Genomic DNA, 57671 nt, shown 5'->3' with positions numbered 1-57671 from the left:
AATCTGCACCAAAGCGCATTGTCAGAGGGTTTTTACGACACAATTGTTGACCCTGACCACACGCCCCCTGTTGCACTTCATCTCGTTGTAAAATATCTATATAGTGGTGTACGTGAAAAAAGGGACCAACCACCTCTTTTTTCGCGTGCGAGACTTCCGGACTTTCTCGCAACCACCCCGAAAGGGAGTAATTCACTCTCCTTCACTCCTCTCACCGATTAAAAAGGAATGTGCATGTCCACCTCTGAGGCACCTCACGCCCCGAACTCCGCGCCCGCATCGGGATTTTCTGCGAAGTTTTCTCACACCCTGCGCTCTCTTGAAGCAGCGCAGAAGCCCGGCATTGGCGTTCCCGCCTACACCCGCTGGGTCAACCGCCGAGTAGCACGCTACTTCGCTGCGGCAGCTGTTGCGCTGGGCATCACCCCCAACGGCGTCACCGCAATTTCCGCTGCATGTTCCGCGGCAGGCATCATCGTTCTGATTACCTGCCCGCCCAGCGTTGGTGTAGGTATCTGCGTTGCCCTGCTTTTCGCGCTCGGTTACGGTCTGGACTCCGCTGACGGCCAGGTTGCTCGCGTGACCGGCGCGTCCTCCCCCGCCGGTGAGTGGCTCGACCACGTGGTCGACTCCATCCGCGTGCCTTCCGTGCACATGGCAACCCTGCTCTCCTTCCTGCTGTACCCGGCGCACTACTCCTTTACCGGCTCCAGCGCATTCAACGGCTGGATCATTGCGATGCCGATGATTTTCACCGCGCTGACCGCAGGTCACTTCATGAGCCAGATTCTGGCTGAGCAGCTGCGCAACAACCGCAAGACCGCGGCACCGCCGACCGGTGGTCCCCTGCGCTCCTTCATCAACCTGCACATGGACGCTGGCACCCTCTGCTGGATTTACATTTTCGTTGGCTTCGGCCCCGTATTCGTCATCGTCTACGCACTGCTTCTGCTGGCTAATGCCGCAACCGTCCTGCTGTCCATGCGTCGCAAGTACGTTAGCCTCGCGACCCCCGCTGAGTAAGGAGAATCCCAATGATGCACTTCACCTCTCGCACCCCTGCTGTTTCCGCCGTTATCGCAACCAACGGCAAGCGCCCCGAACTGCTGCGCGTGGCTGTCCGCTCCATCCTTGAGCAGAGCTACCGCGGTTTCGTTGAAGTTGTTGTTGTCTTTGACCGTGTTGAGCCCGACCGCCTCGAGGACATTGAGGTCGGCGAAAACCGTGCCCTGAAGATTGTCTCCAACACCCGCTCCGGCGGTCTGGCTGGCGGCCGCAACAGCGGCATCATCGCCTCCAGCGGCGAGATGATTGGCTTCTGCGATGATGACGACTACTGGATGCCTTCCAAGCTCACCCAGCAGGTCGCTCTCTGGCGCGAAAACCCCGAAGCAACCGCTATCTCTTCGGGTATTACCGTCCGCTCCGGTGGTCAGGATATCGTGCGCCTGGCGCCCGAGCGCGCAACCTTCGCTGACTTCCTGCGTTCGCGCATTACCGAAATTCACCCCTCCGCCATGCTGTACTCCCGCGAGGATCTGCTCGGCGTTGACGGTAAGCCCGCCCGCATCGGCCTGGTCGATGAGGAACTGCCCGCCGCCTACGGTGAAGACTACGACCTGCTGCTGCGTGCAACCCGTCACGGCGATGTACTGAGCGTGCCCGAACCGCTGATTCTGGTGCTCTGGGACCGCCCTTCCTTCTTCTCCGGCAAGTGGCAGTCCATGGTTGACGGTCTGAGCTACATTCTGCGTAAGTTCCCTGAATTCGAGCAGGACCCCAAGGGTCTGGCACGTATCGCCGGTCAGATTGCGTACGCTCAGGCGTCGCTGGGCAACAACAAGGAGGCGCGCGCGTACGCTCGCGCGGCTCTGCGCCGCGACCCCATGCAGCTTCGTGCTTGGGCGGCGTATGTTGTGTCCACCGGTCTTATTAAGCCCGCTACTCTTCTTGATCTCGTCCAGAAGACCGGTCGAGGTCTCTAACCAGGTATCGCACAGACATGGTTTCCTCTTCCGTTCTTTCCCCTCCGGGCACTTCGCCTGTGGCGCTGAAGGATTCTGCTGGATTGGATAGTACTCCGCCCAGCGGTATTCTGCGTGCCCGCGCGCGCAACCGTCCGGTATCTACGGCGCAGAAGAAGCTCCCCGCCTGGCCTCTGCTGGCGTTACTGTACGGCTTCCCGGCGCTGTGGGCTTTGGGTGTCCTTCAGATTGCGCCGCTGGTACTGGCAGCGATCATGCTTTTTTACCTCATTATTCGAGGTAATGTGCGCGTGCCCGGTTCCCTGTGGGTGTGGGGCGCATTCTGCGTGTGGGTTGTTGTTGCGGCGCTTGCCCTGACCCGTTCGACCGACATTATTGGTTGGGGTCTGCGCTTTGTGAATATTCTCAGCGCCGGCATTTACGCCCTGTACTACTACAACGCGCGTTCTTCTATTAGCCTCAATAGGGTGCTGGGTGGTCTGGCTACTCTGTGGGTGACCCTCATTGTCCTGGGTTACGGCGGCGTTCTCTTCCCTGAGTTCCGTCTGCGTACCCCGATGAGCTTCATCATGCCTTCTGGTTTTATGCAGAATCCGCTGGTGCGTGACTACATGCTTCCTCCCCTGGCTGAGGTTCAGCGTCCTTGGGGTGCTCCCGAGGCGTATATTCGCCCCTCCGCGCCGTTCCCCTACGCGAACAGTTGGGGTCTGGCGTACACCCTACTTACCCCGGTGATGCTGGCGTGCTTGCTTCGTCTGCGTTCCATCTGGCTGCGTATTGCGTTGCTGATTGGTATGGCGCTTTCTACTGTGCCTGCGATTGCGACCAGTAACCGCGGCATGTTCATTGGTCTAGGTATCAGCGCAGCGTACGTACTGCTGCGTCAGTTCCTTGCGGCTAATTGGCGTGCTGTGGGTACGGGTGTTGCGGCGATTACGGCTGTGGTTGTGGCGCTCTTTGCGTCGGGCACCGTGGATAACATTCTGGGTCGTCAGGACTACTCTGACTCCACCGGTGGCCGTGCGGCGCTCTACCGCGCCACCTGGAAGGCGACCTTGGAGTCCCCGATTATTGGTTACGGCACTCCGCGTATGGAACCGAGCATTGGCGTGTCAATGGGTACCCAGGGGTACCTGTGGACTCTGATGTTCTGCTTCGGCTTCGTGGGTCTGGCGCTGTTCGCGCTCTTCATGGTGTGCACTGTAGCAGGCGGCGCACGAGTGAAGACCACCTCCGGGTACTGGCTGCATAGCGTGCCGGTCGCGTGCTGCGTCGTCTTTATTTTCTACAGCTTCGATATTGCTCAGATGACCATTCTGATGCTCGCATCGATGGCGTGCATTCGTTCCATTCGGGATGGTGAGGGGCTATGACGAAGAATCAGTCCCCTCGTGGTTTAGATACTTCTGCGGTTTCATCTTTCGAGGATGCGTATTCGACGGGTGGTCATCCTAGCCGCCGTGCGCGTCTGCGTGAGAGCGGCGAGTACATCGAGCCGGTAGTGGAGCAGGGCGAATCGCTGGCTGAGTCTTCTGCCGATGAGTTTGCTCCGACGGTGGACGATATCCGTTCCGGTCGTTTTCCTGCGACCACGGCGCTGTCGATTGTGCCTCCGGCTCGAGGCTTTGCTTCCGAAGAGTTACTGCCCGATTCTTTGGAGGCGGGTTCTTCGGAGTCAGGTACTTCGACTGCTGGTTCCTCAGCGGCAAACGCTACCGCTGTAGTGGGTGCTCATCTGTCCGGTTCCCGGCGGGTTGCCTCGGCTACTGCTGAGTCTGTAGAAAAGGCGCAGGAAGAAAAGACTCCGAATGAGAAGGCTAAGCCTTCCGCGTCAGGTGCTCAGGCAGATAGCGCATCCGCGAAGAGCGTGCCGGTTAAGAAAGCTCCCGGAAAGGCTAAGCAGCCCAGCCTGGCAAAGAGCGGCTCTCTTGCTTCTCTGTGCGTGATGTACGGCGCGGGTATCGCGTTCGTGACCACGATGGTGGTGTCGAACGGTATTGGTGCTGAGGGTTCGGGCGAGTTTTTCCGTCTGATGGCGTTGTTCGCGATTGCGATTTCGCTGGTGACTTTCGGCGCGGATACGGGCTTGGTTCGTACGATGAGTGCTCAGCGTGCGCTGGGTCGTTACGGTGTGCTTCCGCAGCTGATCCGTTACGGTCTGATTCCTTCGCTGGTGACTTCGGTGCTTCTGGTGGCGGGTGTGTACATCTACACCGAGATTGTGCCGATGGCTCCCCAGTATCAGGCGGCGATGCGTGTCAGTTCGGCTTTCGTGCTGATAGCGGCGCTGATGACGGTGTTCTTCGGCGCTCTGCGTGGCCTGCATCGTGTGGTGACCTTTACGCTCCTGCAGAATGTTCTGCTTCCCACTCTGCGTTTTGCGGCGGTGGGTTTGGTTGTTCTGTTCTCGGGTCAGCTCATGGATTTGGTGTACGCCTGGACCATCCCGGTGGCGATTACTGCGGTGGTTGCCCTGTGGCTTTTGGAGCGGGCGTTCCCTTCCGAGGAGCATGTGGAGGTTCTTTCTTCTGAGGATTCTCCGCCTGAGACGTTCCGTTCGTTCTGGGGTTTCAGCTCTGCACGCGGTGTCGCTACCATTGTGGAAACCATCCTGGAGTGGATTGACGTGCTGGTGGTGACGGCGTTCTTGGGTGCCGCTGCCGGTGGTATCTATGGTGCTGTGAACCGTTGTGTTCGTGTGGGCACCATGATTGAACACACCGGCCGCGTGGTGACCGGCCCGTCGATCAGCGCAGCGTTGGCTACTCGTCAGCTCGATCGTGCTCGAGATATTTTCCTTTCGACCACTCGCGTGCTGACTGCGTTGTCTTGGCCGTTCTACCTCTCCCTGGCGTTCTTTGGTCCGACTCTTTTGGGCTTCTTCGGTAAGGGCTTTGAGGCTGGCGCCGGTATTCTCTGGGTGATCTGCCCGGCGGCGATGCTGTCAATGAGTGCCGGTGGCGTGCAGTCTGTTCTGCTGATGAGCGGTAAGAGTCGCTGGCAGCTGTTGAACAAGCTCTCCTCCCTGGTGGTGGCTGTGACTTTGAACTTCACTTTGGTTCCGGTCTGGGGCCTGTACGGTGCGGTGACGGCTTGGGCTTCTGCTCTGCTGATTGATACCTTCCTTGCGAGCTACCAGGTGTTCCGCCTCGTCGGTATTCGTGCTTCGGCCCGTGAGATGGCTCCTTCACTCTTCTTGGGTGCGGCTGTTCCGACGGTGTGCGCTCTGGCGTCTTTGGCTTTCTTGGGTCAGAGCGTGCTGGGCGTCATCGTGTACGTGGTGCTACTGGTGCCGGTGTACGGCGCGGTGCTGTACCGCTTCCGTAAGGCTCTCGGTATTGAGCGTTTCCTTTCCGCCCGCCGCGCGAAGTCTTAAGCCTTCAGCTTCCTCTACGTTTTTCTCCGATATTTAGTGTCCGTTTCTCTTCCTCTAGGATGTCCTCATGGATAACACCTCTCATACCTCCTCGGTTACCCTTGGCAACCAGGTACGTCGCATTTTCCGACACCGTCTGCTGATTCTGCTGTCGGTTGTGGTTTTCGCTGTGGCGGGTGCCGTCTACGGCTACATGACCAATAGCAAGTACACTTCTAAGGCTTCGCTGGTTGTTTACCCGCTGGTGGTTGATCCCGCCGGTACCGGTAGCGCCAACTCCGCGAAGGTGGATATTGCGACCGAGTCTCGCGTTGCGTCCTCTCGCGAGGTTGCGCAGAACGCGGCTAAGGCTCTGATTGCTAATGGCGATACCCTCTCTGAGGCTCAGCTGACCAGCCGCTTGATGAACTCCGTCAAGGTGACCGGCACCTCCCAGACTGCTGTACTGGATATTGAGGTAACCCGCCCCAACGGTACTGAGGCTGCACGTTACGCTAACGCTATGGCGAACGCATACCTGCAGGTTCGTTCCGAGTCGCTGAAGAGCAGCGTTGATTCTGCTCTGCACCAGATTGATGAGCAGATTTCGGCCCTCGAGGGTGATAACAACCGTGCGGGTCTGCTCTCTCAGTTGCAGGACCGTCGCGCTCAGATTCAGCTGACTTCCACCACCGGTGGTCGCGTGATGAGCGAGGCTCAGGTTCCTTCTTCTTCCTCGGCTCTTGGCCCGGTGAAGATGGGTATTGTTGGTGCTGTTGCCGGTCTGCTGATTGGTGCTGTGCTGGCGTACGGTCGTGACCGCACTATGCGTCACGTTGGTTACGCTGATCGTCTGGAAGATGCTGGTATCCCGGTTCACGAGCTGGGTTCCACTTCTGAGGCGAATGACGCGTTCATGCTGCTGCGCACCATTGGTGCTCCCGACGGCGACGTGAAGAGCGCTGGCGCTTCCGGCATTGTGATTCTGCCCGGTACTGACCGCGGTGTTGAGCACCTATACCAGATGCTGCAGCGTGTTCTGCCCACCGAGTACGCACGTTTCACCGATTACGCTTCGGTCCGTGACGCGCTGACCCGCCACACTCCCGAGTCGCTGGTTGAGAAGAGCGAGACTCCTCTGGTGATTAGCCTGAGCACCGCTACTCCCCTGTCGACTCAGCTGCGTTTCGTTCAGGCTGGCGGCGTTGCTCTGGTTCCGGTGACTGCGGCTACTTCTCTGCAGCAGGTTCGTGAGCTCTTCGCTCAGCTGGATCAGCTTGAGGGCGTGAACGCTTTGGCTGTGTTCCTGGACCGCGAGTAATTGCGAGTAATCGGGTTCTGTTGATGGATGCCTCGCTTCTGTGCGGGTTCGTCCTTCGTCCTTGAGCGTAGGGTGCGGTGACACCTGCTGAGGCGAATCTGTTGATGCAGGCGTTGCCGAACCCGTCAGCTCACCCTTATCTTCTCTTCTTACTTTTCTCTTGTATTGGGGCTTTAGGAGAACACTATGACTGAGGCAATTTCCTCTCAGGCACCGAAGAAGAAGCTTCTGCTGGTTTCTAGCAGTGGCGGGCACTTGAAGCATCTGACGGCTACTTCTGCTGCGTGGCAGAATTATGACCGCGTGTGGGTTAGCTTTAAACAGCCCGATGTGGAATCTTCTCTGGCTGATGAGAAGACCTATTGGGCTTATTACCCGACCACTCGAAATATTAAGAACGCTATTCGTAATCTGTTCTTGGCATTTCGTATTTTTCCGAAGGAACGTCCGGATGCGGTTGTTTCTGCGGGTGCGGGTGTTGCTGTTCCTTTCTTTGTTGCGGCTAAACTTTTTGGCGTAAAGACTCTTTATATTGAGTGTTTTGACCGCCCGACTCTGCCGACGATGACCGGTAAGATGCTGTACACCTTTGCTGATCGAATTATTGTTCAGAGCGAGGAACAGCAGGAGAATTTCCCTGATTCTCGTGTGATTCATCCCATTTTCTAAGAGTGATGAATTTATCCTGAAAATAGCGTCCTCGCGTGTGCTGAGGGCGTTATTTTCAGGGTATAGTATTTATTAATACATACAGATACGCATAAGTCGTGCGCTCCACTGTGGACTCACCATCCAAGCGAACTAACCACTCGCCAGAGAAGCGTATGCGGAGATTACTCACCATTTTCTCCGGCACGACGCCGCCGCGTATACCAATGATGCCCTCCGGATTTTTGCGTCAGGTATACGGGGTTACTACCGATAAATACATAGAGAGGAATAGGCTATGTCTATTCAGGACTTCCCCCACGTCAGCGTTGATACTTCCAAGTTCGACCTGCCCGTATTTACCCCTGCCGTCGCGCCCGTTCGTATTCCTACTAAGACGTACGATTTGGTGGTGTCCCTCGGCACCGACGTTCACACTTTTGATCGTCTCCTGCGTTGGGTTGAGGCTTATCTTGAGGCTCACCCCGAGGTCACCTGCCTCGTGCAGCATGGCCACACTGCGCCCATTAAGCACGCAGACAACCTTAAGCTTCTTCCCGCCTCCGAGCTGCTGGACTACTACGCAACCGCACGCGTAGTACTGGTTCAGGGCGGCCCCGGTTCCATCCAGGATGCACGCCGTACCGGCGCTCTGCCCCTGGCTGTTCCGCGCCGCGCAGAGTTCGACGAGGTCGTTGACAACCACCAGGTCCCCTTCACCGCTCTGATGGAGAAGCGCGGCCACGCTGTTGTCGTTGAGAGCCGCGAAGATCTCTTCGCTAAGCTCGATCTTGCCCTGGCGAACCCCTCCCTGTTCCGCACCGCTGAGCCTTACGTCTCCACCCCGGAGATTTCCGCAGCTCAGCTGGGTGAGGAACTGCAGGACCTGCTCGCCGGCAAGACCCACCGTAAGGATTCCTTCTGGGGCCGCCTGAAGCAGGCTGCTCGCGCGCACCGTGCGGGTAAGGCTGAGATGGCTCGCATCGACGCGATGGCTCCCAGCGCCTAAGGTTTTCTTGCTTTCTAAGCTCAGCATCCTCGTGATGCGGTGTGGGAGGTGCCCGGCCGGGCGCTTCCCACATTTTTAGACCGGCATGCGAATCCTCCAACCACCCTGTGAGAGGCTGTGGATGTTTTCCCTTGTTCACGGCATATTCTCAGGTGGATTCGCGTCTTTACATTGGTTGCGAAACCCCGCGCACCGTATCCTTAGTAAGGGATAATGCGCGGGGTTTTCGCGCACTACGAAAGGAACAATTATGGCAGTTCAGGAATCGACCGTTATCAACGCAAGCGTTGAGCAGGTTATCGAGGCGTTCTCTAGCGAGGATTTCGCACGCTTCGTATGCTCCGAGGTTGGCGTGGAGTTCGGTAGCTTCTCCGTTTCCGGTGACACCTCCGCCGAGTTCACCGCAACCACCGAGCGTACCGTACCCGCTGAGCGCGTGCCGGACATCGCTCGTAAGTTCGTCGGCAACGGCGTTGCTATGACCCAGATGGACACCGTAAGCGCACCGGCTGCTGACGGATCCCGCACCGTTTCTACCGAGGTCAAGGTCAACGGCGTGCCCGTGTCCGCTCAGGCTACTCAGAAGCTGACCCCCGAGGGCGAGCAGACCCGCCTGGACGTCAACGGTGAAGTCTCCTGCTCCATCCCGCTGGTGGGCAAGAAGATTGCAGCCGCTGCTGAGCCGCAGGTTGGCCGCGTGCTGAAGGTTCTGGGCTCCTCCGCTGAGAAGTGGCTGGCACAGCGCTAAAGCTTATGAGACGCTCACCTTTGAGGTGTAGCTGATATACCGCCAATATGCAGAGGATCCCCGCCGTAAGTACTTACGGCGGGGATCCTCTTTGTGTCTTTATGAGTCTTATGAGCTCTAACGCACCTATGAAGGGGTAGGAGCGTTAGGAGGCGACGGTCGCCTCGGAGTATTCGCGTTCGCCAAGCAGCTCAGCAAAGCGGCGCATCTCTACGCGCAGGTCGTGCTCTGCTTCGAGTAGGTCAACGACCTTGCGCAGCTTGGTGCTGGAGGTGTGCTCGGTGTAGGGGAAGTAGTGTACTTCCACGCCGACCTCTGCGAAGCGTGCTTCCAGGGCATTGCCCTTTTCGGTGCCCTTCCAGTCGTCGCCCTTGAAGAAGACGTTGAAGGGCTTCTGCTTCCAGGTTTCGAGCTTGTCGGGGTTGGTTTCAACGTGCACTTCGTCCACGTAGTCGATGTGGCTGACGATGGCGGCACGCTCTTCGATGGGGATGACGGGGCGACGACCCTTGGTCACTTCCAGAACGTCATCGTGCACGACGCCGGCAATGAGGTAGTCGCAGTTTTCCTTAGCCTTGCGGAGAATCTCGAGGTGGCCGTAGTGGAAAAGGTCGTAGGCGCCTGCGGCGTAGCCAATAATCATAGGGCTTCCTTGTGGTTGGTAGCGGCGATGGTTATTCCGGTGTGGTTGAAGTACCGGAGGGTGAGAAACGTATCCGCGGTCTAGGGTGAGAGCATGAGATGAAACGAAGAATGTGCAATATTGAGAAAATATTTTCTTATATTGCCCTATTTCTTCGCGCTGTTGCCTTAGAACGTGCGGGTCCGAAAAGAGTTTCTCGAGGGTGCTGGTTGGGCGCCCTTCGTCCTTTTATTTTACCAGTCACCTTTTTGAAGGAAAAAGGAAAAGATATAAATATGAGGCGGATACGGTGTAGTATCCGCCTCATATTTTCATCCTATTGATTTAAATCAAAGAAAACTTATATCAAGAAAGGGCAGGGGGTAGATTCTCAGCTCGGGTCTCGTTCGGTGCTTACCGCTAAAAGTTCATCAAAAAATATTACACATAAATGCAATATATTGTCGATGGTTCCATTCGGTATTTTCGATTGGCGTTCAAATACTAGCTACTCCCCCGCCGTTTCCACTACATTCTCAGCGAAGAGTTAGTTCTTGGCTGCCGCTTCCTTAGTGGCTTCTTCAACAGCAACCCACGAGAGCATTGCGCACTTCACGCGCGCCATGAACTTCGAAACGCCGGAGAAAGCCGCCATATCGCCGTACTCCTCTTCGTCCAGAGTCACCTTACCGCGCGAACGCAGCATCTCGCGGAACGCATCCACGTGGCTCTGCAGCTCGGAGGTGGTCATGCCGGGAGCCATTTCAGAGAGCACGGAAGCGGCAGCCATCGAAATGGAGCAACCGTCGCCTTCCCAAGAGATCGACTCGATGGTCTTCTCGCCATCCTTCAGCTCGTCAGAGAGCACCACGCGCAGGTTGATTTCGTCACCGCAGGTGGGGTTGTACTGGTGGTTATCGGCGCTTGCGTGGCCGGCGGGTACCTCTACGAGGTGCTCGCCGCTACGCTGCTTGGAATGCTCCAGAATAATTTCCTGGTACAGAGATTCAAGAGACACGGTGTTCTTCTTCCGTCAGTTGGTCTGTCTGAAAAATTGAGGCGTTATTGTCTAACGCGTCTACGTTTAGAACCCGAAGTAGGGGCGCACCTCGGCAAGTACCTTCAGGAAAGCGTCCACATCTTCGGTGGTGTTGTAGATGTAGGTGGATGCACGGGTCGAGGCGGTCACACCGGCGCAGCGGTGTAGCGGCTGGGCGCAGTGGTGGCCCACGCGCACAGCGATACCCTGGGTGTCGAGTAGCTGGCCCACATCGTGCGGGTGCACACCCTCAATGGCGAGAGCAACCAGGCCGGCACGCTTGGAGGGGTCGGCGGGGCCGAGCAGGCGCACGCCCTCAATCTTCTGAACACCCTCAACCAGGCGAGCGCCCAGTTCGTGCTCCCATGCCTCAACGTTCTCCATGCCCAAGTGCTGCAGGTAACGCACGGCGGCGGCGAAGGCGACTGCCTGCGAGACGCGCTGGGTACCCGCTTCAAACTTGATGGGGGCGGGCATGTATTCGGCATCCTGCAGACCCACGCGGGTAATCATGGAGCCACCGGTCAGGAAGGGTGGCAGGGCCTCAAGCAGTTCGGCACGACCGTAGAGGGCGCCAATGCCGGTGGGAGCCAGCATCTTGTGGCCGGAGAACGCCGCAAAGTCGACGTCCAGGGCGTGGAAGTCTACGGGCATGTGCGGCACGGACTGGCAGGCATCCAGCACAACGAGAGCGCCGTGCTTACGAGCCATGGCGACCATGCGGGGCACATCGGTAATCGCGCCGGTCACATTCGAGACGTGGGTGAACGCCACGATGCGGGTCTTCTCGTTGATGATGCCCTCGGCAGCAGCGTAGTCGAGCTGACCGTCCTCGGTGGAGGGGATGTGGCGCAGAGTTGCGCCGGTTCGCTGAGCAAGAATCTGCCAGGGAATGAGGTTCGCGTGGTGCTCAATCTCGGTGGTGACAATTTCGTCGCCAGGGCCCAGTGCGAAACGCTCAGCAGCCGGACCGCCGATACCCTGAGAGGCGTTGCCAATGGAGTAGGCGACCAGGTTCAGCGCCTCGGTTGCATTAGAGGTCCACACGAGCTCTTCATCAGTGGCGCCAACGAAGTTCGCAACGGTGATGCGCGCGTCCTCGAACAGGTCGGTTGCCTCAACCGCGAGGGTGTGTGCGCCACGGTGTACAGCAGAGTTAGCGTGCAGGTAGAAGTTACGTTCAGCGTCGAGCACCTGAAGCGGTTTCTGACTGGTCGCCCCCGAATCCAGGTAGACCAAGGGATGCCCGTTGACCTCAGTGTTGAGGATCGGGAAGTCCTGGCGAAGCTGGCGTACGATCTCGTCGCTCAGCGGGGTGTTGGCGGGGGTGGAGTATTCAGCCACGGGTACCTTCTTCTCTCGCTTATACGCTCCACGGGTCGGGTATTTTCCCGTCGTGGAGCGTATAACGTCATTCTTTTCTAGCTTATTCCCTCACCGGGCTCTTGCATAGTTAGGTAGAGCCTAGTTCACACATCGGCCCGCATCATGCATTACCCCAGTTCAGTGTTGACCCAGTTCAGTGTTTACCCGGCACGGGTCATACGGCTAGGAACCTGCGCCGTGGTAGCGCTGCTGGGTTGCCAGCAGGCCTTCCTTTACGAGCATCATGGTTGCATCCGCTGCGTTTGAGATGAGGAAGGGCAGGTCCTTCGCTTCAGTGCTACTGAAGGGCTTGAGCACGAAGTCTGCGGTGTCCATGCGTCCGGGAGGACGACCGATGCCGGTGCGAACACGGTAGTAGTCCTTGGTGCCCAGCGCCTTGGTGATATCGCGCAGACCGTTGTGGCCGCCCTCTCCCCCACCGATCTTGAGCTTAATGGTGTCGAAGGGGATATCCAGTTCATCGTGCACCGCGATGATACGGTCGGGGTTAATATCGTAGAACTGGGCTAGAGCCGATACCGGGCCGCCCGAGGTGTTCATATAGGTCAGGGGCTTGGCCAGCACTACCTTGGGTCCGTCTATACCCAAACGTCCTTCCAGCACCTGGGCGCGCGCGCGTCCGTGCTTCTTGAAGCCACCGCCTACTTCACGCGCCAGTTCATCAACCACCATCTGGCCGATGTTATGGCGGGTTTTCTCGTACTCCGGGCCCGGGTTCCCCAGACCAACAATGAGCCACGCATCAGACATATCTTCGCCCTTTCCACGGCGCTGTAAAAGGTTTTTAGAAAATTCATGGACTACACCATTCTATGAGTATGGCCCGCTACCACCTCAGAAGAGAGGTAGCGGCGGGCCATCCACAAATCATTGTTGCGCTAGGCGCAGGGCGCGGTCTAGTGCTTTGAGTTATCTGAGTCGTGAGCTTCGCCAGCCTGATCTGATTCCTCGGAAGCTTCAACGATGTCACCCTCGGGTGCGTTTTCGCCTTCTTCACCGGGCTCGGGAACGTCGAGTTCCTCGGGCTCAGAAACGTTAACGATCAGCAGTTCAGCGTCTGCAACCAGGGTTACGCCTGAGGGCAGTTCAACGTCTGATGCCAGAACGTGAGCGCCAGCTTCGCGGCCTTCGATGCTCACGGTCAAAGCTTCGGGTGCCTTCAGTGCGTCAGCTTCAACCAGAAGAACGGTTTCTTCCTGGTTAGCAACGGCGCCAACAGCAGGCTCGCCTTCAACGTGTACAGGAACCTCAATCTCAACGCGCTCGCCGCGCTTAACGGTCAGCAGGTCGATGTGCTGCAGTTCAGGGCGGATTGCGTGACGCTGGATGTCCTTGATCATTGCGAGGTGTGATTCACCTTCGATGTCGAGGTCGAGGATAGCGTTGGGGACGCGGGCAGCCAGGGTGGTTGCGTGGCCGGGGAGTACTACGTGCTTGGGCTCTTCGCCGTGGCCGTAGATGACGGCGGGGATGTCGCCTGCCATGCGGATGCGGCGCGCGTAGCCCTTGCCGAAGTCGCTACGTACGGTAGCTGAAATTTTGATGGTATCTGACATGAGTTGTCCACCCTTTCTTGGTTAGAAGTTATGCGCCAAGTGGAATAGGGACTGGCGCCAGAAATCTCTTTCCAACCAGCCACCGTCAGTTACGGACCTACACGTTTCGTGTATTCCACCGCCTTGGCCAAGACAATATTGTACAGGTTCCCGGCTCTTCTTCAAGGGCCGGGAACCTGTGATATGGCGCTTTTCACGCCTTTTATGCTGTTATCAGCAGATATTAGGACCAAATCCTAGAGGATTAGGAACCCATTTCTGCAAGGTAGGCGGCGAGCGCCTCGCGGTGATCGCGCGGGGTGAAGCCTGCAGCAATCAGCTTGGACAGGTCCATTGCCGAGTTCGTCGGACGGTGAGCGAAGAGCTCAGCGTTGGCGAAGTATTCCTCGGTGGTGGTGTCGCTGACTCGTGCCGGGTCGTGGCCGGTGCCCTCGTACACTGCACGAGCGAACTGTGCCCAGTTGATGACTTCACCGGTGTTCGACACGTTGTAGGTGCCGTATTCAGCGCCGGAGAAGAGCAGGTGCAGGGCAGCTGCTGCCAGGTCCTGGGTGAAGGTCGGGCGGCCCCACTGGTCGGCGACCACGGACGGGTCGATACCGCGCTCAGCCAGGGATGCCATGGTGCCAACGAAGTTCTTGCCGGCGCCAACAACCCAGCTGGTGCGCAGGGTGTAGTGCTTACGCCATGCGGCAGCGGCAACCTCACCGGCAGCCTTGGACGCGCCGTAGACGCTCAGCGGTGCCAGCGGGTGGTCCTCCGGGTACTCCTCGCCCAGGGGCAGGGAACCGTCAAAGACGTAGTCGGTGGATACGTGAACCAGCGGCAGGTTAGCTTCTTCACAGATAGAGGCAAGAGCGCTCACACCCAGGGCGTTAGCTGCCCAGGCTTCACGGCGACCCTCGGGGGTTTCTGCCTGATCCACTGCGGTGTACGCTGCAGCGTTGATGACCGCGCGGAAGGAGCGCCAACGGAATGCGTCGCGCCACTGCTCGGGCTTGCCCAGGTCGAGGCGGTCGCGATCCACAGCCAGGAAGGGTACGTTCTGCTCGGTGAGCTGGCGAACCAGCTCGGTGCCGAGCTGACCGCCCGCGCCAATGATCAGGATCGGGTCGGCTTCCAGGGGCTTGATCTCGTTCAGACGCGGGTGGTTACGGTCCTTCTCGGAGAGCTCTGCCTTCGCCAGGTCGATGGGCCAGTCGATTGCGACGGTCTCATCGGCAAGGTTCAGGAAGCTGTAGCCGGATACTGCGTCCGCCGACCAGTGGTCGTTCACCAGGTAGGTGTAGGCGGTGTTCTCTTCCAGGGTCTGGAAGGAGTTACCCACGCCGCGGGGCACGAAGATTGCGGTGTCCGGGCCCAGCTCCACAGTGACGACCTTGCCGAAGGACTCGCCCGCACGCAGGTCAACCCACGCACCAAAGATACGGCCGGTCGCAACAGAAACGTACTTATCCCACGGCTCGGCGTGGATACCGCGAGTGGTACCTACCGAAGCGTTGAACGAGATGTTGTTCTGCACCGGGTTGAAGTCGGGCAGACCGGCGGCGAGCATCTTCTCGCGCTGCCAGTTTTCCTTGAACCAGCCGCGGTTATCGCCGTGAACCGGCAGGTCAATAATGAGCAGACCCGGAATCTCGGTTTCAGTAACCTTCAATTCCTTAGTCATTACTGGCCAGCCTTTGCGTACTTAGCCTCAACCTCAGCCTTCAGAGGCTCCCACCAGCCGCGGTTCTCGGTGTACCACTTAATGGTGTCGGCAAGACCGGACTCGAAGTCGGTGAACTTCGGCTCCCAGCCGAGCTCTGCACGCAGGCGGCTACCGTCGATTGCGTAGCGCAGGTCGTGACCGGGGCGGTCAACCACGTGCTCGAAGTCGTTCTCGTCCTTGCCCATTAGGCGCAGGATGGTGCGCAGAACGGTGATGTTGTTCTCTTCGCCGTCTGCACCGATGAGGTAAGTTTCGCCAATCTTGCCCTGCTCCAGGATGCGCAGCACAGCAGAAGAGTGGTCGGATGCGTGAATCCAGTCACGAACGTTCAGGCCCTCGCCATACAGCTTCGGGGTCAAACCCGAGAGGATGTTAGTGATCTGGCGGGGGATGAACTTCTCGATGTGCTGGTAGGGGCCGTAGTTGTTGGAGCAGTTAGAGATGGTTGCTTCAATACCGAAGGAGCGGACCCATGCGCGCACGAGCAGATCGGAGCCTGCCTTAGTGGAGGAGTAAGGGGAAGAGGGGTTGTAGGGGGTGGTTTCGGTGAACTTTGCCGAATCGTCCAGCTCGAGGTCGCCGAAGACCTCGTCGGTGGAGATGTGGTGGTAGCGAGTGCCGTGCTTACGGACTGCTTCCAGAAGGCTGAAAGTACCGATGAGGTTAGTGTGGATGAACGGTTCGGGGTTGGACAGGGAGTTGTCGTTGTGCGATTCCGCAGCGTAGTGAACGACAGCATCTGCCTTGCCGACCAATTCGTCAGCCAGCTCGCGGTCGGCGATGTCGCCTACGACGAGCTTAAAGCGGGATTCGGGAAGACCCTCCAAAGACGCAGCATTTGCGGCGTAGGTCATCTTATCCAGCACAGTAATAGTGTGATCAGTGTTATCGATGAGGTGGTGAACAAAGTTCGAACCAATAAAACCGGCACCGCCGGTAACAAGAATGTGAGCCATACGGTAGATTTTACCTGGCTAAACAGTGATTTTTATGCCTCAACAAAGAGATAAACATGACACAATAAGAAGTTATGAAGGGAATTATTCTTGCCGGCGGTACCGGAAGCCGTTTGCACCCTATCACTCAGGGTATTAGCAAGCAGCTCACTCCGGTCTATGACAAGCCGATGATTTACTACCCGCTGTCCACTCTCATGCTGGCGGGTATCCGCGATATTTTGATTATTACCACTCCTGCCGACCAGGAGCAGTTCCAGCGACTGCTCGGTGACGGCTCCCGTTTCGGTATTAATCTCGAATACAAGGTGCAGCCTTCCCCGGACGGCCTGGCACAGGCATTTATTCTGGGTGCCGACTTTATTGGCAATGACCCTGTAGCGCTCGTGCTCGGTGACAATATCTTCTACGGTCCCGGCCTGGGTACTCAGCTTGCCACCTACGAGCAGAAGGACGGCGCAACCGTCTTCGCTTACCGGGTTGCTGATCCTCGCGCCTACGGCGTGGTGGAGTTCGACGAGAACTTCAACGCACTGTCCATCGAAGAGAAGCCCGAGAACCCCAAGAGCGACTACGCTATTCCGGGTCTGTACTTCTACGACTCCAAGGTTGTAGAGTATGCACGTCAGATTAAGCCTTCTCCGCGCGGTGAGTTGGAAATCACTGACCTCAACCGCGTCTACCTGGAACAGGGTAAACTGAAGGTTGAGGTTCTGCCTCGCGGTACCGCGTGGCTCGATACCGGAACCTTTGATTCACTCGCTGATGCCACTAACTTCATCCGCACTGTTCAGAGCCGTCAGGGCCTGTCAGTTGGTTGCCCGGAGGAAATTGCGTGGCGCCACGGTTGGCTCTCCGATGAGCAGTTGCGCGACATTGCTACCCCGCTTGTTAAGAGCGGTTACGGTAGCTACCTGCTCGGATTGCTCCGCTAATAAACACCAGGGGATTTTCGTATCCCTTCACCGCCTGCAACAACACTCCACGTTGCAGGTACACTAACTCAAACTTTCTGGAGTATTCTCACTACCATGACCATTTTGGAATTTTTCCGCACCACGAGGGCTAACCTCTGGCTGCTGATTATTGGCATCGTTGTCGGTGCCGCAGCGGGCTTCGGCTATGCCTCTCTCCAGCCGAGGGTCTACGCTGCTTCGTCCTCGGGCTACGTGACCGTGGGCGAGTCCGGTACGGTGGATGTTCTCTCCGGCTCTACAGCCGCTAAGGAGCGCGCTCGTTCCTACGCTGCTATCGTCTCCTCTGAGGCCGTGGCACAGAAGATTAAGCAGAACAACCCCGAACTCTCCATGACTACCGGGCAGATTCGTGCAAGCCTCACTGCAACTGCGGGTGATAACGCCGCGCTGATTACCGTGAGCGCGCAGGCTTCTTCCCCGAAGAACGCACAGTTGCTCGCTAACGGTGCGTTGCAGGCTACCGCCGACTACATCAAGGAGATTGAGCAGAACCCCGGTAATGCTCAGGCTCTGGTAAACGGCGAAAACACCGGTGCATCCCCGACTGGCGGCAACACCGTTCGCGTGATTCCGCTGAATAACGCAAGCGTGAACCCGCCGCTGGTAGCTCCGAATTACCAGCAGAACACTCTTATCGGTGCTGGCACCGGTTTGGTTCTGGTCTACGCTGCAATCTTCCTGCGCCGCGCACTGGATCAGCGCATCCGCACTCGTGACGATGCTACCAAGGCAACCGGCGCGAGCATCCTGGGTGTTCTGCCCGTCAGTGACGACCTGAACGAAGAAAACATCGTTAACGGCAACACCGACGACCACATCGCACAGGAATCCATTCGTCAGTTGCGCACCAACCTGCGCTTCGTGAACGTTGACACTCCCCCGCGTTCGTTCATCGTCACCTCCGCAGTGCCCGGTGAAGGTAAGTCTACCGTGTCGCTGTCGCTGGCTCGCGCAATGGCTGATGCGGGTTCGCCCGTCATCCTCATTGACGCCGACCTGCGCCGCCCGACCGTGGCTAAGAAGCTGAAGCTCGACGCTAAGGTCGGTCTGACCCAGGTTCTGGCTGGTCAGGTTGAGATTGCTAACGCTGTGCACCAGCTGGGTGATTCGAACCTCTTCGTCCTGCCTGCAGGCCGTATCCCCCCGAACCCCTCCGAACTTCTGGGTTCGGATAAGATGCGCCAGCTGATTAACGAGCTCTCCGAAGAGTTCATCGTGGTCGTTGACGTTCCGCCGCTGTTGCCCGTGACCGACGCTTCGCTGCTCTCCCACTCCGTGGATGGCGTGATCCTCGTTGGTTCTATCGGCCGAAGCCACCGTGAGCAGATGACCGAGGCTGCCAACATCCTGAAGAAGGTCAACGCTAACCTCCTCGGTATGGTTCTGAACCGTGCACCCCGTAAGGGTCTGGGTAACTCCTACTACGGCTTCGGCTACGCAAGCGCCTACGTTGGTTATGCAACCTACTACGGTTACGGCAAGGACGGCGACAAGAAGTCGTCAAAGAAGTCCTCGGCTAAGAAGTAATAACGTAATAAGCGCCCTAAATTATAGGGAGCGACTTAGGGCGGGATGGGCAGTATTTTCTGTCTGTCCCGCCTTATACTTATCTGGTATACATGTGCACCGAAAGGCTATTGTGACCACTCACTCATCCAATACCCCGGAGCCGCAGACTACTCCGCTCGCGGCACGGATTCGGCTTGCGCACGCCTACTTCCAGCGAATTGCCGACATGCACTCCATCGATATTCTGCATGTCAAAGGCTACGCTTTCTCCCAGGAAATTTACCGCAAGGGCAGGTACAGCTCCGACGCTGACCTGCTCGTCCGTCCCTCTCACGTGGACCGCTTTGTAGAGATCCTTCTGGCAGATGGATGGCGTATCCAAGCCCACTTCGAAACAGGTTCCGTGTTCGAGCACGCGATGACGCTCTACCACGCTTCATGGGGCCTGACCGATATTCATCGTTTCTTCCCCGGTCTGGGACGCCACGGCGACTACGAGAAGGCGTTTGACCGCATCTGGGCAGCGCGCAAGACCCGTATGATTGCACACCGCCCCTGCACTGTCCCCAGTGACCTGGACGCGCGTCTTCTCGTGGTGCTTCACCGCGCCCGCGCTGCCTCACGTTACAGCGCAGATATTAACTACCTGGTCTCCCTGCTCTCGTACAGCGATTGGCAGCGCCTGCGAGCCCGCGCGGAAGAGCTTGACTCCTCCCTCGCATATAGCGCGGCTATGGGCGGTCTGGAGCAGTACCGTGACGACCGAGACTACCTGCTGTGGCTGTCGGTCTCGCAGGATGTGCCCCACTACATTCAGTGGATTGGGCGTTTGCAGTCGGCATCCACCCTGCACGATAAGCTGCGCACCCTCAAAAATATTTTCTTTGTGAACAAGGACCATTTGGCGATGCAGCTGGGACGCACCCCCACTAAGGCAGAGATACGTGCAAAGTTCTTTGAGCGTTTCGGAATCAAGGTGAAAAAATGAGCAATCCGGTAGATTCCCGTCAGACCGTCTACGGTATTCCCGAGAACATCGCGTACGTTCATTCTGAAGAGTTCGCTAAGTACTCCCCCACGGCAACTTATCTCGCGAATCTTGCCAACGGGGAGCTGTCTGTCCTTCAGGACTCAGCCTCCATTATTTGGAGTATTTTTGAAGACCCGATGTCTCTGCAGGAGGCTATCGACGTGCTCTGCGAGATGTATGAACAGCCCGTAGAGACTATGGGGCCGCAGATTGAGGGTTTTATTCCCGAGTTGCTCTCCAAGGGGCTCCTAGAGGCCCGCTAAGGCCTCCAGAAGGCGCAAAGAAGGCGGGGCGGTAGAAAAAAACCTTAGTTTCTACCGCCCCGCCTTCTTCTATGAGCCGTTGAGCTCTTTTAGTCTTCAGGCAGAGCCTGCACGTACATCTTCAGGCGGCTGATGAAACGAGCCTCCGAGAAGCCATCAACGTGCTCACGGATGTAGTCGGCATCCCAGTCATCCGGATTGAAAGCCTTGAGGGCTTCCACCAGCTGTTCCACAGTCGGCTGGTTGATGAACATGCCGGTCTTACCTTCCTGAATGGTATCCAGGAAGCCACCCGCACGGTAGGCAATCACGGCCTTGCCGCTAGCGCCCGCCTCCAGCGGGGTAATACCGAAGTCCTCATAAGAGATAGCCAGCAGCGCCAAGCAGTGACGGTACGCGTAACGAAGCTGCGCATCCGAGACACCCGAAGCAATACGAACAGTCGGGCCAGCAAGGGCCTCCAGGCGTTCCTTCTCCGGGCCGCGACCAATCACCAGCAGCTTCTTACCCAACTCATTACACGCCTCAACAGCCTTATCAACATTCTTGTAGGGCAGCAGACGCGAAACAATCAGGAAGTAATCGTCCGATTCGGTAAACTCTTCCAGACCCGGAATAGGCTCAACCGGTGCGGTGGCGTCTACCGAGTGCGGCGGGAAGAAAATCGGAACGTCCTTCTTACCGTAGACGTTCTCAATACGCTTCTTAATCACGCTCGCATTCGCCACGTACACCGCCGAACAGTGAGCCGCCCAGTGATCCCACAGCATCAGTGCAGGACGCAGAGTCTTCAGCAGCAACGGCACGGGACCGGTGCTCTTCTCACCCAGGTACTGATCGCTCAGGTACAGCCAACGCGCCGGCGAATGGCAGTAAATGAACTTACGACCAGCAAAGTTGAAGCCGTGCGCCCAGCCGGTCGTCGACACCACAGCACGCTCAGCCGGCACCTTCAAGAGAGAAGAAGCAAACGGCAGAATCGGCAGAGCCATACGGTGGTTACGACGCAGGTAGCCAATCTTGTTCAGCGGACTCGTGATAATCTTCGCGTCCTTGAACTCGGGGAAGGTGCCCTCCGGGTCGTACAGAGTCGTGTAAATCGGTGCATCCGGGAACGCACGGTGCATTGCCAGCACAACACGCTCCGCACCGCCGCGCTGAGTCAGGTAGTCGTGGGCAATTGCAATCTCTTCAGTAGCCTCAGGCTTCACCAGCGGCACGTAACGACGCACCAGGCGGCCAAGCTTCTTGAGGCTCTTCGGGATATCCGCAAGCACCGCGTCAGGGTTCTTCGGCCCGGTAAACGGAGCGGAGGTCAAGAGCTGAGTGAGTGACATTTTCTTTTCCTCCTAGAAAACTTTCTGAGCTCGCTCAGGATAGTGAATACCGGCGTAAGATGCAGCCTCAACCTGCAGTGCCACAAGCTTCTCAGCCGCCTTAGCCGGCAGCTTGAGCAGAATCTTATCGCTCGCATCCCCCAGAGCCTTGATGGTCTTCTCGGTGGTGAAACGAGCGAGGGTCTTGACCAAGAAACCCCAGGGACCGGTCGGGTTCGGGGCAGGGTGCGCCGCATCGCCGTGCTTACGCACGAAGATGGTGCGAGCAGAACCCGAGTGTAGGGCACGCAGGGCACGCACCGCAGTGGTGGTAGCCTCAGCATAGTGCTTGACTTCAACCTCATCAGAGATGATGATGCGGCCACCAGCGTCATGGACCATTTTGCCCATGTCTACGTCTTCCCACCCGTAGAGGCGGTACGCAGGGTCGTATCCGCCAGTACGGTCAAAGTACTCCGCAGAGATAGAAGAGTTGCCGTTCCAGTACAGCCAACGGCCTTCTTCAGCTACGCTGAGGGCTCCCTCCTTGAATCGGGCATCGCGGAAGTTACCGTACACACGAGAATAGGGAGTGTCCGGGTACACGTTCTTCAAGGTACCAATCACACCGTCATAATCACGGTGCAGGCGAATCTGCGCCTCGACATAGTCGGATGCCGGCTCAAGATCGTCATCACAACGGATGAGGATATCCGCATCAGCCGCACGGTGACCAGCGTTCAGCGCTGCCACACGACCGCGGTTCTCCTCGAAAACAATCTTGGTCAGGTTCAGCTTGCCTTCCGCAATGTAGCGGTCAAGCACAGCTTCGCTGTTGTCAATATCGCCGTCGAGGACCACGATAACCTGGAAGTCCTTCTCGGTCTGGGCGGCAAGCGCATCCAGCGGGTAGTGCAGAATATCTGCACCACCGCGAGAGGGAATGATAACCGCAGCCTTGTAGCGGTGGGTAGTCGTCATAATTTTCCTTCGGGGTTTGAGTGAGAGGATATCCGTTGGGAATGGCCTATACGTTTAGAGGCACCTTAGCGGATAAAACGTTCCAGGATCTCACCGACACGGACCTGACCAGCCTCAGGCGAATAGTTCTCCTGCCAACGCCAGAACAGCTCGGAGGTTCGCTCCGCCAGGGCATCCGTATCTTCTCGAAGCTCAGTACCCAGGCTCTTAATGGCCTGTGCAAGAGCTACCGGCTGATCAGCAGGCACAACGTACGGGTACGACGCGCCGCCCAGCACCTCCGACAGAGCACCAGCATCACTGACAACCACAGGGACGCGCGCGCTCATCGCTTCAGCGACCACCAAGCCAAAGGACTCAGGGGCAATCGAAGGTACAACAAGCATGTCAATGTCACCGAAAAGACGGTCTGGGGTAGTCCAGCCCAAACGCGTGCTGAACGTAGCAACACGGGCTAGGGCGTCCTCAACCTCAGCACGTTCTTCATCAGTTGCGAAGACAGGCTCGCCACCAATCACCAGGTCGTATTCAATGCCGTTAGCGTTCAAGGAGCTCATCGCCTGGCACAGGGTTGCAATACCCTTGGACGGGGTCAAACGTCCCAGGTAACCGATACGGAGGCGTCGCTCCCCCACCCGGTGATCCAGCTCAGTGGACACACCACTGACCCAGTTCGCGAACAGCTCGCTACCGGGGCAGGCACGAGCCACATAGCGGCTAGGCACCAGGGTGACAGACGCCTTATGGCGGGCAAAGGGTACGAGCTTCGCGTTCACACCGGTAGGCAGCTGGTGCAGGTGCACGATGCGGTTCTTACGGCCGCCCGTTGCCGCTGCGGGAACCAGACCATTGCACCACAACAGAACGTCCTTATGGCGAGCGTGCCAGCTACGCAGAGCCACCATGTACTGTGCGCGGTTCTTAGCCGGCAAGACAATGCGGGGGAACCCCTCATCCGCAGCAGCTTCTACAAGCTGCTTCGGCTCGGAAGGACCCACAATAGTGACCTTGTAGCCAAGGCTACGGGCTGCGCGAGCAATATTCAGGAGCATGACCTCGCCGCCACCTATGTCACCGTTATTGGTAGCTATATAAAGCTCTTTCATCGTTATATTTTCCTTGCCCGCTGGCGGATAGAACTGACGTCAAACGATTTAGAAGTAGTCGGCTTCTTAGGCGTTTCTTGGGGGGGTACAGAGACAGGAGCTTCTTGCTCGATGAGCTTGCCGTTCTGCGGCTCAGGTTTTTCATCACTGCTCTGCACCTTCTGCATAGCACCTGGTTCATGATGACCGCTATCCGAAGCGTCCAGATCCTTATCCGGGTTCAGGTACAGCAGTGCAAGACCCACCACGATAGCCCACGGCACAGTCAGAATCACCTCACCAAGACGCTGGGAGGTAATAATGATAATCACCATTGCGGCTTCGGCAATAACAATGCGCTGAGCACGCGGCTGCTTCCAGATGAATGCGGCAGAAATCATCAAGGATACAATCACAATCATATAGAGCCATCCAGCCTCCTGGACCAGCGTCATATATGAGTTATGGAAGTAAAAGTATCGATCTTGTAGTGGAACCTGTGCAGTACCCAGACCGCCGCCGTACCACGGAACCACATCAATCATGCGGTACATTCCTTCATCAATTCGCTGACGCAATAGGTCACTACCGAGTCGATCCGCGAAAGCACCAGCACGCGCGAAATTATCTTCCAGGTAGTTCACGCCTAGATAAAACAGATACGCCAGAACAGCTTTGCCGAAGAGATTCAGGCGGTAGGAGAAGTACAGCCACAGGACGGCGAATGCATACGCAGCCAATGAAGTACGAGAACCAGTCAACCACAACATGCCCGCAGTAATAGCGATAGCGACAAGGCGGTGACTTGTCTTTCTGACCATGGCGACAAAGAGGAAACCGAAAAGCGCATAGTACAGACCCGATTGGTTCTTATCATTGAGCCAACCGGTCAACGTACCGCCATAGTTATCAGGTGCTATACCCGCATAGAAGCCAATGACGTTGACCAAGAGGCCAAAGGCCACACCAAACAGTAGAGAACGGATATCAATCTTCTTCTGCGCAATCTGCAGAGCAAGCAGTACCACAACCGCCATACGCACAGCACGACGAATCGCATACTCAACAGGGAAGCTATTGAACGTCAAAGTCTCGAATAGTGCCCAACCAATGGCTAGCAGAAGAATCGTAAAGAATAGCCCGTTGTAGGTGTTCTCGATTTTGGCAGGCTTAGTCAAGTTGTAGAGTACAAGCACCATCACCACGACAGTTCCCACCGGCATAGCAAAAAACGCTGTTGTAATACCAATAAAAATCAGGCCAAACCCTGCCCAGAAGTCGAGCATTGACAGTTTCGAAACACTACTAGCAAGGTATTTCGCTTCAGTCTTCGTAGCCTGTCCAAAACGAGTAGCATTGCTCGAAGAGGTACCTGCGGAAGCTGGGTACTTAGTTCCAGATGCAGGTTGAGAGTGAGCTGCAGTCATTTCTTCTCCAAAGTACGAGCGTATATCTCAGTAGTTTGAGCAGCCATCTGCTCATTCGAGATCCAGGTGAAAGGCTCAGACTCGCCCTTCAGCAGCTGCTGGCGCATAGCCTGCAGAACATCCTGAGTCAGGGTTGCACTCTGGCGGTCCACCAGCTCGTCGGCACCCAGAATCTCCGGGTTGCCGCCCACAGCGGTAGCGACCGTCTTCAGGCCGGCTGCCTTAGCATCCAGCAGAGTGTAGGAGCAGTTCTCCCACACCGACAGCTGAACAATCATGTCGCTACGGCCCATCGCCTCAATCGGGTTAACGAAACCGCTGAAGGTCACCGAATCACCCAGGTTCAGACGCTGCGCCTGAGCCTGCAACTCGGACGCCAAATCGCCAGAGCCCGCAATCTCAAGATGAGCCTGCGGGTAATCAGCACGAAGCTGCGCAAAAGCATCCAGCAACACGTCAATACCCTTCTCAGGGGACAGACGAGACAGCGAAAGAATACGCGGACCGCCCTCGGCAGGTACACGCTGCTGCTCAACAGCCGCGCGCACCTCAGGGATATCCACGCCGTTGTACACCAGCTCCACGCCGCGAGCGCCCCACTTGGCACGCATCTGATCAGCGGTGGAACGGGAAACAGCAATCGCCTGGTCGGTGCCCCACAGGCGCACACGGTGTACGGTTTCCATGAGCTTAGAACGCCAGGAGCTGCCGTGGTACACCGAATCATTACCGGCGATACCGTGTTCAGTGGTCAGAAGCTTCGGCACGCAGGTGCCGCGCTTGATAACGCTACGGATGCGTAGCGCGTTGACTACAGCGGTCGCTACAACGTCCGCATACGCCAGGTGGCTGTGCACAATATCCGGGCGAAGCTGCTCAACAGCCTTCTGCAGAGAAACAAAGGAAGTCTTAAAACCGTAGTCGGGGCCGAACTCAGCCTTGATGACGGTGACGCCCAGTTCCTCAAGGCGGCTCGTGAGCTTACCTTCGGGTGCGAGAACCACCAGGTTAAAGCCGGGGAGCCCGGCACGTGCCATATCGACAACGTGCCGAGCTACTCCACCAAAATCGGGAACCGGAACGACCCAAAGAGCCGTTGGTGTAGAGGTCATGCCTTAGTCAACTTTCGAGTGAGGAAAGAACGGAAGGATGCAGAAACCTTAGTTTCAATGGAAATATGCACCAGGTAGGCGAAGCAAATCACCAAAACCAATGCAATAATACGTGCTCCCCAGGGGCCAGCCACCGGGTAGAACATATCAACAAGCATATAACCGACCATAGCGTGGCCCAAGTACAGGGGGTAGGAAATACGCCCCAAGAAATTCAGCGGACCCTTCGAAAGTACCGGAACGTTCTTCAGGTATACAACGATGAAGAACACCAGACTAATCAGTGCCACACCGATTCCATGAGCAAGATCATGCATCAGTGCTGCGTTGAGGGAAGCCAGAATCGCAAAGTACGGAATATGCCAGGTGAACTTCCGATCATGGCTGTACATGAAGAACACCATGCCCAGGCTAAAGAGCGAGGAGTGCTCCGCAACAGCAGCCCACACAATCATCTTCGGTGCTCCACCGAGAGAAGCCTCCGGGTGGAAGAGCAAACACAGAACCGTACCGATAACCGACCAGGTGAGCAGAATCGTAGTCAGTTCCCTACGGTAGATCTTTCCCTTCCGGATAATCAGGTACAGGGCAACCATCACGTAGAACTGCAGCTCCACTGCCAGGGTCCAGTACACCTGATCCACGTTATCCACACGCAGGAAGCGTTGCAGCATCGTCGTGTTAATCAGGGTCTGCGGAATCGTAATATGGCGTCCGGGGTTTCCGTAGATGAAATACACCAGAGCCGATACAGCCAGCGCGAACCAATAGGTCGGGTAAATACGAGAAAAACGCGAAATAGCGAACTTCAGCGCAGACCCGCTCTTGATGGCACTGAGCAGAATTACGAAACCAGAAATGATGAAGAAGAGCTGAACACCCAACTCGCCCAGAGGAATGTCATAGGGCGAAGGAGCAGTCCGCGGATAGTTCTCCGTAGCAGGAACACCCAGGTGATAAATCACCACAGTAATAGCAGCCAGGCCACGGAACCCGTCCAGCTCCCGGAAACGCCCGGGAGTGATGAAGTCCTGATCTAGAACTTCACCCTCCCGAGCTTTTACGGTCTGAGACTTGGCCATAGACGCCGGTCCTACAGCCACTTCTCGAGGCGGTCCAGTGCGGTGAAGAAGCCCTCACCGTTGTTGATGTGGCCCTGCCAGATTTCGGGAATGAAGGAAGCCTTCGGTGCCAGCTCACGCAACTGCTTGCCCAGGGATGCCCAGTCGACATCGCCTTCGCCAACCTGAACGCCCTCACCGTCAACACCGGTGCCGTCCACCAGGTGCAGGTGGATGGACAGCGGTGCCAGCTGCTCAACAGCCTCCGACAGCGGAATGTTCAGGAAGTTGCAGGCAAGCATGGTGTGGGAGATGTCCAGGCAGAGCGCGGTGTCGAATGCACGCGAGAACTCCGCGGTGTCCTTCGGATCCAGGAACAGGTTGTGGTACTGCTGACCACCCATCAGCCAGGGGTACGGAGGCAGAGTCTGAGCAGCCAGGCGAACGCCAGATGCGTCCAGACGCTTCAGAGCCTCACCGATACGCTCGTACTTCTCAGCACGTGCAGCAACGGGGATATGCTTGTCCTTGGTAAAGCCACCCATGGTCACAACCATGACCGGGTCCTCATCCACAGTGAAGTAGCGAGTCAGGTCACGGGTGATGTCGATGGTGCGCTGCACCTCAGCGATGGAGCGCTCCCACACCTCAGGATCCTTGGACGCGAGATCCACCAGGAAGTCACCTGCGAACAGGTCGGGCAGGTGGGTGGTGAAGCCCATGTCCAGCTTGGAGTCAAAGACGTCGTCGATGTTAATCTCGAGGTCCTTGTAGGAGAAGTGGAACTCCAGGAAGTCCGGCTTTGCCTCTTCAATCAGCGGCTTGTAGTCGTGGTAACGAACCGGCAGACCCCAGGGACGGTCGAACTTGAAGTCGCGGCGGGTCACCAGGTCGTCCTTCAGGTCGCCCTCGAAGAAGAACGAGCCTTCTTCAACGTCGCGCTGCATGGTGCGGCCCAGCAGCTGCGGCAGGTAGTTCGGCTGCAGACCGCGGCCGGGGGACTTCACAGCAACATCAGCCTCGGTCACGACCTCGCCCTTAGCAATGTGGCGGGTAGCAACCAGGGACTTAGCCAGGTTCACGCGGTTCATCAGCTCACCGGTGGACACCTCACGAGGAGCAGCAGAACCAATAGCCGCCTCAACCTCACGGATCTGCTGGACCATTGCCTTGAATTCCTCAGGCAACAGGGAGACGGTGTGGTCGTTACCCTCGAGGGTCTTGTCGGTGGTGAAGTGCTTCTCGATGATCTTCGCGCCGCGAGCAACAGCAGCAATCGGCACATGGTAGCCACGCTCGTGACCGGAGTAACCGACCAGGCACTGACCGATCTCAGCCAGGCGATCCATGTACGCCAGGTTGACGTCCTTGAAGGGTGCCGGGTATGCGGACTGGCACTGCAGCAGAGCGTAGGACGCGCCAGCGTTACGCAGCAGGGCAACCGACTCGCGGATTTCCTCTTCGCGGCTCATACCGGTGGAAACCAGCATGGGCAGGCCGCGGGAAGCCACGTCGCGCAGCAGCTCGTGGTTGGTCAGGTCAGCAGAAGCAATCTTCATGCCCTGGATGCCGTAGTCAACCAGCGCCTGAACGGAGGGTGCGTCCCAGGGGGTGCACATGATGTCCATGTCGTGCTGCTTGACGTGGTCGAAGACCTCGTACATCTGGTCAACGGTCAGGGAGAAGCGAGAGAGCAGGTCCAGGGTGTACTGAACGCCCAGGTCCTCACCTGCGGTTGCTGCGCCGCGCTGGCGGTACAGAGCGTCCATGTCGCGCAGCTGGAACTTCACAGCGTCCGCGCCGGACTCAACAGCCAGGTCCACCAGTTCCTTAGCGAAGTCAACGCTACCCTGGTGGTTGTTACCAATCTCAGCAATGATGAAGGAGGGGGAATCCTCGCTGATGGTGTGCTTACCGATGCGCAGGACGTCCTGCTCATCCATCGCCAGTGCCACAAGGTGACCGCGCTCGTCGGTCAGCGGCACGTGGTTGATGCCCTTCGCGAAGTATGCGCGCAGGGTCTCGGGATCAGCATCAGCCGGTGCGGTCTGCGGGTTGGTGTTCGCAGCGTCTAGGGCGCTGGTCTCCAGGGATGCGGTCGGGTTAGCAATCAGCCAACGACGGAAGTCACCGTCAGAGAGCGAACCGCGCAGAATACCGGACTCATTCACCAGGAAGATGATGCGCTGGCCGTTAGCAGAAATCTTCTGCAGGGCGTTGAGAATCGGGTCTTCAGCGAAGACCACGTAGGGGGCAATATTGCGTTCAATAATCACGATTTTGACCTTTTCGTTTGAGCGTTTAGTTGAATGCCTGAGTGCTGGTCAAGCCGGAAGCGGCAGAAGAGGTACTGCCGCGGGTGAAGGTTACTTGCCTTCGGACAGGATCTGAGTGAGCTGGTGCTCTGCCACGGAGAAGTCAATCGGTGCGTCAATATCGACACCCTCGACCTCGTCCAGCATGAACAAATCAATGGTACCGCCGGGGTAGCCCGCCAGGCGGTTGTGGTGGTCCATGTACACGTGGGTCTTGGTGATGTACATCGAACCGTTCTCACGGTAGCGGAAGGTTTCCTTGGTCAGCTCCTGGCGGCGCGGGCGAGCCATAATCTCGAACGCCGCGGTGGGCTCACCGTCAGCGTGCCAGGTCCAGATGAACGGACCAATCGGAATCACACCGACCATGGAGTCCTTACCGTTCTCCGCGAACTGGCGGACCGCACGAGCCAGAGTACCGGGCAGACGCACCGGGCTGGTTGCCTGCAGCAGCATGACAGCCTCGGGTTCCCAACCGTTTTCGGTGTAGAACTCGATGGCGTGCTCGATGACCGGCTCGGTTGCAGTGGTGTCTTCAGCCAGGTGTGCCGGACGAATGAACGGTACCTCAGCACCGTACTCGCGGGCGATATCAGCCAGCTCAGCATCGTCGGTGGAGACGACAACACGCAGCTCGTGCTCGCCGGCTACTTCTTCCTTAGCAGCCAGTGCCTGCTCGATGGTCCATGCGACCAGCGGCTTACCCGCGATGGGGCGCAGGTTCTTACGCGGAATGCCCTTTGAGCCACCGCGCACGGGGATGACGCAGAGAATACGCATTATGCCTCCAAAATTTCAATCATGAGTTCAGCGATACGCTGTGCCGGTTCCTTCTTCGGCTGAACCGGTGCCGGGGTCGGTTCCTGACCCCACTGGTTCATGCCGTAGCGGTCCCAGAATTCCACGAGCCATGCCGGCGGTGCCGGGTGGTAAACCCACGCCGGGATACCGCGGATCGCAGCCTCCAGAACGCCGGTAGAGAAGATGGACACCACCGGGTTTGGCACCTCGTTCAGCGGGGTACCGGAGCGGTCAATGCGGATGCCTTCCTTCTCCCACAGCTTGTGGGTCAGCACCGACAGCTTGTCCTTCTCGCTCGGGTGCGGGCGGTAGGTTCCACCAAACTTCTTCAAGAAGGAGTGCGAAGCGTACGCGAAGGATGCGCGCGGCAGTTCCGCACCGTGCATCTGTCCTAGGAAGATCGGTTCCAGGTCGTTCTGTTTCTGCGCCTCAGCACCGGCTGCCTTCTGCGCCGCGAGGTAGAGCAGCTGCGAACCCACCGCGTGAGTGGTGACATCGCGGCGGCCTGATGCCCAGAATTCGGCATCAGCTTCGCTGAAAGCCAGCAGGGTACATCCGACCGGTAGCGGCGGTGCCTGAGGCACCAGCAGGCCGTGCTGAACCATCCAGTACTCTGCGCCAATTGCACGAGAGAACTCGTAAGCTACTGCACCGCGGCTGAGGAACTGGGCTGCAGAAAGCACAATGCGAATATCAGGCAGGAGGCGCATCAGCTCGTCACCGGAAATCTCCTGCTCGGTCCAGTCCTTGCGCGAGTAGTGCTCGCTCGCGTACTGTCCGTCCAGGTACTCGCTAGCGTCCTCAGGAACCCACAGAGCCACGTCAACAGCATCTAGATGCTTAAGAGGCTCCAAGATTGCGTTGCGGTTCGTCGGAGAGAACGAATCCATAACGATCAGCACCTGAGGCTTAGTACCGCGAGTGTACAGAAGGCCGTGTACGGGTTCCTCCGCAATGGTTCGGGAACGTGCAGAGTCAAGAAGCGCTTTCAGCTTATACTTAGCCCACTTCAGCTTCTTCTGACGCCTCTGCCACGCCTGCCAAGCATCCAAATCTAGAGGGTATTTAAGCATCCTGCTTCTCCCCAGAACGGACTCGAATAACGGTAGCCGGGATGCCCACAGCCACAGCGTTAGCCGGAATGTCGCGGGTGACCACAGCTCCAGCACCAATCACCGCACCATCTCCAATGGTGACACCACCGAGCACGGACACATTCTGACCAAGGAAAACGCGATCGCCAATCACGATGTCGCCTCCGGGCTGCACATCATGCAGAGAGTCCAGAGGGTGCTCGCCAGAATTGACCATCACGTTATCGGCAAAGACACAATCCTTACCAATAGTCACATTCGACAGAGCGTGAATATGGCTACGGTGACCGACATAGGTCCCAGAACCAATACGCAGAATACCTCCGGCTTCAGAAGCGATCCAGGCATCCTCGTAAATTGCGATCTGGTCACCAAGGTAGATGTTCTCTACACCGACCATACGCAGAGGGCGGACAAGAACAGTCCCCGAACCGAAAGAGCCGAACGCCCGCGAGTACAGGGTCTTGCCCAGCAGGTCTGCCATGTGCCAACGCACGCTCGGCATCTTGGTCACAATCTTAGAAAGGTTTAGGCCCATAGCTGCTCCAAAATCTTTACACGCTGATCGAAGGTGTGCTCAGCCAGAGTACGCTTCTGACCAGCTTCACGAATCTGACGAGCCCACTTCGGCTCACGGAAAATACGGGTACAAATCTCGATGAGCTCATCAATGCTCTCGTAGACCAGAACCTCTTCCCCAGGAATGTAGTAGCGATCCACGTCAGCGCGGTCAATCACCTGCAGAGCGCCCACGCCGGGAGCCTCAAAGGTACGCATGGTGAAACCATCCTGGTTATTGTGGATGTTCAGCGTTGCCGGGGAGGACGCCATAATACCGTACGCCTCGGAGCGGTCAACATCGCGACCTGCGGGCACGCCGGAATCCTTGAACTGCTTAGTGCGCAGAATATCGTAGGGGTGACGCGACCAGGCACGACCGTAAGCACGCACCGGCAGACCGGCTGCGACCAGCGCCTGCAGGGTCTCCTCACGGTTGGGGTACTTAGCACCCACAAAGTTGATGGAGTCCTCGCGCATGGGGACAACCGGGCAATGGGTGTCGTAGGCGTTGGGCATATCGAGCACCTCGAAGCCCTGCTCACGCAGGTGCTGCGCGTCCAGCGGGCTGTAGCTTGCCAGCGAGCCCAGGTGGTGCAGGTCCTCTTCGGTGTAGCTCATGCGGCGCATTTCGTCGTAGAGCCAGGTGCCGTAGCGAACACCGGAGGTCTTCAGCAGGTCCCACCATTCGCGGGAGAGCATATCGCCCTTAATGACCAGCACAATATCGGGGCGGAATTCGTTGAAAGCGTCAATAGCCTTACGGGTAGCCTGCGCTGCGAAGCTTTCGGGGCGGTACTTCTCGGGCAGCTCGTGGGCAAGCTTGTTGAGGATGCGCTCGGGCAGAGTACCCGGCGCATCGTAGATGTGGGTGCGCACTTCGTATCCGTGCACTTCCAGGGATGCCTGAATTGCCTTCCAGTACCCGTGGAATGCGGGCGAGAGCAGTAGAAGTTTGGGCTGAGTCATATGAGGATTGAATCCTGTCGGCGTTTGCTATAAGAACCCGCAGGGTAAAACCGTGCGGTGCTATGTGTTGGAGTGAAGAGGAACGGAAAGTTTCACCTACAACTTGAGGCAAAACATACCTATTGAAATTTTACAACGAAAGCAGGAGACGACACACTCGAGTGCACTGTGTCGCCTCCTACGTTCTATATGCGCCTTCTTACGAAGAGAGCTAGAAATCCTCCGGAATTACTCTTGCAGACTCCGCACGTTTCGTGCCTAGTTCTCGCGGCGCTCTGCCTTGGCAATACGCTCCAGCTCGGTGGCAAGGAAGCCACGAGCGTCCACATCCTTATTGCGCAGGCCGCGCACCGAGTTCACCGCAAAGTTTGCGTAGCTGGTAGCACGCAGAGCAGCAGCGAGCTTCTTCTCCCAGCCCCACTTATCCGCATAAATGAAGCGAGCGGTGGTCAGCCACTGCACACGACGCTCGGAGGGCGAAGATCCGCCACCCTCGTGGGTTACAGTCACCGAAGGAATCAGGTAACGGTCCACACCAGCGTTCGAGAGGCGGTACTGGAAATCCACCTCTTCGCTGTTCATGTAGAAACGCTCATCCATGCCACCGATGCGGTTGAAGGTCGTACGAGGAACAACCATGCATGCACCCATAACCCAGTCGACCTTCGCGTCCGAGGTACCGGTGCATGCTTCAACGTCGTGACCGACGCCGCGGTGCCACCAGTCGGTCGGCTTGAAACGAGCCAGCGGAGTGAACCATTCCCACGCAATATGCGCTGCGGTGGGGAACTTACGTGCGACCCACTGCTGCTTGCCGTCGTGGCCAATAATCTGGGGGCTAGCCAGTACCTCGCCGTGGCGTTCCACGGCTGCGAGCATGCGCGAGACGAAAGTGTTATCCAGCTCCAGGTCGCTGTTGAGGATGAAAACCCATTCACCGGTCGCGGCAGCAACACCGGAGTTCACAGCCTTACCGAAACCACCGTTAACAGGGCGGCGAACCACGGTCACGCCCTCAACCTCGGGGAACGGGATGGGCGAAACATCATCAGAGACAATAATCTCAATGTCTGCGGAGTCAATGCCCTGCTGAGCACGCAGAGTGTCAATAATGGCAAGAACCGGCTCCGGCTCGCCGTAGAAAGGAATAACCGCAGAAACGCGGGGAAGGAAGGTCATGTATTACAATCTTTCTTGAGTGAGAGGGATAATAGAAACCACCGTAGCGGTGGATGCTATCGTCTCTAGGATTATACAACTTCACTACTTTTTCAGCTGCACTTTTCAATCACCTATGCAGTTAACAAATACTCGCCCACTATCAACTCGCTATCTTACACATCCGAAAGGGGACTTTCTCGTGGATTCTGATATCCAACCCATCAATGAATCAGAAAGGGTCGCCGTATACACTGTTCAGCACCCCGCTTTCAAACGTGCTGTCGATACGGCTTACAACTCTATTCGCCATAAGTATCTGGGGAAATATATTAACCTTCTACGCCGCGGCGAAAAATTTATTCTCCTTTCCTACCCCATCTCCCGGGGAGGTAATTGGCTGTATCTATGGGCCCGCGCGGCTACTCTCCGCCATCACGGCACCGACAAAGCATCTTTGCTCTATGGTCCCGGGATGGAGGCATGGACCGAGGAGTTCCCGAAGCTTGCCTCCATTACGGCTTCTTCGTCAGAGTATACGTTCTTTACCCGCCGTAGCGGCTACTTCCCGACGGATATTGAGAAGGATATCAGCGAAGAAGATTTGCACTTTTTTATTCGCGAGTACCTTCTTTCTTCAGAGTCCTTTAGCGAGCGCCTTGCAAGAATGCAGGACATAGTGGATGAAAATTCTCTCGTCATTAACATTCGCCGTGGCGATTACTATTCTGTGCCTCAAATTAATGAGGTTTTCGGAATTGATACGGTGACCTATGTGGAGGAAGCACTGAAGAAACTTCAGGATACCGTAACTCCTTCAAAGATTATTTTTGTATCAGATGATCTTCAGTGGTGCGAGGAAAACCTCTCACACCTGAACTCAGTAGCACCCTGTATCTTTGAAAAGCAGGGTTCCGGTATGTTCGACGATCTGGCCCTTGTGGCCAGCGCCCCTTACCTGATTCTGACCAACACGACTTTCGGTTATTGGGGCGCCTATATCGGTGAGTTGCTGGCCCAAAAGCTCGTCCTTTCCCCTGATATTCATCAAGTTATTTCTGAAGATGCTCGTATCTATCAGAGCCGCCCAAAGATGCACCGTACTCATTGGGTTGCTGTGCATCACCCCGAAGGTAAAAACTGGATTACGGGTGAAATGCTGTGATTAACGCTCTTAAATCCCTCAAGCACCAGCTTTTCGTGCTGAAAATTAATCATGATAAAAAACGCGAAGCCATTGCGCTCCGTGAGAGTACTGAGTTTAAAGAACGTTACGCTTCGCTCGATAAAACATTTACCCACACGGTTCTCCCCTCCGGCCCCTTTATATGGGGCATAACCATGGTGAAGAACGAAGCAGATATCATCGAGCAGACAATCCGACATCTATTCGATCAAGGTGTGGACCATATCTTAGCAGCTGATAATGGCTCTTCAGATGGGACCTATGAGATACTGCTCGAACTCAGCAAGATCCTACCTGTGCACGTTATTCAGGACCGTGAACTAGCCTACTACCAATCAGAGAAAATGACCTGGCTTGCTGACCGGGTGATGGAGGCGGGCGCTGAATGGATTATCCCGTTCGACGCTGATGAATTTTGGTATGGTGTTTCCGCTCCGCTATCGGAAGTCCTACGCTCGCAAAAGGGGCGCACTATCGAACTGACGAAGCTGTACAACGTTTTTCCCAGTATTGAAGGACCTAGTCTCAGGGTTGATCCAACTCCCCACTGGGACCTGAAAGTGTGTTTCTCACGCTGGGAAAATGCCGTTATCAAAATGGGTAACCATGAGGTCATTGCACCGGGTAAGCAGAAGCTTAATGAAGTTGCTATCATCCACTACCCCTGGCGTTCAAAGGAACAATTTGCTCGCAAGCTACGTCAAGGGGCTAAGGCATTGGAAGCCACCGATTTGCCTGAAGATATGGGGTACCACTGGAGACGTAATGGTGATATAACCTTTGAAAGTGCTACCCCCCTGTGGGAAGCACTTTTGCGCGGCGAGGTTGACCATGAGACCATCACTTGGCGTCCAACCGGCCCTCTTACACCTATTGGTTCTTTACCTCAAGAGTTTAAAGAAATCGTTCATTTGCTCAATGAGAAGACGAGCACAGGTATTTAACGCGGATCTTTCCAGACGGTAAAAATACAATATAAAACCAAAAGAAGGGGCTCTCGTTCATGACGAGAGCCCCTTCTTTTTTAGATATGCAAGCTATGAGACTAGTCCGGCAACTGGCCCAGCTTCACCAGGTTAGCGAACTCTGCGTTTGCTCGCTGCACCTCAGCGAAGGTGCCTTGATTAGCAATTCGGCCATTGGAGAGATAAACCAGCTGATCAACATTGCGAACTGTCGATAGACGGTGAGCGACAATAATTACAGTGATATCCTTCGAGATTCGCTCAATGGTCTTCGTAATCTTGTGCTCAGTCTCGTTGTCCAATGCACTGGTCGCTTCGTCCAAGATTAACACGCTCGGGTTACGGTACAGGGCACGGGCGATGCCCATACGCTGCTTCTGGCCGCCCGAAAGACGGGTCGCGTTGTACCCCAGTTTAGTGTCCAGGCCATTTTCCAAGGACTCTACTACCTCAGTCAGCGCAGCAACTTCAAGGCAGTACTTAACACGCTCAACATCAATCTCATGTGGCTCAAGGCCAAAAGCGACTGCTTCAGTTACAGTACAGTCTGCGATAAAAACATCCTGAGGCACATAACCAATTCGCTGATGCCAAGAACGCAAATCCTTTTGAATCGACTCACCATTCTTCAGTACCTGTCCATTGGTCGGAGCAAAGAGGCCCAAGATTAGGTCAATTAGAGTCGTCTTGCCCGATCCGGAGCCACCCACGAAGGCAATTGAGGATCCCATCGGGACATCCAGCGTAATATTGTTAAGAACCGGCTTATCGCCATCAGGGTACTGGAAGCTCAAATTATCAATCTGAATGTCAATCGGTTCAATCGTTTTATTGATGTACTCGTAATCATCCGGAACAACAGGCTTGGAAGCTAGGTTAAACATTCGGGCTTCAGGCGTGAGCTGCTCGATCTCCTTCACAAGTTCGTCGCTGGCATGTTCACCTGCACGAATGTTGCCAAGGGATGCCACCATGCGAGTGTAGTTCGGCAGGATTCGGATACAAGCACCTGCGAAGAGAAGCAGATACCCAGTGCTATCTGCACCCTGAGTTGCGCTCATAAACGCAAGAAGACCCGCAATACCCAAGATAAAAATAATTTCAAGGGTGTACTTCGGAAATTCGGACAGGAAAGCACTACGCATAGAAGCACTTACCGCATCCAGACGCTTTTCCTGGTAACGATACATGTAACGATCAGTCGCGTCATACAGACGAATCTCACGGAAGCTGTCTACCGACTCAATCATCGCAGACCATGCACCCCTAGTCGCATTCAGGACAATAACACCCTGTTCACGGTTCTTACGCTTAAGAACGCTCTGCAGAACGAAGGATGTCAGTCCGAAATAAACCATTGCTATCAATGCTGGAACAGGCATAATAACGAGCAACATGACCATAAGCATTAGAATCGACAGCAATTCACCGACAAATCCCAAAACACCGCCGACATAGGCACCGTATGCTTGGGCGGTAACATCATTCACCGCGTTATAAATTGGGGCTGCGCCACGCTTACGGTGATCCAGATAAGGCTCACGAGTGTACCGATTCAAGAGGGCTACCGACACCGCGCTCTGCTGGGTTGCAAGAAAGCTAAGACTCCAGCGACGGACAACCAGCGAAAAAACGCCTTTAAGTACAAACGCAGCAACAAGAGTCAAACCGAAGATAATAATCAAGGTCGGAGTATCTGGGTTGCCAAAGAAATTAGAAACTTTCAAGATGAAACCCTCACGGGGAGCTCCCATAGCAAGGTTCACCAGGGGAAGCACCAGCGCAACACCAAGCATCTCGAACAGCGATACAAGGAAAAGGCCAATGATATTGACGATGAGGAGCCTAAATTTCTTACCAGGGAAGAAAAGTCGGATCTTAGAGTACATAGTCTTCACAATAAAACCTGCACCTTCTGCAGATAACAATCCGCAATAGAACAAATAACTTGAGCGAGAGAAGAAGTATTACAGTATCTGCAATAAATTCAGATTTTTAATCCAAATTTTACTATTAGATACAAAGTTATTCCTTCAATAATAAACAAGTTTGAAATAGGTATTCTAAAATTTAACATTCTGCACCATAAACATCGTTTCTGGTGCTGCAGGCCTGTTTAACTTCTACTACCCATCATAGAGGGACACACTCTCCAAGCCTTCCCCTGCTACCGTTGTATAGAGAAGAGAAATGTAACAAACTGCAAAGAACCCCGTTAAATTTCAGCATCTTTTACCAAAAGACGAAGCTAGTGTTTGCGGATAGAACTGAGGTTTCGTTGCGAGAAGGTTCATGATGCCTTTCTTGACCCGTCACAAAATATAGACAAGACCATGAGTTTGAGGAATGATGAGTAGAGTCTAGGCATAATTCTAGCATGCAGGCTTTCTTTAGCTATGGAGAGATTTCTGTACTTTAGGTCATCTTTCGTGGAAAAAACTGGGAGAGATGTCAACTTTACGTACACCTGTAGGGTATTCGCCACACGCAGGAAAAGGAACCGTTGAAGGTGCAAGTAACTCGGTATGATAGATACTATTCATTCAACCAACCCGACACTTCCGGCTTCCCTGTTCACTGTTGGGTACGTCAATTAGAAAAGGCTTTTTGATGGGCATCTTCAACATTAAGTCCCTCAAGGACAAGTACGCTTGGGGCTCCTCCGAGGACAAAACCAACTCCGCAGAAACCACCGAGGAGCAGCAGGCAACCGCCGCCTCTCCCTCCGCAAATATTGCCGACGGAGTCCGCTCCCTCATTAAGAGCAACCCCGAACTGGCGGGTAAGAACCGCCGCGGGGTTGCCGGCCGTACCATCACCCCCGACGGTTCACTCCGCGAAGCCATCGGAGACTACGAAGTCCGTTCCCCCTCCGAGGTAGCCGCTCAGGAAGTCACTCCCGAAGAAGAGCTCAGTGCCGACGGCACTGCAACCGTCTCCGCACAGCCCCTCACCCACACCGATATCGAGGCTACCCCCGGTGACATTCTCGACGTAGACGGCAAGCCCGCAGGCCCCAGCATTATCCGCGTGGGCCAGCATAACGCGCCCACCGTTGATGCCGAAGAGCTCGCCAACCCGGAAGAAGCCAACAGCCAGAGCGCAGGAAACGCACACTCCTCCCCCGTTACTAACTCCCGCAGCGAACGCACCCCGCTCTTCAAGTTCTCCCCCAAGACTCTCAACCGTACCGACAGCACCGGCAAAGACGGCCCCTTCGAAGCACTCTTCGTGTGCACCGGTAACATTGCCCGCAGCGCATCCGGTGAGGTGATCTCCAAGCACCTCGCCGCAGAATACGGTCTGGAAGACAAGTGGATTTTCGCCAGCGCGGGCACCGGAGCACTCGTCGGTCACGGCGTCTACGAGCATGTAGCCAACGAACTTATTGAGCGCGGCTACAACCCCGAAGGTTTCGCCTCCCGCCAGCTCAACGGCCAGATTATCGAGAACGCCACCATCATCCTGGTCGCTGAGAAGGTACACGCCGACTGGATCGTGCGCGAGTGGCCCCAGCACCACGCCAAGATCAAGCTACTCAAGCAGGTTGCACGAATCCGCGAGGACGCACGCCGCGCCGAGCCTCTCTCTTACCTCTACTCGCACGGCGCCCGCCCGCTTGATAGCGACAAGCTGGAAGACCCCTACCGCCGCGGCCCCGCAGCAGCAAAGGTTGCAGTGGATGAGGTGGAGCAGTCCCTCCGCGTGATTCTGCCCTGGCTCGCACAGGCACACCGCTAAGCACACGGCGCTAAATACAGCACTAACCCGGCAGGAACAGATATCTATTCCTGCCGGGTTAGCTTTAGCCTCTACAACTTAGCCTCAATAGCAGAAAGTCCCCCACCGACCAACAGTCAGCGGGGGATTTTCGTTAGGCTTTAGAAGCCTAGTGATCGAAAATCTCGGTCACAGAACCCTCGTCGAAGACCTCACGGATAGCGCGAGCAATCAACGGAGCAATGGAGAGAATAGTCAGGTTATCGAACTGCTTCTCTTCCGGCACGGGCAGGGTGTTAGTCACGATGACCTCCACAGCACCGCACTGAGACAGACGCTCAGCAGCCGGATCGGACAGAACCGGGTGGGTTGCCGCGATGATAACTTCCTTCGCACCCTTGTCCATGAGAACCTTCACAGCGCCAGCAATGGTGCCGCCGGTGTCAATCATGTCGTCAATCAGCACGCAGGTACGGCCCTCGATGTCACCCACGACAGTCTTAGAAACAGCCTGGTTGGGGACGTTGATGTCGCGGGTCTTGTGCACGAACGCCAGGGGTGCGCCGTCCAGCAAATCAGCCCAGTGCTCAGCCACACGCACACGACCGGTATCCGGAGAAACCACGGTCACGTTCGACAGATCCTCAACGCGCTCACGGATGTGCTTAGCCAGCACCGGAATTGCGAACAGGTGATCCAGCGGACCGTCGAAGAAACCCTGAATCTGCGAAGTGTGCAGGTCCACGCACATCAGGCGGTCAGCACCAGCAGTCTTGTACAGGTCCGAGATCAGACGTGCCGAGATAGGCTCACGGCCCTTGTGCTTCTTGTCCTGACGAGCATAGGGGTAGAAAGGAGACACCACGGTAATGGAGCGAGCGGAGGCGCGCTTGAGTGCATCAATCATAATGAGCTGCTCCATGAGCCATTCGTTGATGGGTGCCGGGTGCGACTGAATCACGAAAGCGTCCGCACCGCGCACCGACTCCTCAAAACGGACGTAGGTCTCGCCATTGGCGAAGGTGTATGCGGAGGTGGGCAGCAGGTCGTGGTCAAGAGCCTGTGCGATCTCCTCGGCAAGCTTGGGGTGTGCTCGACCGGAGACCACTACAAGCTTGCGCTCACCGGGGTTGGTAATCTCGCTACTCATGGTGTTGTTCTTTCCTCGAATTAGGATTCTGCCGGTTCCTGAGCGCCAGCAGCCTTGGCGGCTTCGGCGGGTTCGGTACCAGCACGGTTCTTCAGGACCCAGCCCTCGATGGTGCGCTGGGAAGTCTCAGAGTAGGCGAGGGCGCCCGCAGGAACATCCTTACGGATCAGCGCGCCCGCGCCGGAGTAGGCACCGTCACCGACGGTAACAGGTGCAACATAAATGCCTGCGGAGCCCATACGGGCGTGCGCGCCAATAACGGAGCGGTTCTTCACCAGACCGTTATAGTTCGCGAAAATAGAGCCTGCACCAATGTTTGCGCCCTCACCGATGGTGGCGTCACCAACATAGGACAGGTGCGGGATCTTTGCGCCATCGCCAATCTGCGAGTTCTTAGCCTCGCAGAAGGTGCCAAGCTTAGCGTCCTTGCCCAGGGTGGTACCGGGGCGCAGGTATGCGAAGGGACCAACAGTTGCGCCCTCACCAATGACAGCGCCGTAACCGTGCGCGCGGATGATGGTAGCGTCAGCCTCAACGGTCATGTCAGTCAGGGTGGTGTCCGGGCCAATGGTGGCACCGGTAGCGACGGTGGTGGAACCGTGCAGCTGAGTGCCCGGCAGCAAGGTTACGTCGTTTTCAATGGTGACGGTAACGTCAATCCAGGTGTTCTGCGGATCAACAATAGTCACGCCGTTACGCATGTGCGCCTCAAGGATGCGGTTGTTGAGCATACGACCCAGCTGAGCCAGCTGCACGCGATCGTTAGCGCCCTCAACTTCCCAACGGTCCTCAATAGCCAGAGCGGAGGTGCGGTGGCCCTTCGAACGAGCGATGGACAGAACGTCGGTAATGTACTTCTCGCCCTGAGCGTTGTTGGTGGTCACCTCAAGCAGCGCCTCACGCAGGACTGCAGCATCAAAAGCGTAAATACCGGAGTTGATCTCGGTGATTTCGAGTTCTTCGGGGGAAGCGTCCTTCGCCTCAACAATGGCGGTCACCTCGCCAGCCTGGTTACGGACAATACGGCCGTAAGCGCCGGGCTCATCAATGTGGGTGGTCAGGACAGTTACGGAGTTCTTGTCTTCCTCGTGGAAGGCAATCAGTTCGCGCAGAGTCTCGGGGCGAAGCAGAGGAACATCGCCGTAGGTCACCAGGACGGTGCCGGAGACGGATGCCTGCGCATCCAGGGCGTTCAGACCGACCTCAACAGCGCGGCCGGTACCCGGAATCTCATCCTGATCAACGATGGTTACCTCAGGGTCAAATGCAAGAACGTGCTCAGCAACCTTATCGCGCTGGTGGCGTACCACAACAGCGAGGCGCTCGGGGTTCAGATTGCGTGCAGCAGCGACAGCGTGCTCAACCATGGATCGACCACCAATGCCGTGCATGACCTTGGGGGTAGCGGACTTCATGCGCGTACCAGCGCCTGCGGCGAGAACGATCACTGCAGAGGGTGCCAGTTCAGTGTTCACTGGGAAGACTCCTTAGACGAGGTTGTAAGAGTGAGGAGTGAGCGCGGACCGCTAACTCTCTATCAACGGTGCCGTTGAGTGCTTACGCTCCGCCACTAGGACTCGAACCTAGACAAACGGCTCCAAAGGCCGCTGTGCTGCCATTACACCATGGCGGATTATCCTTACATTCACGACAAGCCCCCGCTAGCGGGTCCTCATCGTCATTGACCGCCATTTTGGGCACAGAACAGCGCAATGCAGGAAATGCTTTCCTCAGTTTATCAAATATCTGTGCTCAACTTAGCCGCGCGCCCCGCAATCCCCACAGCTTTTCTCAGCACCGCCAAGTAGCCCCTCATCAAAGCTTGGAGCGCTACTTGAACTGAACACTCACCCTGTACCCTAGAAGGCGTGGCACATCTACTTGGCGGCGAATCGCTGCACCTCGAATTCCCTACCCGAACCATCTTTGAAGGCATCACGGTCGGCCTGAACGAAGGCGACCGCATAGGCATTGTCGGTCGCAACGGCGACGGCAAGTCCACCCTCATGAAGATCCTTGCCGGCCGGCTCGAACCGGACTCCGGCCGCGTTACCGTGCGCGGCGGCACCCGCATCGGCTACCTTGACCAGTCAGACGTCCTCGACGACGACCACACCGTCGGCTACGCGATTGTGGGCGACACCCCCGAATACGAGTGGGCCTCGCAGTCCCGTATCCGCGATGTCATCTCGGGCTTGGTTTCCGATCTGCCCTGGGATGCACCTGTCTCTTCGCTCTCTGGTGGTCAGCGTCGACGCGTAGCGCTCGCCTCCCTGCTCGCGCAGGAGTGGGACGTGCTGATGCTCGACGAGCCCACCAACCACCTGGACGTTGAAGCCATCACCTGGCTCGCTAACCACCTGAAGTCCCGCTGGTCCAAGAATGCTGGCGGACTCATGGTCGTCACCCACGACCGCTGGTTCCTCGACGAAATCTGTACCGACACTTGGGAAGTGCACGACCGCATCGTCGAGCCCTTCGAGGGCGGCTACGCGGCGTACATCCTGCAGCGTGTGGAGCGTGACCGTCAGGCAGCCGCAGCGGAGGCGAAGCGTCAGAACCTGATGCGCAAGGAGCTCGCCTGGTTGCGCCGCGGTGCGCCCGCGCGTACCTCCAAGCCGAAGTTCCGCATTGATGCCGCCAACGCCCTCATTGCGGACGTCCCGCCGGTGCGTGACACCGTGGAGCTGAAGAAGATGGCAGTCTCCCGCCTCGGCAAGGACGTGGTCGACCTCGAAAATGTTTCCGTCGTCTACGACGACCCCTCGATGCCCGGCGGCAAGCGTCCCGTGCTGAAGAAGGTCACCTGGCGTATTGCCCCCGGCGAGCGCACCGGCATCCTGGGCGTGAACGGTGCGGGTAAGTCCACTCTGCTTTCTCTGGTGACCGGTGATCTGAAGCCGACCGAGGGCCGCGTCAAGCACGGTAAGACCGTGAAGGTTGCGACCCTGACTCAGCAGCTCGATGAGCTCAACGAGGTCGCTAACGACCGCGTCTCGGATGTGATTGGCCGAAAGAAGCGCAGCTACATTGCCGATGGCAAGGAGCTGTCCCCTTCGCAGATGCTGGAGCGTCTGGGCTTTACGAGCGCGCAGCTGTCTACCCCGGTCAAGGACCTTTCGGGTGGTCAGAAGCGTCGCCTGCAGCTCATGCTGATTCTGCTGGATGAACCGAACGTGCTGATTCTCGACGAGCCGTCCAACGACCTGGACACCGATATGCTCGCCGCGATGGAGGACCTGCTGGATACCTGGCCGGGCACTCTGCTGGTGGTCAGCCACGACCGTTACCTCATGGAGCGCGTCACCGATCAGCAGTACGCCGTGATTGACGGTTCGTTCCGTCACCTGCCCGGCGGTGTGGACGAGTATTTGGCGCTCTCGGCAGCCGGTGCTGGCGGTTCTGCAGCCGGTAGCGCGCAGGCGCGTGCCGCCTCCTCGGCGCAGGCTTCTGCTGAGCCGGATACCCCGAAGGTCTCCGGTGCCGAGCTGCGTGCGGCGCAGAAGGAGTCCGGCGCGATTGAGCGTCGCCTGGCAAAGCTCGCTGCAGAGCAGGAGAAGCTCTCCGAGCAGATGAGCGCTCATGACGCCTCGGACTACGCCGGTTTGGCGGCACTCGGCGAGCAGCAGCAGGCACTTCAGGATGAGATTGACGAGCTAGAAATGCGCTGGCTCGAACTCTCCGAATTGCTGGGCTAAGGTCTACTGATATAAGGAATGCCGGTTCTAGATTGAATCTAGAACCGGCATTCTTCATATATTCAGCGCTCAGCTACAGCGGCAACTAAGGGTGATTCAGAACCGCACTGACCGCGCTGACCGCGTGGTTGCCCGCAGCGCGAAGAGTGGAGGCAAGAGCCTCCGCCCGAGCCTGCGAAGAAACCAGCAGAAGCACCGTCGGACCGGAACCGGACACCAGGGAGGCGTACACGCCCTCGCTATCGCGCAGGTTCAGAGTCTGCTCCAGCTGCGGGGCGCAGGACAGCGCTGGAGCCTGCAGGTCGTTACGGAGCAGCGGCGCCAAGGAGGCGAGCGCCGCCTCCGAACCATCATAAGAGTTCAGAGCTTCCAGAAGCTCTGCAGGTTCCACCAGCTCACCGGAGGCAGGGTACAGCCCCGAGGCGCGGCCCGCATCCAGCTGTTTGAAGACGCTGGGGGTGGAGAGGCCAAACTGCGCGGCAACAATCACCAGGTGCAGAGGCTCCCGAGGCGCCACAACATTCTGCAGCTCGGTACCGGTCCCCTGCCCCAGGGCGAGGGTCTGCCCGAGCGCGGCGCGCACGCTAAAGGGAATATCGGCACCCAGCTGCGCGGCGAGACGTTCATAATCTGTCTGGGTCAGGAGCGCACCGGTGCGGCCGGTTGTGTGCAGGTAGCGGTCTGTAGCAATGAGGGCGGCAGCCGCATCCGCTGAGCCGCCAGCCATACCGCCTGCCACGGGCACAGCCTTCGCAATATGCAGGTGCAGCGCCGGGACAGATTCGATGCCGTGCTCCGCAAGAATCAGCGCAGCGGCACGATACACGAGATTCCGCTCATCCATCGGCACATCGGCTGGGTCGAACTGCCCCGCCTGCATCTGCTGATCCACCAGGGAGCCGGGCACAATATCCATGCTCAAGCTCAGCCCCGGTGCCTGCCCCTCAGAGACCGTGATGGTCTCTGTCAAAGAGACCGCCGCAAAAAGCGTAGTCAACGGGTGGTAGCCGTCCGGACGAACATCCCCCACGGCAAGGTACAGATTGACCTTGCCGGGAGCATCAACCGAAATAGCGGTCTGGGAGGCGGTACTCATCAGCGCATACACCTTTCGCGAGGGAACTCGCGTGAGAACGTCAGTGAAAAATTTAGAGCGGGAAGAAGCTATTCCACTACAGGCTCAGCCGGGACAGTCAGCGAAGCCTCCGCAATGCGGATAAAACCGTGAATATCCAGCTTCTCGCCGCGCTCCGTCGGAGCGATACCGGCAGCCACCAAAATCTGCTCCGCGCGCGCTCCGGAGCCCGCCCAGGAGCTCAACGCGGCACGCAGGGTCTTACGGCGCTGAGCGAAGGCCGCGTCCACGATCGTGAACACCAGGTCGCGGTCAACGGTAGAGAGCGGCTCTTCGCGCATGCGGAAGCCGACCAGGCCAGAGTTAATCTTCGGTGCAGGCCAGAACACGTTCTTGCCAATCACGCCCGCCTTATACACCTCGGCATACCAATTAGCCTTCACCGAGGGCACACCGTAAATCTTTGAACCCGGGGTCGCCGAAAGACGGTCGGCGACCTCATCCTGAACCATCACCAGGGCGTGACGGATACTCGGGAACTGCGCAAACAGGTGCAGAAGCACCGGAACCGCCACGTTATAGGGCAGGTTCGCCACCAGAGCATCCGGAGTGCGAGGCAGCTCGGTGACCTTCAGTGCATCCATAAGCACCACGTCAATATCGTCCGCCTTCTCGGGGCGGAACTTCTCAATCGTGTGCGGAAGCTGCTGCGCCAGCGGCGGGTCAATCTCAACCGCAACCATATCCTTCGCAGCATCCAGGATGCCGAGGGTCAACGAACCCAGGCCCGGGCCGACCTCCAGCACCGTCTCCTCCGGTGAAATCTCTGCCGCATTGACAATACGACGAATCGTATTGGGGTCAATCACAAAGTTCTGCCCAAGAGTCTTCGTCGGACGAATACCGAGCATCTCGGCAAGCTCGCGAATCTCAGCAGGGCCGAGCAGGGGCAGATCGTTCACAGCGTTCCTTCACATAGATGGATGGTGGGGAGGTTACAGTTTAGATTACCGCGAGAAACGCTGCTTTACCTCATCAACAGTGGCTTCCAGAACGTTCTTAGCGTTCGTAATACGCTTCTTCGGAGCCAAAGCAATACGCACTCGATCCAGAGGACCAGTACCGTGCTGGAGGCTATTCACCTTATCCAGATGACGCTTACCGGACTCCAAGATGACGCTACTACCCTCCCAGCCGCACAGGCCCGGCTGCACAAAACGCACATCCACACCCCACTGCTGGTACAGCTTGTAATCATCAGCCACAGTACCCGGCACCTTATCTTCAAACTGCTTGAGCAGCAGCTCAGCACCCGAACGGGAAATCAAATACAAGCCGGTGCAAATCAGGGGCCAGCCACCGTAGGGCTTACCCATACGGTACTTACCGTGCACAAAAGGAGACAGCAGGGACAGGCGGATGTATTCCACCTGCGGGTTCAGCTTGCCGGCTTCATTCGCAAAAGAATCGCTGAGGTTTACCAGGTGCACCTGCGGGTACTTCGTGATAATCGCGTTCACGACCGCCTCAGCATCCGGAGAAAGAAGGATGTCGTCTTCGGCAATCAGCGCCCAATCGGCGTCACTTGCAACAAAGTCACGCCACATCTTCACATGGCTGAGCATGCAACCCTTCTCCGCGGGGCTCGGGTCGCGATGCCAGCGGCTACGGAAAAACTCAACGTCAAATTCTTCATCAGTGACGTGATTATCGCGGTTATCCACCGCAGAATAACGGACAAAATCCTGCGCGGGTGCGCCCACCGAATAGAACGAGTCAAAACGGTTCGCGCCATCCAGGCCCAGAACATACTTCAGAATCTTTGCCATGTTTTTCCCTTCAATAGCTCATCCAGAAGACCTAAGCAGTAGAAGATCGCGTCGGTTAATGATGAGTTTTCAGAACTTCAGACCACCTGCACAACAGAGGGGTTCATCAATCTTAAAAATCAGTGCGTAAACGGCAGGGAGTCTGAAATATTGAGCGTGTGATAAATACGCACACCGCAGTGCAACGTAAAAAGAATTCTATCATTCACCATGCGCCAATCTCAGGTCTCCTCAGGTTAAAACGCGATGTGGCACGCGTCGTACTGGTGCACAGCAAAAATCCCCTCCCTACCGGATATACACAATAGGGAGGGGATACTGGACAGGCAGAAGACCCACATATTTAGATTTTTATGTGATGACAGTAGCCCAATCCGTCTCTGGGTTATCGTCCCAGGCGCTGCTTCACATCATCAATGGTGGCTTCCAGAATATTCTTCGCGTTCGCAATACGCTTCTTCGGCGCCAGGGCGATGCGCAACCGATCGAGAAAACCAGTGCCATGCTGCGTGCTCTTGAGGCTTTCCAAGTGACGAACGCCAGAAGTTTGAATGAGGCTAGTACCTTCCCAACCGCATAGACCGGGTTGCACCAAATATACGTCTACCCCCCATTCTCGATAGAGGGAATAATCATCGGCAACAACGCCAGGAACCGTCTCTCCATAACATTCCACGAGTCGTTCAGCCCCAGAACGCGAAAGAAGATACAGGGCAGCACCATACAGAGGCTTTGAACCATAGGCATTACCCATACGGTACTTGCCGTACACAAAAGGAGAAAGCAACGAAAGACGGGGATAATCAACCTGCGGGTTGAGCTTGCCAGCTTCAGAAGCGTAGATATCGCCCAGGTTAACCATCTGCACGTGAGGATACTTTTCAATAATCCTCTCCACTACAGGCTGCAGGTCAGGGGAAATGAGGACATCGTCTTCTGCCAGCAAAGCCCAGTCGGCATCTGAAGCGAGGAAGTCCTTCCACATGTGGTAGTGGCTCAAAGCGCAACCCTTTTCAGCAGGCCTCGGCTCTTTACCGTAACGAGCCAGGAACAGTTTGCTATCGAATTGTGCATCAGTGACGTGATTATCACGGTTATCCACCGCAGAATAACGCTGAAAACCTTGAGCGGGTGCCCCCACCGAGAAGAAAGAATCAAACCGGTTAGCGCCGTCCAGTCCCAGAACGTATTTCAGAATTTTTGCCATAGTGTCCTCCTAAAGCACCAATCACCGGGAGCAAGGCACAAAACCGAGTGAGAGTTCTTGCACCCCTAATTTTTAAGCGCATTCTTTTAGACGCAAAACATGCCTAAAGTACTACGCGCCAGATCATGGCATAGCTGTTTGAGTGAGTTATTTGTAGTCGCTACAGTCTAGCACGCAGACACGCACCGCGAGGCGACTCCAAGTAGCTATCCGCTACAGGCTGTACGTGCCTACCACTGACCGTAAACGCGCTCCGAATTCTCACGAATACGGCGGCAGAGCGCCTCCAGCTCCTCGCCGCGGTGAGCCGCCATGAACCGCACCGTGTAGTTCGTCATGTAGGACGCATTCGGGCGGCCGCGGAACGGATGCGGAGTCAAGAACGGCGCATCGGTCTCAGCCAGAATCAGCTCCGGACGAGCCATCTCCAACGACTCCTGAATACCCTTCGAGTTCTTGAAAGTCACCGTGCCGGCAAAGCTCATGTACCAGCCGCGCTCATTGCAGATTTCGGCAAGCTCCGGGCCGCCCGAGTAGCAGTGGAACACGGTACGTTCCGGTGCGCCCTCTTCATCCAGGATGCGCACAACATCCTCGTGCGCGTCACGGTCATGAATCTGCAACGCCAGGTTGTGCTTCTTCGCAATGCGAATATGCTCGCGGAAGCTGTAGTGCTGTGCTTCCTTACCCTCCTCGCCGGTGCGGAAATAGTCCAGGCCGGTCTCACCAATAGCGCGTACACGGTCGGCGGTGGCGAGCTCGTCGAGGGTGGCTAGCGCCGCCTCCAGCTGACCGGCTGTAGCCAGCTCGGGGGCGGTATTGGGGTGAATCGCAATGGCGGCGAGGACACGCTCATCAGCCTGCGCGGCGGCGACCGCGTACAGGGAGGAGGGGATATCATATCCGACCTGCACAATGGCGGCGATGCCGAGCTTTTCGCCGGCGTCGAGTGCATCGCGGGCGCTGATTTCTACTTCGCCGTCGAGCAGGTCCATGTGGGTGTGGTTATCCACGATGGGGTACGGCAGCGGTTCGGGGGCGGGCGGGAAGACCAGATTGCGGCTGCGGCCGTTCTCGCCGGTGGTGGAGCGACGGCGGGTGCCTTCTCCCCCTTCGGCGTCGCTGATGCCGGTGTAGAGTTCCGCCTTATAGGGTGCGGGGACTTCACCGGGGACAGGCGTCCAGCCGTTAGGCAGGGCGGTTGCCTGGAGTGCCGCGGGGGTGGGCAGGGTGTAGTTCGCCAGGGCGGCGAGGGAGTTCAGGTACTCCTGGGTGATTTCAGGACCGGGATAGCTCTGACACATTGATAAATCCTCGGGATAAAACAGCGGGGTAAAACTTAGGGGGTAAAATTGCGCGGTGATTCTGGGCTATTCGGAGCGGGCAGCCAGTGCCGCCTCATACAGGTCGCGCTTGGAGGTGCCGGTCTCAGCGGCAACCGCGGCGCAGGCGCTCTTGAGGCGCTCGCCGCCCGCTACACGGTCGAGGACCAGTTGCACTACGTCCTGTGCTTCGGGGGTTTCGGGGGCTTGTGCACCCTCGACAATAATGACGATTTCGCCGCGGACGCGCTCAGACTCAGCCCATTCGGCAAGCTCTGCCAGGGTACCGCGTCGAACCTCTTCGTGGAGCTTGGTTAGCTCACGGCTGACAGTTCCACGGCGGTCGGCGCCGAAGGTTTGCACAAAGTCCGCCAGGGTTGCGGCAGTGCGGTGCGGGGATTCGTAGAAGATCATGGTGCGTTCCTCCGCCGCTAGCGATGCGAGGCGGCGGGTGCGCTCGGAGCCCTTGCGGGCGAGGAAGCCTTCGAAAGTGAATCGTCCGGTGGGCAAACCGGAGAGCGCGAGCGCGGTCAACGCCGCGGAGGGGCCGGGCACCACGGTGACGGGCAGGTCGGCTTCTGCGACGGCTGCGGCGGCAACGTAGCCGGGGTCGGAGATGGCGGGCATGCCCGCGTCCGAGAGCAGCAGCACACGCTGACCGTCCTGTACCGCCTGCACGATGGTTTCGCTACGTTCGGCTTCGTTGTGGTCGTGGTTGACGATGATGCGGCCGCGGGTGCGCACACCAAGCCCGGAGGCGAGGGTTCGTAGCTTGCGGGTGTCTTCGACGGCGATGAGATCTGCGGTGGCGAGGGCTGAGCGCAGTCGGTCGGAGGCATCGGCAAGGTTGCCGATGGGGGTGCCGCCGAGGATGAGCACGCCGCCTTCTTCGGAGGTGACGGCGGTGTCAGCGGTATCAGCGGTGTCAATCTCGAGTGCCTTGACCGTTTCTGAGGGGGCTGTGGTTTCTGAGGGGGCGGCGGTTTCTTCGGTGTATTCTGCGGGTGCGGTCATGGCAGGCCTCATGTCTGTGTCTGGTCTTCGTGTACCCACTAAGTGTAACGCCCGCGCTCAATCCGGTGCCGGGTGGGCTTACCGGGTGAGCCCGCCGATAGAAGTAGCTAGTGCGGGTGGGGCTCCGAGCGCGTCATATATGCTGTTCACGGGCTGAAATGGTGCATCGTGCGTTCTGACCCTTTAGGATTGATGGGGTGAAGATACCTAAGCTACTTTCTCCCGCATCTGCCGCTCCAGCTGGTCAGGCTGATTCGGCCCGTTCTTCGTCTGAACGCGGTCGTTACGGCCTCGATTCTCTGCTGGATGCGCTCGCTGTTGCCTATATTCGTGCCCCGCGTTGGGGTTGGTTGGCGCCCGCATTGATTGTGCTGGTTGCCGGCATTCTGCGTTTTTATAATTTGGCGCATCCGAATGCCATTGTTTTTGATGAGACGTACTACGCCAAGGACGCCTACTCGTATGTGCATTATGGCTATGAGTTGAGCTGGTCGAAGGACGCTAATGCTTCCTTTGCGGCGGGTCACCCGTCGGGTCTGTTGACGGATTCGCCGGAGTATGTGGTGCATCCGCCGTTGGGTAAGTGGATGATTGCCGCGGGCATGGCAATTTTTGGTGATAATAATCCCTTTGGTTGGCGTGTTTCTGCTGCGGTGATTGGCACCCTGTCGGTGGCGTTGATTGCCTATGCTGGCTGGCTGCTGTTCCGTTCGATGACGGTGGCGACTATTGCGGCTCTGCTGGCTGCGGTGGATGGCCTGATGCTGGTGGAGTCTCGCCTGGCTCTGCTGGATATTTTCCAGATGTTCTGGATTTTGGCGACTTTTGTGTGTCTGGTGCTTGACCGTATTCAGGCGCGGCGCGTGTTGGCGCGCAATATTGCGGAGGCGGCACGCCAGAATAGCGGTGTGCTTCCGCCGATGCCGTGGGGCCCAAGCATGGGTCTGCGCCTGTGGCGTTTCGCGGCCGGTGTGTGTGCCGGTGCCGCGGTGGGCGTGAAGTGGAATTCGTTGTTCTTCATTGCGGCTATGGGTCTGCTGACGGTGTTCTGGGATATTAATGCTCGCCGTATTGTGGGTCTGAACAAGTGGGGTTTGACGGCGCTGGTGCGTGACGGCATCCCCGCGTTCTTCCAGATGATTGGTGTGGGTCTGCTGGTATATCTGAGCACCTGGGCGGGCTGGTTCCAGTCGTCGAATGCGTATTTCCGCCGCTGGGCGGTTGAGAACCCGGGCAAGGGTGTCATGTGGCTTCCTGAGGATTTGCGTTCCCTGTGGGAGTACCATGTCTCGGCGTTTAAGTTCCATTCTGGTTTGAGCAGCCCGCATACGTATTCTTCGCAGGCGTGGCAGTGGCTGGTTTTGGGTCGCCCGACCTCGTACTACTATGAGTCGCCGAAGCTGGGTTCTTCGGGTTGTACCGTGAAGTCCTGTTCCGAGGCTATTTTGAATATCGGTAACCCGGCGATTTGGTGGGCTTTTATTCCGGCGATTATTGTGGCGCTTCTGGTTCTGCTGCTGAAGCGGGATTGGCGTTTTGGCGCGCTGCTGGTTGTGTTCGGTGCGGGCTATTTCCCGTGGTTTATGTACCCGACTCGCACGATGTTCTACTTCTACGCCCTGTCCTTTGAGCCGTTCCTGATCCTGCTGTTGGCGGGTGTTTTGGGTCTGGCGCTGTCGGGTGCTCGTGGTTCGGTGTTGCGTGCTCGTTTGGGCGTGACGCTGGTGGCGATTTACCTGGTGGGTGTGCTGGTGTTGAGCGCGTACTTTATGCCGCTGTGGACTGCTCAGGTGATTCCGTATGAGCAGTGGTATTCGCATATGTGGTTTAAGTCCTGGATTTAGGCTTGAGTTTTAGGCTCGGTTTTTAGGTTCGAGCGATGCGAGCTTAGGTATAGCAAAGGGGGCTGGGTTCTACCGTGTGGTAGAGCCCAGCCCCCTTTGTTGTGCCCTTTCCGCGCTGGCTTGCGCGGTGAAGTGGCTGATGATTTTTAGTTGTCGCCGACGCGTGTGTTAGTTGTCGCTGACGCGTGCGGAGGCGAGCTTGACGCGCAGGTCCTGGCGTTCCTGGCGGCGGCGTTCTGCCTTGAGCTTGCGGTATTTGGTGGGCCAGGTGGTCACGAGCAGGAGGGTAATCTGCACTGCCACGAGGACCGCTACGGCGATTGCTGCATCGATCCAGAATTGCGGCGGGTAAAGGCGGATGAGGGAGCTTCGTACGGAGAACTCCCAGTTGCCCTGCAGGAAGAACACCTGGTGGAAGGTGGTGAACAGCCATTCCCAGCCGAAGAAGCCCACAACGCCGAGCACCACGATAAGGCCCAGGGTAATCCACGCGCCCGAGAAAAGGCTGCGGCGGATGGTTCCGGGGGCACGCTCGCGCAGGGAGATGCTGCTGAAGAGCGTCACGAGGAAGAGCACGGCAACGGCTACGGTAGCGATGAGCAGCACCCATTTCACGTCGTGCATGTGGTTTACTTCTGCTTCGGTGAAGGCGAGGGTATTGTCGGCACCGGTGGTGACGCGGGCGAGGTATTCTCGCGGCGCGAAGTTGTTGATGTAGTCCACGCCGTAAGAGCCCAGGCGCATCCTCTCGATGAGGTAGTAGCCGTAGCTGTCTTCGGGGAATCCGGGTCGGTGGTATTCAAGCCAGAGGAAGGGCGCGGAAGCGACGGCACGGATCGCGATCATGAGTACGGTCAGCGGTACGGTGAGCGCGATGAGGGTTGCGCGGAGCTTGAGGAGGCGCGGGGTGTCTTCCACGGCGTCTTCGCGTGCCGCGGCGCGTTCAGCGGCCTCGGGTGAGGCTGCCAGGGAGGACAGAGGCGCGTTGGGGTCTGCGACCGCGTGGGTGTGGCCGGTGCGGGTGGTTTCGGTGCGGTACTTGCGTCCGGCGGTGGAGGCGCTTGCCGCCTCCGCGGTAGCGACGGTTTCTGCTTCAGCGGCTTTTTCGGCTTCTGCTGCTGCCGCGGCTTCTGCTTCGGCGGCGCGCTGCATGGTTTCGCGGTTGAGGTCGCTGAGGGTCGGGTTTTTGGGGGTGCTCTGCGAGTCGCGCACGAGGGGCACGAAGCCGGTGGAGACGTTGGTGCGGGTGCGCACGCGGGTGCCGACGCCCTGTTCACGGAGTTTGCTGCGTGCGGGGACGACGGGTACGGAACCGGTGGGCAGGTCGGGTTCTTCAGCGACGGTGGGTACGTCTGCTACGATGCGGCCGAATGCGCCGGTGTGCGGTGCCGGTTCGCTGGTGACGGTCTCTGCTCGACGAGCTTTGAGGAGTTCTTCGGCGCTATTTCGGCGGATGGCCGGGCGCAGTGCGCCCCACATTCCTCGGTGTGTTTCTTTGCTCATTGATCTCGCGTTCTTTTCGAGTGATCGGTGTTTGAGTGAGTTGCGGGTGTCTGTACTATCTGCCAGTTTCTCATACGCAAAGAACCTTCCGCATGAATTCGCGGAAGGTTCTTTGCATTCGGGTGTTTAATTCTTAGTTTTGAATTCTAGGATTCGGTGGTGTCCTGAACGGGTACCTTGTAGACCACTCGCCAACCCTGAGGTGCCGTCAGTCGTGCGGCGTGGTCGTCGCAGAGGTCATAGGCGTGGGGTTCGCGAAATTCAGAGAGCGCGTCAATGAGTGCCGTGGAATCTGCGTAGGAGTAGTGGAGAGTAACAGTCGCCTCTCGCTGGCAGGTTTGGCGGGAGCACAGTCGTGCGGTCTGCATGTAGATGGTACCTTCCTGGCTTAGCTCGCCTGCTTGCGCAGTCGGCGGCGTTCACGTTCTGACAGCCCGCCCCAGATTCCGAAGCGCTCGTCATTGTCCATTGCATATTGTAGACATTCTTCGCGCACGGGGCATACACCGCATACCCTTTTGGCGTCTCGGGTGGAGCCGCCCTTCTCGGGGAAGAAGGCTTCAGGGTCGGTCTGGGCGCAGAGTGCTTCAGCTTGCCAGGCGAGTTCTCCGTCTTCGCCTTCGGTTCCGTAGAGTCCTGCCGCTGCGGTCCATACGTCGGTGCAGGCAGGCATGTTTCGTTCTGCGTCTGCGAGAAAGGCGTCGGTGGCTTTTTCGAGAGATTGAGTGGGATTCATGCTACGGTGCTGAGCGCCTGATGCGCGCGCGGCCGCGATGGAGCGGTCCGATGCAATGTAGGAGCCCATGGGTTTTCCTTCCGTGTTCTCATTGTGAGCTTAATGAGTCTGCGGATCCGTCGTCGACGGAATCTTAGTGTGTATGGTGTGGCATGGTTCGCTTTGGCCTCTACGGTCCCTCCAAGGCAAACACGCTTATATATCTATTAGACGTGCGACACGCCGTTTCGTCAAACTAGACTTAAACAATATTTAGATGTATGTGTTAGGGGCGTCATATTTAATGTAAATTTGACCTTTATATATTTTCCCACGCACCACTTACCCTCGCTCACACCTAAGGGACACCCAGGTTTTCCCTTCTCCAGGAGTGGTTTCCATCGCCCGCAAATTCCGCATCCTGACTGCAAATATAAGGGTTCATGACGACCATCCCACACGCCCTATACTCGAGATGGGGAAAGATTCTAATAATTAGATAAGAAAAACTTATCTTTTTCACCATGCGGTTTCTGAATATTTTTCGAGGCATTGCGAACCATTTACATTTCCAATTTATATTTATGCCACATTCCAAAATGAGACATTAGGGCTGTCAAACATTTTGAGCCATTAGATTTTTTAAGGCATCCTTAGGCGTTTTTACTTTACCCCTGTATCTTTTACTCCCGCGTCGGCTTCTCCACGCGCCCCACCACACGGTGCGGTAGAGTAAAACCCATGGTTACTCTCTCCCCCACCGGCGCCTCCGTGCCCACAACTCTGAACCGCTTCTTTGAGAAGCTCAGCAGCCAGCAGACTCCCGCCCTCATCTGGTATTCGGTAAATGGCGAGCGCATCGAGCTCTCCGGCAGGGTCCTCATGAATTGGGTTGATAAGAGCGCAAACCTGCTGGTTGAAGAATGCGAACTGGAGCCTGGTGAGGACTTTGACCTTCAGGCTCCCCTGCACTGGCGCACTATTGTTCTGGGCTTGGCGGCGCTGCGTGTGGGCGCTCTGCTGAACCAGGATGAGCCGTTGGTTGCCGCAGTCTGCACCGAGCAGGAGGCTGGCTACACGAACGACCCCGCGTACCTTCTGGCGGTTGATCGTGCCCCGCTGGCGCTTTCTTACACCGGTGACCTGCAGGCGCTGTCCTCCTATGCCGATGAGGTGCTCGATTATTGCGCGCTGGTGCGTAGCTTTGGCGACCAGTACTCCGGTATGCTTCCGGATGACTCGGCAGAGGTGCTTGAGGGCTTCACATACGCAGAGGCGTACGAGCAGGCGCTTGCACAGGCGCAGATTTATCGCACGGCGGGTTATGCGCTGCCTTCGGGTCAGCGTGCGCTCGCGCTGGAGTTGAGCCCCGATTACGCTTTTGATGCGTCGGAGGCGACCATGAGCGCCCTGTTGGAGGTTCTGGCGATTTTGCTCTCCGGTCATGCGGTGTTTGTGGCTGACCCGAGCGTGGACTGGCAGGATGAGCAGCTGGCGTCTCTGATGGATTCCGAGCGTGCAGTGGAGATTCCCCGCAGCTAGTTTCCCGCGCCTAGTGAGTCTTCCAAAGTTTCTAGATTTTTAAAAAACTTATCCCCCGATACAGCGTGTATCGGGGGATAAGTTTTTGGAACAAGTCTTAGCTGATGGTCGGCCTTAGGCGGGTCTAGGAGTTCTGCGAGCCGGGCTTCGACTGCGCCTCGGATGCAGCCGCCTCAGAGCGTGCCTTCTGCTTGGTGGTTTCTTCGCCGTCGAGAATGGCGGCGGCCTCATCAAACATGCGGCCGAGCTCTTCGTGGTCGGTGCCTTCGCCCTTTTCAACCTGCTTGCGGTGCGATCCGTACACCCAGAAGCGGTAGAGGAAGTAGCGAAGAATGGTGCCCAGAATGGTACCGATAATCGTACCGGAGATGAAGGACGCCTCGGGGGTACGCAGGTTCAGCACGTAGGTACTGAATGCCACACAGCCGGCTTCGACGAGAATACCGAGCAGGTTCACCAGACCGAACTCGATAGCTTCGCGCTTCCAGTTTTCGGAGCGGGAGTCGCGGAAGGTCCACAGGCGGTTCATGAGCCAGGAGAAGATGGTTGCGACAACACTCGCTACAACCTTCGCCTTGGTGTGGGACTCCGACATGATGGTCATCATCAGCACCCACACCGTCACAGAGTTGACGATGAAGGCGGCGCCGCCCACGGTACCGAATTTGAGAACCTCAATACCGTAGCTGTCCCAGAGGGATTTCAGGCGTTCGGTAATGGTCGGTTTCGTCTGTGCGCTCATGCGGGGCCTATCTAGCGGGGTTTTATCGGAGAAAAAGGTGCCGATGCTGCGACGGTGAGCGTTGGTTACGTTGTCACTGCGTGGCGCTTCGGTCTCTTTTACAAGCTCTTATATGTTAGTACAGTCCCGGTACGTTGTTGAACTGCCTCCCGTTTCTTGGACAACAA

The 57671-nt window shown here is 57.1% G+C and carries 50 protein-coding genes and 1 tRNA gene; 18 read left to right on the top strand and 33 right to left on the bottom strand.

Translation table 11 applies throughout. The features are described 5' to 3' along the window. The first annotated feature begins 234 nt into the window (after window positions 1-234). The 8 genes from HMPREF2765_RS03015 (at window position 235) to HMPREF2765_RS02980 (ending at window position 9066) form a co-directional block, all read left to right on the top strand. Window positions 235-1023 (top strand): CDP-alcohol phosphatidyltransferase family protein, encoded by a 789-nt coding sequence (locus tag HMPREF2765_RS03015; protein WP_044150701.1) that lies wholly within the window; start codon window positions 235-237, stop codon window positions 1021-1023. 11 nt (window positions 1024-1034) lie between these two features. Next, on the top strand, window positions 1035-1985 hold the full coding sequence (locus HMPREF2765_RS03010) for a glycosyltransferase family 2 protein (RefSeq protein WP_049341609.1): 951 nt from the start codon (window positions 1035-1037) through the stop codon (window positions 1983-1985). A 17-nt stretch (window positions 1986-2002) separates the two neighbouring features. Beyond that, the gene (locus HMPREF2765_RS03005) at window positions 2003-3358 is read left to right on the top strand and encodes an O-antigen ligase family protein (RefSeq protein ID WP_049341608.1); all 1356 of its coding nucleotides are present in this window, start codon (window positions 2003-2005) and stop codon (window positions 3356-3358) included. Next, window positions 3355-5361 (top strand): lipopolysaccharide biosynthesis protein, encoded by a 2007-nt coding sequence (locus HMPREF2765_RS03000; protein ID WP_049341606.1) that lies wholly within the window; start codon window positions 3355-3357, stop codon window positions 5359-5361. The genes HMPREF2765_RS03005 and HMPREF2765_RS03000 overlap by 4 nt, the downstream gene beginning before the upstream one ends. 67 nt (window positions 5362-5428) lie before the next feature. Continuing rightward, window positions 5429-6661 carry a Wzz/FepE/Etk N-terminal domain-containing protein gene (locus tag HMPREF2765_RS02995; RefSeq protein ID WP_070604223.1) on the top strand — a complete coding sequence of 411 codons (1233 nt, stop codon included), beginning with the start codon at window positions 5429-5431 and terminating at the stop codon, window positions 6659-6661. Window positions 6662-6847: 186 nt separating this feature from the next. Continuing rightward, a complete protein-coding gene (gene pssD, locus HMPREF2765_RS02990) occupies window positions 6848-7330 on the top strand; it encodes a PssD/Cps14F family polysaccharide biosynthesis glycosyltransferase (RefSeq protein WP_012904005.1) in 483 nt (160 codons plus the stop codon). A 277-nt stretch (window positions 7331-7607) separates the two neighbouring features. Then, window positions 7608-8318 carry a glycosyltransferase gene (locus tag HMPREF2765_RS02985; RefSeq protein ID WP_049341603.1) on the top strand — a complete coding sequence of 237 codons (711 nt, stop codon included), beginning with the start codon at window positions 7608-7610 and terminating at the stop codon, window positions 8316-8318. Window positions 8319-8568: 250 nt separating this feature from the next. Beyond that, window positions 8569-9066, top strand: coding sequence for a DUF2505 domain-containing protein (locus HMPREF2765_RS02980; protein ID WP_012904008.1), 498 nt, complete (start codon window positions 8569-8571; stop codon window positions 9064-9066). 145 nt (window positions 9067-9211) lie between these two features. Here the strand turns inward: HMPREF2765_RS02980 and HMPREF2765_RS02975 are convergent, their stop codons facing one another. The 7 genes from HMPREF2765_RS02975 to rfbB form a co-directional block, all read right to left on the bottom strand. Continuing rightward, window positions 9212-9709, bottom strand: coding sequence for an FAD synthase family protein (locus tag HMPREF2765_RS02975; protein ID WP_012904009.1), 498 nt, complete (start codon window positions 9707-9709; stop codon window positions 9212-9214). Window positions 9710-10235: 526 nt separating this feature from the next. Continuing rightward, window positions 10236-10706: a Fe-S cluster assembly sulfur transfer protein SufU gene (sufU, locus tag HMPREF2765_RS02970; RefSeq protein WP_005506960.1), complete on the bottom strand. Its 471-nt coding sequence runs from the start codon at window positions 10704-10706 to the stop codon at window positions 10236-10238. A 66-nt stretch (window positions 10707-10772) separates the two neighbouring features. Then, window positions 10773-12071: an aminotransferase class V-fold PLP-dependent enzyme gene (locus HMPREF2765_RS02965; protein ID WP_070604222.1), complete on the bottom strand. Its 1299-nt coding sequence runs from the start codon at window positions 12069-12071 to the stop codon at window positions 10773-10775. Between the two features lie 204 nt (window positions 12072-12275). Continuing rightward, entirely contained in the window at window positions 12276-12863 is a 588-nt protein-coding gene (pth, locus tag HMPREF2765_RS02960) for an aminoacyl-tRNA hydrolase (RefSeq protein WP_070604221.1), read from the bottom strand. Between the two features lie 146 nt (window positions 12864-13009). Further along, window positions 13010-13669, bottom strand: coding sequence for a 50S ribosomal protein L25/general stress protein Ctc (locus HMPREF2765_RS02955; protein WP_012904012.1), 660 nt, complete (start codon window positions 13667-13669; stop codon window positions 13010-13012). 244 nt (window positions 13670-13913) lie between these two features. Then, window positions 13914-15338: a dTDP-4-dehydrorhamnose reductase gene (gene rfbD, locus HMPREF2765_RS02950; RefSeq protein WP_070604220.1), complete on the bottom strand. Its 1425-nt coding sequence runs from the start codon at window positions 15336-15338 to the stop codon at window positions 13914-13916. Then, entirely contained in the window at window positions 15338-16336 is a 999-nt protein-coding gene (gene rfbB, locus HMPREF2765_RS02945) for a dTDP-glucose 4,6-dehydratase (RefSeq protein WP_070604219.1), read from the bottom strand. The genes rfbD and rfbB overlap by 1 nt, the downstream gene beginning before the upstream one ends. 74 nt (window positions 16337-16410) lie before the next feature. Here rfbB and rfbA point away from each other — a divergent pair, with 74 nt between their 5' ends. The 4 genes from rfbA (at window position 16411) to HMPREF2765_RS02925 (ending at window position 20115) form a co-directional block, all read left to right on the top strand. Further along, on the top strand, window positions 16411-17271 hold the full coding sequence (gene rfbA, locus HMPREF2765_RS02940) for a glucose-1-phosphate thymidylyltransferase RfbA (RefSeq protein WP_012904014.1): 861 nt from the start codon (window positions 16411-16413) through the stop codon (window positions 17269-17271). A 96-nt stretch (window positions 17272-17367) separates the two neighbouring features. Continuing rightward, entirely contained in the window at window positions 17368-18840 is a 1473-nt protein-coding gene (locus HMPREF2765_RS02935) for a tyrosine-protein kinase domain-containing protein (protein ID WP_012904015.1), read from the top strand. A 112-nt stretch (window positions 18841-18952) separates the two neighbouring features. Continuing rightward, window positions 18953-19810, top strand: a complete 858-nt coding sequence (locus HMPREF2765_RS02930) for a nucleotidyltransferase family protein (protein ID WP_049356079.1) — start codon at window positions 18953-18955, stop codon at window positions 19808-19810. Then, on the top strand, window positions 19807-20115 hold the full coding sequence (locus HMPREF2765_RS02925) for a PqqD family protein (RefSeq protein WP_070507827.1): 309 nt from the start codon (window positions 19807-19809) through the stop codon (window positions 20113-20115). Before HMPREF2765_RS02930 ends, HMPREF2765_RS02925 begins: the two co-directional genes overlap by 4 nt. Before the next feature lie 89 nt (window positions 20116-20204). Here HMPREF2765_RS02925 and HMPREF2765_RS02920 read toward each other — a convergent pair whose 3' ends face one another. The 12 genes from HMPREF2765_RS02920 to HMPREF2765_RS02865 all read right to left on the bottom strand — a co-directional run bounded on the left by HMPREF2765_RS02920 (window position 20205) and on the right by HMPREF2765_RS02865 (window position 34013). Continuing rightward, window positions 20205-21452, bottom strand: coding sequence for a glycosyltransferase (locus HMPREF2765_RS02920; protein ID WP_070507830.1), 1248 nt, complete (start codon window positions 21450-21452; stop codon window positions 20205-20207). Between the two features lie 12 nt (window positions 21453-21464). Beyond that, window positions 21465-22412, bottom strand: a complete 948-nt coding sequence (locus HMPREF2765_RS02915) for a glycosyltransferase family 2 protein (RefSeq protein WP_070604218.1) — start codon at window positions 22410-22412, stop codon at window positions 21465-21467. A gap of 65 nt (window positions 22413-22477) precedes the next feature. After that, window positions 22478-23518 carry a glycosyltransferase family 4 protein gene (locus tag HMPREF2765_RS02910; protein ID WP_049352043.1) on the bottom strand — a complete coding sequence of 347 codons (1041 nt, stop codon included), beginning with the start codon at window positions 23516-23518 and terminating at the stop codon, window positions 22478-22480. Between the two features lie 2 nt (window positions 23519-23520). Beyond that, window positions 23521-24924: an O-antigen ligase family protein gene (locus HMPREF2765_RS02905; RefSeq protein ID WP_049352044.1), complete on the bottom strand. Its 1404-nt coding sequence runs from the start codon at window positions 24922-24924 to the stop codon at window positions 23521-23523. Then, complete coding sequence (locus tag HMPREF2765_RS02900) at window positions 24921-26036, bottom strand: glycosyltransferase (RefSeq protein ID WP_049352053.1); 1116 nt, start codon at window positions 26034-26036, stop codon at window positions 24921-24923. The genes HMPREF2765_RS02905 and HMPREF2765_RS02900 overlap by 4 nt, the downstream gene beginning before the upstream one ends. After that, window positions 26033-27118, bottom strand: a complete 1086-nt coding sequence (locus HMPREF2765_RS02895; protein ID WP_049346745.1) for an acyltransferase family protein — start codon at window positions 27116-27118, stop codon at window positions 26033-26035. The genes HMPREF2765_RS02900 and HMPREF2765_RS02895 overlap by 4 nt, the downstream gene beginning before the upstream one ends. 11 nt (window positions 27119-27129) lie before the next feature. Then, on the bottom strand, window positions 27130-29373 hold the full coding sequence (locus tag HMPREF2765_RS02890; RefSeq protein ID WP_049346747.1) for an N-acetylneuraminate synthase family protein: 2244 nt from the start codon (window positions 29371-29373) through the stop codon (window positions 27130-27132). A 90-nt stretch (window positions 29374-29463) separates the two neighbouring features. Then, window positions 29464-30192 carry an acylneuraminate cytidylyltransferase family protein gene (locus HMPREF2765_RS02885; protein WP_049346748.1) on the bottom strand — a complete coding sequence of 243 codons (729 nt, stop codon included), beginning with the start codon at window positions 30190-30192 and terminating at the stop codon, window positions 29464-29466. Further along, on the bottom strand, window positions 30192-31286 hold the full coding sequence (locus HMPREF2765_RS02880; protein WP_070604217.1) for an RNA-binding protein: 1095 nt from the start codon (window positions 31284-31286) through the stop codon (window positions 30192-30194). The genes HMPREF2765_RS02885 and HMPREF2765_RS02880 overlap by 1 nt, the downstream gene beginning before the upstream one ends. Then, entirely contained in the window at window positions 31279-31845 is a 567-nt protein-coding gene (locus HMPREF2765_RS02875) for an acyltransferase (protein WP_012904026.1), read from the bottom strand. The genes HMPREF2765_RS02880 and HMPREF2765_RS02875 overlap by 8 nt, the downstream gene beginning before the upstream one ends. Continuing rightward, window positions 31836-32834: a CgeB family protein gene (locus HMPREF2765_RS02870; RefSeq protein ID WP_049341578.1), complete on the bottom strand. Its 999-nt coding sequence runs from the start codon at window positions 32832-32834 to the stop codon at window positions 31836-31838. Before HMPREF2765_RS02870 ends, HMPREF2765_RS02875 begins: the two co-directional genes overlap by 10 nt. A 258-nt stretch (window positions 32835-33092) precedes the next feature. Continuing rightward, complete coding sequence (locus tag HMPREF2765_RS02865) at window positions 33093-34013, bottom strand: glycosyltransferase family 2 protein (protein WP_070594031.1); 921 nt, start codon at window positions 34011-34013, stop codon at window positions 33093-33095. Window positions 34014-34194: 181 nt separating this feature from the next. On the opposite strand from HMPREF2765_RS02865, the gene HMPREF2765_RS02860 reads away from it, so the two are divergent. Both HMPREF2765_RS02860 and HMPREF2765_RS02855 read left to right on the top strand, forming a co-directional pair. Further along, window positions 34195-35157, top strand: a complete 963-nt coding sequence (locus HMPREF2765_RS02860) for an alpha-1,2-fucosyltransferase (RefSeq protein ID WP_070594029.1) — start codon at window positions 34195-34197, stop codon at window positions 35155-35157. Then, the gene (locus HMPREF2765_RS02855) at window positions 35154-36122 is read left to right on the top strand and encodes a glycosyltransferase family 2 protein (RefSeq protein ID WP_070594027.1); all 969 of its coding nucleotides are present in this window, start codon (window positions 35154-35156) and stop codon (window positions 36120-36122) included. The genes HMPREF2765_RS02860 and HMPREF2765_RS02855 overlap by 4 nt, the downstream gene beginning before the upstream one ends. Window positions 36123-36223: 101 nt before the next feature. Here the strand turns inward: HMPREF2765_RS02855 and HMPREF2765_RS02850 are convergent, their stop codons facing one another. Further along, a complete protein-coding gene (locus HMPREF2765_RS02850) occupies window positions 36224-38032 on the bottom strand; it encodes an ABC transporter ATP-binding protein (protein WP_246823523.1) in 1809 nt (602 codons plus the stop codon). A 721-nt stretch (window positions 38033-38753) separates the two neighbouring features. Between HMPREF2765_RS02850 and HMPREF2765_RS02845 the strand changes: the two genes are divergently transcribed. Then, window positions 38754-39884, top strand: a complete 1131-nt coding sequence (locus tag HMPREF2765_RS02845) for an arsenate reductase/protein-tyrosine-phosphatase family protein (protein ID WP_070604216.1) — start codon at window positions 38754-38756, stop codon at window positions 39882-39884. A gap of 148 nt (window positions 39885-40032) precedes the next feature. On the opposite strand, the gene HMPREF2765_RS02840 is transcribed toward HMPREF2765_RS02845, so the two are convergent. From HMPREF2765_RS02840 to HMPREF2765_RS02830, 3 genes are all read right to left on the bottom strand, one after another. Next, complete coding sequence (locus HMPREF2765_RS02840; protein ID WP_049352070.1) at window positions 40033-41013, bottom strand: ribose-phosphate diphosphokinase; 981 nt, start codon at window positions 41011-41013, stop codon at window positions 40033-40035. A 20-nt stretch (window positions 41014-41033) separates the two neighbouring features. Further along, on the bottom strand, window positions 41034-42488 hold the full coding sequence (gene glmU / locus HMPREF2765_RS02835; RefSeq protein ID WP_070604215.1) for a bifunctional UDP-N-acetylglucosamine diphosphorylase/glucosamine-1-phosphate N-acetyltransferase GlmU: 1455 nt from the start codon (window positions 42486-42488) through the stop codon (window positions 41034-41036). Window positions 42489-42575: 87 nt separating this feature from the next. Further along, window positions 42576-42646 (bottom strand) — tRNA-Gln (locus HMPREF2765_RS02830). A gap of 235 nt (window positions 42647-42881) precedes the next feature. On the opposite strand from HMPREF2765_RS02830, the gene HMPREF2765_RS02825 reads away from it, so the two are divergent. Next, complete coding sequence (locus HMPREF2765_RS02825; RefSeq protein ID WP_070604214.1) at window positions 42882-44711, top strand: ABC-F family ATP-binding cassette domain-containing protein; 1830 nt, start codon at window positions 42882-42884, stop codon at window positions 44709-44711. Window positions 44712-44796: 85 nt separating this feature from the next. On the opposite strand, the gene HMPREF2765_RS02820 is transcribed toward HMPREF2765_RS02825, so the two are convergent. The 6 genes from HMPREF2765_RS02820 to rsmI all read right to left on the bottom strand — a co-directional run bounded on the left by HMPREF2765_RS02820 (window position 44797) and on the right by rsmI (window position 51158). Next, window positions 44797-45807, bottom strand: coding sequence for a GHMP family kinase ATP-binding protein (locus tag HMPREF2765_RS02820; protein ID WP_070604213.1), 1011 nt, complete (start codon window positions 45805-45807; stop codon window positions 44797-44799). Window positions 45808-45875: 68 nt separating this feature from the next. After that, entirely contained in the window at window positions 45876-46748 is an 873-nt protein-coding gene (rsmA, locus tag HMPREF2765_RS02815; RefSeq protein WP_012904036.1) for a 16S rRNA (adenine(1518)-N(6)/adenine(1519)-N(6))-dimethyltransferase RsmA, read from the bottom strand. 45 nt (window positions 46749-46793) lie between these two features. After that, window positions 46794-47615, bottom strand: coding sequence for a glycosyltransferase family 25 protein (locus HMPREF2765_RS02810; RefSeq protein ID WP_070604212.1), 822 nt, complete (start codon window positions 47613-47615; stop codon window positions 46794-46796). A gap of 385 nt (window positions 47616-48000) precedes the next feature. Then, entirely contained in the window at window positions 48001-48822 is an 822-nt protein-coding gene (locus HMPREF2765_RS02805; RefSeq protein WP_070594019.1) for a glycosyltransferase family 25 protein, read from the bottom strand. Between the two features lie 230 nt (window positions 48823-49052). Beyond that, a complete protein-coding gene (locus tag HMPREF2765_RS02800) occupies window positions 49053-50126 on the bottom strand; it encodes a TatD family hydrolase (RefSeq protein ID WP_049346771.1) in 1074 nt (357 codons plus the stop codon). 66 nt (window positions 50127-50192) lie between these two features. Then, window positions 50193-51158, bottom strand: a complete 966-nt coding sequence (rsmI, locus tag HMPREF2765_RS02795) for a 16S rRNA (cytidine(1402)-2'-O)-methyltransferase (protein WP_049346772.1) — start codon at window positions 51156-51158, stop codon at window positions 50193-50195. 197 nt (window positions 51159-51355) lie between these two features. Between rsmI and HMPREF2765_RS02790 the strand changes: the two genes are divergently transcribed. Next, window positions 51356-53002: a dolichyl-phosphate-mannose--protein mannosyltransferase gene (locus HMPREF2765_RS02790; RefSeq protein ID WP_070594018.1), complete on the top strand. Its 1647-nt coding sequence runs from the start codon at window positions 51356-51358 to the stop codon at window positions 53000-53002. A gap of 168 nt (window positions 53003-53170) precedes the next feature. Here HMPREF2765_RS02790 and HMPREF2765_RS02785 read toward each other — a convergent pair whose 3' ends face one another. The 3 genes from HMPREF2765_RS02785 to HMPREF2765_RS02775 all read right to left on the bottom strand — a co-directional run bounded on the left by HMPREF2765_RS02785 (window position 53171) and on the right by HMPREF2765_RS02775 (window position 55310). After that, entirely contained in the window at window positions 53171-54505 is a 1335-nt protein-coding gene (locus HMPREF2765_RS02785; RefSeq protein WP_070604211.1) for a TIGR01906 family membrane protein, read from the bottom strand. 146 nt (window positions 54506-54651) lie between these two features. Next, window positions 54652-54873, bottom strand: coding sequence for a DUF3499 family protein (locus HMPREF2765_RS02780; RefSeq protein WP_049346776.1), 222 nt, complete (start codon window positions 54871-54873; stop codon window positions 54652-54654). A 20-nt stretch (window positions 54874-54893) separates the two neighbouring features. Further along, a complete protein-coding gene (locus tag HMPREF2765_RS02775) occupies window positions 54894-55310 on the bottom strand; it encodes a WhiB family transcriptional regulator (RefSeq protein ID WP_005506882.1) in 417 nt (138 codons plus the stop codon). Between the two features lie 651 nt (window positions 55311-55961). On the opposite strand from HMPREF2765_RS02775, the gene HMPREF2765_RS02770 reads away from it, so the two are divergent. Further along, window positions 55962-56762 carry a TIGR03089 family protein gene (locus HMPREF2765_RS02770; protein WP_070604210.1) on the top strand — a complete coding sequence of 267 codons (801 nt, stop codon included), beginning with the start codon at window positions 55962-55964 and terminating at the stop codon, window positions 56760-56762. Window positions 56763-56886: 124 nt separating this feature from the next. On the opposite strand, the gene HMPREF2765_RS02765 is transcribed toward HMPREF2765_RS02770, so the two are convergent. After that, window positions 56887-57504: a GtrA family protein gene (locus tag HMPREF2765_RS02765; protein WP_012904046.1), complete on the bottom strand. Its 618-nt coding sequence runs from the start codon at window positions 57502-57504 to the stop codon at window positions 56887-56889. Window positions 57505-57671: the final 167 nt, after the last annotated feature.

The sequence above is a fragment of the Rothia sp. HMSC062H08 genome (assembly GCF_001810775.1).
Lineage (GTDB): Bacteria > Actinomycetota > Actinomycetes > Actinomycetales > Micrococcaceae > Rothia.
Note: the sequence above shows the minus strand (reverse complement) of the source record. Positions and strands in the feature narration are given on the sequence as shown.

Excerpts from the sequence above, each read along its gene's own strand:
- HMPREF2765_RS02875 (WP_012904026.1), bottom strand. The coding sequence starts at position 31,845 with ATGGGCCTAAACCTTTCTAAGATTGTGACCAAGATGCCGAGCGTGCGT.
- HMPREF2765_RS02770 (WP_070604210.1), top strand. The coding sequence starts at position 55,962 with ATGGTTACTCTCTCCCCCACCGGCGCCTCCGTGCCCACAACTCTGAAC.
- HMPREF2765_RS02775 (WP_005506882.1), bottom strand. The coding sequence starts at position 55,310 with ATGGGCTCCTACATTGCATCGGACCGCTCCATCGCGGCCGCGCGCGCA.
- HMPREF2765_RS02785 (WP_070604211.1), bottom strand. The coding sequence starts at position 54,505 with ATGAGCAAAGAAACACACCGAGGAATGTGGGGCGCACTGCGCCCGGCC.
- HMPREF2765_RS02915 (WP_070604218.1), bottom strand. The coding sequence starts at position 22,412 with ATGACGACTACCCACCGCTACAAGGCTGCGGTTATCATTCCCTCTCGC.
- pssD (WP_012904005.1), top strand. The coding sequence starts at position 6,848 with ATGACTGAGGCAATTTCCTCTCAGGCACCGAAGAAGAAGCTTCTGCTG.
- HMPREF2765_RS02870 (WP_049341578.1), bottom strand. The coding sequence starts at position 32,834 with ATGACTCAGCCCAAACTTCTACTGCTCTCGCCCGCATTCCACGGGTAC.
- HMPREF2765_RS02995 (WP_070604223.1), top strand. The coding sequence starts at position 5,429 with ATGGATAACACCTCTCATACCTCCTCGGTTACCCTTGGCAACCAGGTA.
- HMPREF2765_RS03015 (WP_044150701.1), top strand. The coding sequence starts at position 235 with ATGTCCACCTCTGAGGCACCTCACGCCCCGAACTCCGCGCCCGCATCG.
- rfbD (WP_070604220.1), bottom strand. The coding sequence starts at position 15,338 with ATGACTAAGGAATTGAAGGTTACTGAAACCGAGATTCCGGGTCTGCTC.
- HMPREF2765_RS02810 (WP_070604212.1), bottom strand. The coding sequence starts at position 47,615 with ATGGCAAAGATTCTGAAGTATGTTCTGGGCCTGGATGGCGCGAACCGT.
- rfbB (WP_070604219.1), bottom strand. The coding sequence starts at position 16,336 with ATGGCTCACATTCTTGTTACCGGCGGTGCCGGTTTTATTGGTTCGAAC.
- HMPREF2765_RS02885 (WP_049346748.1), bottom strand. The coding sequence starts at position 30,192 with ATGCGTATTCTCTGCGTCATCCCCGTGCGCGGTGGCTCAAAGGGCATT.
- HMPREF2765_RS02765 (WP_012904046.1), bottom strand. The coding sequence starts at position 57,504 with ATGAGCGCACAGACGAAACCGACCATTACCGAACGCCTGAAATCCCTC.
- HMPREF2765_RS02935 (WP_012904015.1), top strand. The coding sequence starts at position 17,368 with ATGACCATTTTGGAATTTTTCCGCACCACGAGGGCTAACCTCTGGCTG.
- HMPREF2765_RS02895 (WP_049346745.1), bottom strand. The coding sequence starts at position 27,118 with ATGGCCAAGTCTCAGACCGTAAAAGCTCGGGAGGGTGAAGTTCTAGAT.
- HMPREF2765_RS02800 (WP_049346771.1), bottom strand. The coding sequence starts at position 50,126 with ATGTGTCAGAGCTATCCCGGTCCTGAAATCACCCAGGAGTACCTGAAC.
- HMPREF2765_RS03005 (WP_049341608.1), top strand. The coding sequence starts at position 2,003 with ATGGTTTCCTCTTCCGTTCTTTCCCCTCCGGGCACTTCGCCTGTGGCG.
- rfbA (WP_012904014.1), top strand. The coding sequence starts at position 16,411 with ATGAAGGGAATTATTCTTGCCGGCGGTACCGGAAGCCGTTTGCACCCT.
- HMPREF2765_RS03010 (WP_049341609.1), top strand. The coding sequence starts at position 1,035 with ATGATGCACTTCACCTCTCGCACCCCTGCTGTTTCCGCCGTTATCGCA.
- HMPREF2765_RS02925 (WP_070507827.1), top strand. The coding sequence starts at position 19,807 with ATGAGCAATCCGGTAGATTCCCGTCAGACCGTCTACGGTATTCCCGAG.
- HMPREF2765_RS02900 (WP_049352053.1), bottom strand. The coding sequence starts at position 26,036 with ATGACCTCTACACCAACGGCTCTTTGGGTCGTTCCGGTTCCCGATTTT.
- HMPREF2765_RS02840 (WP_049352070.1), bottom strand. The coding sequence starts at position 41,013 with ATGAGTAGCGAGATTACCAACCCCGGTGAGCGCAAGCTTGTAGTGGTC.
- HMPREF2765_RS02985 (WP_049341603.1), top strand. The coding sequence starts at position 7,608 with ATGTCTATTCAGGACTTCCCCCACGTCAGCGTTGATACTTCCAAGTTC.
- HMPREF2765_RS02905 (WP_049352044.1), bottom strand. The coding sequence starts at position 24,924 with ATGACTGCAGCTCACTCTCAACCTGCATCTGGAACTAAGTACCCAGCT.
- HMPREF2765_RS02955 (WP_012904012.1), bottom strand. The coding sequence starts at position 13,669 with ATGTCAGATACCATCAAAATTTCAGCTACCGTACGTAGCGACTTCGGC.
- HMPREF2765_RS02780 (WP_049346776.1), bottom strand. The coding sequence starts at position 54,873 with ATGCAGACCGCACGACTGTGCTCCCGCCAAACCTGCCAGCGAGAGGCG.
- HMPREF2765_RS02920 (WP_070507830.1), bottom strand. The coding sequence starts at position 21,452 with ATGTCACTCACTCAGCTCTTGACCTCCGCTCCGTTTACCGGGCCGAAG.
- HMPREF2765_RS02805 (WP_070594019.1), bottom strand. The coding sequence starts at position 48,822 with ATGGCAAAAATTCTGAAATACGTTCTGGGACTGGACGGCGCTAACCGG.
- HMPREF2765_RS02850 (WP_246823523.1), bottom strand. The coding sequence starts at position 38,032 with ATGTACTCTAAGATCCGACTTTTCTTCCCTGGTAAGAAATTTAGGCTC.
- HMPREF2765_RS02865 (WP_070594031.1), bottom strand. The coding sequence starts at position 34,013 with ATGACCTTCCTTCCCCGCGTTTCTGCGGTTATTCCTTTCTACGGCGAG.
- rsmI (WP_049346772.1), bottom strand. The coding sequence starts at position 51,158 with ATGACCGCACCCGCAGAATACACCGAAGAAACCGCCGCCCCCTCAGAA.
- HMPREF2765_RS02820 (WP_070604213.1), bottom strand. The coding sequence starts at position 45,807 with ATGAGTACCGCCTCCCAGACCGCTATTTCGGTTGATGCTCCCGGCAAG.
- HMPREF2765_RS02975 (WP_012904009.1), bottom strand. The coding sequence starts at position 9,709 with ATGATTATTGGCTACGCCGCAGGCGCCTACGACCTTTTCCACTACGGC.
- HMPREF2765_RS02980 (WP_012904008.1), top strand. The coding sequence starts at position 8,569 with ATGGCAGTTCAGGAATCGACCGTTATCAACGCAAGCGTTGAGCAGGTT.
- HMPREF2765_RS02880 (WP_070604217.1), bottom strand. The coding sequence starts at position 31,286 with ATGCTTAAATACCCTCTAGATTTGGATGCTTGGCAGGCGTGGCAGAGG.
- HMPREF2765_RS02845 (WP_070604216.1), top strand. The coding sequence starts at position 38,754 with ATGGGCATCTTCAACATTAAGTCCCTCAAGGACAAGTACGCTTGGGGC.
- pth (WP_070604221.1), bottom strand. The coding sequence starts at position 12,863 with ATGTCTGATGCGTGGCTCATTGTTGGTCTGGGGAACCCGGGCCCGGAG.
- HMPREF2765_RS03000 (WP_049341606.1), top strand. The coding sequence starts at position 3,355 with ATGACGAAGAATCAGTCCCCTCGTGGTTTAGATACTTCTGCGGTTTCA.
- HMPREF2765_RS02910 (WP_049352043.1), bottom strand. The coding sequence starts at position 23,518 with ATGAAAGAGCTTTATATAGCTACCAATAACGGTGACATAGGTGGCGGC.